This is a genomic window from Prevotella scopos JCM 17725, assembly GCF_018127785.1.
Taxonomy (GTDB): domain Bacteria; phylum Bacteroidota; class Bacteroidia; order Bacteroidales; family Bacteroidaceae; genus Prevotella; species Prevotella scopos.
Genome location: NZ_CP072390.1, coordinates 692,055 through 749,725, shown reverse-complemented (window position 1 = coordinate 749,725; position 57,671 = coordinate 692,055). Strand labels below are relative to the sequence as shown.

The window sequence follows — 57,671 nt, the reverse complement described above, 5'->3', positions numbered from 1 at the left end:
TTACGCCCAGTGAGTGCAAGATACATCAAGACAAACATAGACACTGTAGACTTTGCAAGCTCGCGACTCCACGAAAGAACTTCGTACCATTCATCGTGTTCAATAATACGACGAATAGCACGCACGTGAAAAGGTGCAAATTCATATTTAGCATACTTGGGAAAGAAATACTGAATCCATTTAATAGGGTCTTGTTCCAGTTCCTTTCGTCTGCGTTCAATATCACGTCTTGACAGCCCATTCTCAACAGGCATATCAGAGGTGAATGATTTATGGAACTCTTCCCAGTTCCTTAATGCAATTCTTTCTTCCTGTGTCATTTTGCTTTTGCCATTTGGTCCTTGATGAACGCATCAAAGAGGTTGTTAAACTGCTTAGCTACATCAATATCAAGAGGACGTAGCCAAGACAGAAAGCGCGTAGCAACACTGATGCAGTCTGCAACACCAACATCACTTTCTAACTTCTTGACAGCACCAGCGATCTTAGCAAGAGCATCGGCCTCCTGAGCTGTAGCAAACCTCTTACCTTCTTCACGATTTTGAATATTGTTGTTGATTTCAATAATCTGTCTCTGAAACTGTGCTATAATCTGGTCAGGTGTAATCGTAAATGAAGCTTTCAGCTCCTCCCAACCTCCTTCACGTACCCAGCGAGAGACTGTTTGCCTTGTAGTTCCTACTTTTGCAGCTATCTCCTCTTGTGTGCAACTTCCCTCCATGTAGAGAGACTTTGCAATGCCTTTTTTGTCTATATTCGTCTTTGTCATATTGCCTAAATCTTTTGCAAATATCTTATATTTTATGGACTTTTTGAAATCCATTATTTATAACAGCACTGTCTGTTTGCACCATAAAATCAGCTGTTTGCGCTATGAATTTACGATTTTGTCACTCCCAGAAAAAACATGATATTTGCATCAAAAATTGAAATAATGAGTTCAAACTTTTTCAACATTATACCTGGTAATGGAACCGTAGCTATCCTCTTATATGGAGAGGTCGGTAATGGTCAGCCTGTGGACAGTGGACGAGTAGTCAGTGAGCTACTTGCCTTGCAAAGTCAGTATGACAAAATTGATGTCCGCATCAATAGCAATGGTGGTGATGTTTTTAGCGGAATAGCCATTTACAATGCTCTTCGCACATCCACGGCAGACATTAATATATATGTTGATGGTGTTGCTGCCAGTATTGCTGCTATTATTGCTCTCTGTGGTAAGCCACTCTATATGAGTCCGTACGCTAAGCTCATGCTTCATAGCGTAAGTGGTGGTACGTGTGGCAATGCTTCAGATCTGCGTAGAATGGCTACTGTAATGGAGGAACTTGAACGTAACCTTGCAGGTATGATTGCTGCACGCTGTGGAATGAGCACAGAAGATGTGTTAACAAAGTTTTTTGACGAGGTTGACCACTGGATAAGTGCACAAGAAGCAGTTGAGATGAAACTTGCAGATGGAGTGTACGATATGCAGGATGATGGAGAACCTGCACCTAAAACTCATGAAGAGATATATCAATATTTCAATAACAGGTTGACAAATCAACCAAAAAACTATCAAAACATGGCATTAATAGACCAATTAAAGAGCATCCCATCATTTAGCAATATCAATGATGAGGCTGCAATTGTGAACAAAGTCAGAGAGTTGGCAAACAAGGCTACTAAGGTGGATGCGCTTGAAACAGCCAATGCTTCGTACAAACAGCAACTTCAGTTATCTGAAGCAAAGGAACAGGAGGCTATCATTGATCAGGCAATTAGCGAAGGTCGTATTACCGCAGAACAGAAGGCACACTATGTTAAGCTTATGGCTGCAGACCGTACTACTACAGAAGAACTCTTGAACAGCATCAAGCAGATGCCTAAGCCTCGTGCTGCTTCGTACATCAATCCAGATGGTACCAGTAGCGACAGTTTCACCAATAAGACTTGGGACGAACTTGACAAGGCTGGACGTCTTGGCGACTTGAAGAGTCAGAACAAGGACCTTTTTGCAGCCAAGTTCAAGGAGAAGTTCGGTGTAGACTACCGCGAGTAAGAAATACAATACAAATTTAAAAGATAAGAAACTATGGCATTAAACAAAGAAATCTGGCAGTCAGACATTATTGAGAACTTCTATCCTGACAACTCCTTTGCTTCTAAGAGTGTTGACGACTCTGTGTTTGTTGAGAATCACAAGGTACACATTCCTAACGCTGGTGCTCCTTCAAACGTAGAGAGGAACCGCACTCAGAAGCCTGCTACAAGCAAGCAACGTACTGACCACGATCTTGAGTACGATATGGACGAGCTGACAACTGACCCAGTGTACATTCCAAATATCGACATGGTGGAGCTTAGCTATAACAAGCGTAACTCTATCTTAAGTAATGACCGCGCTCAGTTGCAAGAGGCTGCTCATCTCAATTTGCTTGATCGTTGGGGTCAGGGTGTTGATACTAAAAACATCATCAGTACGTCAGGTACAAGCAAAACCACAGCTCATACATCGTCTGCTGCTACAGGTATGCGTAAGTCTATCTGTAAGGCAGATGTTCGTAAGCTTATGACTGCTATGGATGCAGACAATGTTCCAGAGCAGGGACGTTACCTCTTGCTTGACGCGTTTATGTATGCTGACTTGTTAGCAGACCTTGCTGAAAAGGATCAGTTTATGTTCCTTAACTCTGCTGACCAGCAGAAGGGTATCCTTGGAAATCTCTATGGCTTCAACATCATGAAAAGAAGTCGAGTTCTTCGCCTTAATAACGGCACAAAGAAGGTTCTTAGCTGGGATAAGCAAGATACCGCAGACGAACTTGCAGCTGCTCTTGCTTGGCACGAGAATTCTGTCAGTCGTGCTATGGGTGAAGTCAAGATGTTTGACTCAACTGATAATCCACTGTACTATGGTGATATCTACTCTTTCTTGCTCCGTACCGGTGGTTGCGTTCGTCGCTACGACAAGAAGGGTGTCTACCTTCTCGCAGAATCTTTAACCGCTTAACTTTTGAGTCATGTTACCGAGAATTAGAATCAGATACATGAATGGCCTACTGGGCACCGTCGGGGAAAGTCCCGACGGCCTGTTCGCCTTGGTATGTAGTGCGACTGCTATCAATGACTCGTTTGCTTTGGAACGTGCTTACACTATTCAGAGTATGGACAGTCTGACGGCACTCGGTATCACTGCAGCTAATAACGCCAGACTTTATAAGCATATCTCAGACTTCTACACAGAGGCTGAGAATGGTACCAAACTGGTAATCTTCGGAGTTGATAAGGCTAAGAGTATGACGGAACTCTGCGACCGCCAGACTGGAGCAGTAAAGAAACTTATTGTTAGTCAGAATGGTGTATTGCGTGGTGTCTTCGTAGCACGTGACAATGCAACAAAAGCATCTGCTACAGATGGCTTGGATGCAGATGTGTTCACCGCATTAGCAAAGGCACAACAGATGGCTGAATGGTCTACAACAGACCTATATGCTCCATTGTTCTTTATCTTGGAAGGACGTGGTTATACAGGTACAACGCTGAAAGACCTTAGCAACGAAACGTACAATCGTGTCGGTGTTCTGTTGGGTGACACGGAAGTTGACTCACAGGGTGCATGTGTCGGTACTTTAGCTGGTCGCTTAGCAAGTCTTCCTGTACAGCGTAATATTGGTCGTGTCAAGAATGGAGCATTGAAAACAACTCTGCTCTATGTAGGCAAAAAGAAGGTAGAAGAGGATAGTGAAGTTATCTCTTCTATCCATGATAAGGGTTATATCACGGCACGAAAGTATGTCGGACGCAGTGGTTACTTCTTTGCTGACGATCGATTGGCTTGTGTCGAGACTGATGATTATGCTCATCTGTCAAACCGTCGTGTCATTGATAAGGCTTATCGTATTGCCTATAACACCTTGTTGGATATGATGCTGGATGAGTTGGAAATCAATTCTGACGGCACAATGCAGACAGGGGTTATTACAAGCTGGCAGCAGACTGTAGAGAACGCTATTAATCGTTCTATGACCGCTGCAGGAGAGTTGAGTGCCGGTAATAACGGCGAAGGTTGTTCTTGTTACATAGATCCAAAACAGAATGTGGTTGCGACTTCAAAGGTTGAAATGACATTGAAGGTTCGTCCATTCGGTTATGCACGCTATGTTGATGTCAACCTTGGTTTTCAAGTAACAACAGTATAGACATGGTAAATACTAAGGAATACGAGTGGTCAGATGTGACCGTAGTTGTTGCAGGTAGGCCTGTAACTGGACTTCGAGGTGTGAAATATGGCTCGAAGCAAGAGAAGGAACTGCTGTATGCTAAGGGTAATAAGCCTCATGGCATTCAGCATGGCAATGTAGACTATAGTGGCGAACTTACCCTACTGCAGAGTGAGTATCAAGCTTTGAAGAGTGCTGCTAATGGCAATATCCTCAATATGAGCTTTGATATCGTTGTTGCTTATGGGAATCCTGAAAACGGTGATCCTATCACAACAGACATTCTCAAAGGTGTGGAGTTGACGGAAGATCAGACAGAATGGAAGCAAGGTGACAAGTTCCAAGAGAAGTCACTGCCATTCATCTACATTGATCAGAAGAGTTTATAACAATTAACATCAAAGATATGAAATATTCAACAGAAGACATTAATAAGTGGAAGGCCACGCATGGTGATTTGTTTGAAATCAGCGTAGAGGGCAAGTCTTGTGTGTTGCATAAGCCTACACGTCAAGACCTGAGCTATGCCAGCGTAATCAAAGACCCTATCAAGATGAGCGAAGTCATGTTGAAGCAACTCTGGGTTGCTGGTGATGAGGAAATCAAAACCGATGATGAACTCTTCATGGCAGTAGTTGCCAAGATGGATGAGGTCTTGAAGGTAAAGGAGGCTGAGATAAAAAAACTTTAGAGGAGGCCGGGGTTGATGACTTTGACAACGCCCAGGATATTATCTTCATAGATACAATGCTACGCTACTATCTAAGCATTGACCCTGAACTCCTGCCAGACGAGAAATGGGCATCAACACTCAGCGCACTCAAAGAGATTAGAAAAATAGAAAAAGACTCTAATGGACAGCGTACTTAAGTTTTTAATCAAACTACAAGCAGATAGTGGTAATGTTCTGACGGTTGCTCGTCAGACATCCACTCAGCTGGACGATATATCACGTAAGGCACGTACTACAGGTGCACGCCTGCGTGAGGCTTTTTCTTTTTCGACACTCAAGAGTTCGCTGATGTCCATTCCTGGAATGGAACTCCTTACCAACCCTTATGCCCTTGTTGCTGGTGCTGTTGGTGCTATTACTAAGATAGGTGCAGAAGCAGAACAAACAGCCGTTGCCTTTACAACCTTAGTAGGAAGTGAGACAAAAGCTAAGGGAATGCTTTCTGAAATTGCCAAGTTTGCAGCTGAATCACCTTTTGGTAAGTTAGACTTGACTGAGAATGCGAAGACTATGCTTAACTTCGGAGTGGAGACAGGAAAAGTTCTACCACTTCTTAAAAAGTTAGGAGATATCTCTGGAGGAAATAAGCAAGCTCTGCAAAGTTTGTCATTAGTGCTTGGTCAGGTGTCAGCAGCTGGTAAGTTGGCTGGACAGGACAACCTTCAGTTTATCAATGCTGGTTTTAATCCGCTTCAGGAACTTGCAAAGATGACAGGTGAATCTTATGCAAAGTTACAGGATAGAATGTCGAAGGGGCAAATCACCTTTGAAAATGTTGTGCAGGCAATTCAACATGCTTCTGGAGAAGGTGGAAAGTTTTTCAGTATGATGGATAAGCAGTCTCAGACAGTCGCAGGTAAATTTGCTACGCTACAAGACACGTTTATTCAATTAGCCGTTGATATTTATAACAAGATTCAACCTTACGTATCTCAAGCTCTTGATCTCTTTATAGGTATAGTTCCTGTTATTGCTGAAGCAATAGCAAAAGTTATCAATGTGATAGAGAGTGTTATAGGATTTGTATCACGGTTTAAGATGGAGATATTGGCTCTGTCGTCTGTCATTGGTGTTGCTGCAATAGTCTTTAATGCACAGGCAATAGCGATGTCAGTTTATGCAGCTGCTATCGGTGTTGTGACAACTGTAACGAGGATATGGACTGGCGTTCAATGGTTGCTCAATGCTGCTATGGATGCAAACCCTATCGGACTTATTATCATAGGTATCGCTGCTTTAGTCGCAGCAGTTGTCTATTGTTGGAATAAGTTTGCTGGATTTCGTGCTTTTATCCTGACAATGTGGGATACATTAAAGGGGTTTGGTAATATCATCAAAGACTATATCATCAATCGCTTCAACGAGATGCTTGCAGGACTTGGCAAGCTTGGTGAAGCCTTAAAGAAACTATTCTCTGGAGACTTTCAAGGAGCAGCAGCTTCTGCAATGGAAGGCTTCAAGAAGTTGTCTGGAGTCGAAAGTGCTGCCAAGGCTATCAATGGAACCAAACAGCTTGTGAGTGGTGTTGGAGGGAATTTTCAGACACACCTTCGACAAGAACAGCAGAAGGACAAAAAGACATCTTCTGCTAAGAAAGAGAATAAGATAAGTACCCCTGGATTAAGTGGTAGCACAGGTGCTGTCGTTTTTGGAGAAGGTGAAAGCAAAGGCAAGAAGGGAAAGAAAGGTAAAAAGGGTGGTAAGAAAGGTGGTCGCAAGTCAGCCGAGGAACTTGCTACTGGTGGCACTCGCAACACTTCCATCACTATGCACATCGGAAAATTCTTCGATAATATCAATGTTTATATGAACGATAAGACTGACACTGCGGAACTTGAGCGAACTATTCTGCAAAGTATGAACCGAGCGTTAGCTATAGCAGCAAGTACAGACAGATGAACAAGGTAGCAAGATTTGCACTCGAAAACGTTGCCCTGAGAGTCACAGGCAACAAGATTCCACCTTATTGGCTGTTCAATGTGAATAAGCTTAGAGAGGTGGACGAAGAGGAATATAATGAAATCAAGTCAATGAGTGATGAGGAGTTGGAAGATACTGTTCGCACTAATGCACTTGGTATACCAATGCAACTACCTCTTCGTCTACGTCTTGAAGAAAGTGGTGCCCAAGAGTGGCTTTTGCCAATTGAGCCGATGATTAGTCTGCAAGGTCAGAATATTATCGTGCGGCGACACGTCAACAAAGGTGCTGTAAAAGGAAGTATTAAGGAGCGGTGGTCACAAGATGATTATACTATCAGTATAGAAGGTATCCTTATTGGTGAAAATGGTAAATATCCTGAGGAAGACGTAAGCCGTTTACGCTCATTCTGTGAAGCTGGACGAGTGACTGCGTTAAACCCTTTACTGGAAATATTCGGTATATCGCATCTCGTAATTGAAAGCTGGGAGATTCCTTTCACAAGTGGCTCTTCTAATCAGAACTATTCGCTAAAGGCATATAGTGATGACATATATAAACTTCTCTTAAATCAGCAGGACTTAAAACGATAGGCTTATGTACACAATGGCTTACGACATAGAGATAGGAGGCTGGCACATTGGAATGCTTGACAGTGTTGAGGTGCATAGAAGTGTCGAACTACTTGCTGATACGGCAACTATAACATTACCAGGTGCGCAGTATAATGTAGCCTTGGATGTTGAAGATAAACTTCACAGAGGTGATAAGGTTATTATTCGCTTTGGGTATAAGGAGGAAGGCTTAAAGGAGGAGTTCACTGGCTGGCTGCAACAAATCAGTACAGATGGTGGCAATATTAAGCTGACTTGTGAGGATGATCTGTACACCTTTCGTAAGGAACTCAAAAACGAAGTACTGAAGAAAGTTTCACTTGCTGATCTTCTTAAGAAGGTGGTGCAGGGAATTGGGAAGAACTACTCTATTCAATGCTCTTACAGCTGGACCTATGCTAAGTTTGTCATTCACAATGCTACTGGATATGATGTGCTTAAGAAGGTGCAGGAGGAATGTGGTGCAGATATATACCTTTCTAATGGTGTTTTACACGTGCATCCCCCAGGTGAGGTTGTCGGGGTGAACCGCTTTTATAACTTTGCGCTGAATGTGGAGGCGGTTAATCTGACCTATCGACAAGCAGCTGATCGCAAGGTTCGTGTAGTGGTTAAAGCTCTTCTTCCTGACGGAACAGTAAAAGAGGTAGAGGTCGGAGTTACTGGTGGTGAGAAGGTAGAAATAAAATGTCCTACTTCTGATGCTGCAAGTATGAAACTTCGTGGCGAACTTGAAGTTAAACGTCGTAGTTTCGATGGCTATGATGGAAGTATCACGACGTGGCTCATACCTGAATGTGTTCCTGGCGATATGGCGTGGCTTTATGATGCGGATTATCCACGTAAGGATGGCTGCTACTTTGTAAGGGCAGTAACAACAACTTTCAGCAGAGACGGTGGTAAACGAAAAATAGAACTTGGATTCAGATTAAGCTAAGGATATGGATCAATATAAGGAATTAAGAGAAAGGTTGCGAGGTGTAGCACCACAGCAAGAGATGACTGTACTACAAGGTATCGTTAAGAGCGTAAGCGGTCGTACTTGTGATGTGGAAATAGGAAGCCTTCTTGTACCAGAGGTTCGCCTTCGTGCATCTGAAACAGATGATAGTGGAGAGATGCTGATAGTTCCTAAAGTCGGTACTGCAGTTATCATTGGAAGTCTGTCAGGAGACTATTCAAGCCTTGTCGTCTTAGCAGTGGATCATGTTGAATCTATAACGATAAATGGAGGTAAGCTTGGAGGATTGGTTAATATTGAGGACTTAACCAAGAAACTTAATGAACTGGTTAAAGCTGTCAATAGCCATACACACCAGGGTACTCATGGACCAACTGGTCCACCTCTGACTAAGGCACAGGATTTTAAGAAGACTGATTATGAAGACGTAACTATCAAACATTGATATGAAAGGTATTACATTGATAGACTATGAAGCGGTTATACAACCGCGTCGAGGGCCAGACGGAAAGATTATTTCTGGTCTTATTGTCGCTGACACGCTGCATCAGAATCAGGCTTTGATTCTTCACTTACATAAGGGAGAGTTGAAAGAACGACCGATGACTGGCTGTGGTATCAGTGATATGCTGCTTGACAATGATCCTATCTATTGGAGAACGCTCATCAGAGAGCAGCTGGAGATGGACAGACAAACTGTGACTAATATAAAAATAACAACCAAAAGCATCGAAATAGATGCACAATATTAAACTTAAGCAATATGCAAAGAAACACGAAGGAATGGATACAATACGGCTCGGCTATTTTCCTACTTGCAAGTGGTGTAGCTATGGCTTTTCTGAGCTTCTTCTTCAACGGAGGTGATGTTAAGGACAGCGTGCTGTGGTATGTGTCACAGACATTGGTTTATGCTGGTTCTATCTTCGGTGTGGGTATCTACATCCAGAGTAAATGGGGCGACGTGAGAAATTACATCGACCGAGTTGTCAACTCTAAGAACGGAAAGGAGGAAGAATGAGAACGATTAAGTATATTGCAGTGCATTGTACTGCGAGCCATCAGTCACAGACTATTGAGAGCCTACGACAGGAATTCCTCCGTAAAGGATGGGTTAATCCTGGATACCACTATGCCGTAGCACCAGATGGCAAGATTACCCAGCTACTTGATGAAGACAAGGTGAGCAATGGCGTGAAGGGGTTTAATTCCGTTTCTATCAATGTAGCATATATTGGTGGTATAGACAGAATGGGCAAGCCTGCAGACAATCGCACAGATGCACAGAAAGCAAGTCTTCGCACACTGCTTAGTATGCTGCACAAGAAATATCCTGTAGCTGTAATTCAAGGACATCGTGACTTCTCGACAGACTTGAACCACGATGGCAGAATCACCTCAAACGAGTATGTCAAGGCTTGCCCTTGTTTCGATGCAAAGACTGAATACGCAAACATCTAACAACAACAATATGAAAACATTTAAAGCATTATTAGCAGTAATCCTTACTGCTTTCCTTTTCTCTGCATGCTCGCATAAAGTCTATGTGCCTGTAGAGAGCATAAGCACCGACACGCTGCACGTTGTCAGTCATGATACCATAAGAGTTACAGAACGTCTTGCGCCTGTATCACTGCAGTTGCCAGAGTATCACCAGGAGCGTGCAACGAAAGACTCTGTCTCAGTTTTGCAGAATGCCTTGTATCGCTCAACGGCAAGAATACATAACGGTGTTTTGACGCATATATTAGAAAGTCTTCCAGGTGCGGAGATAAAAGGTCTTACAACGGTGCATGACACAACCCACATAACCATACACGATAAGGATCATAAACAATATAAAGAGAAACCAAAGATAGTTTACAAGGAAAAAGAATTGAGCTGGATTGAAAAGCGTGCAATGGAAACAGGTTTTGTTGCATTCGGTATTCTTATGATGTTAGCTCTTTATTTCGTAATAAGATGGAAGTTCAAGTAAAAGATGGTCAGACCTTGGCTGATATAGCCATACAGGAGTATGGCTCGCTGGAAGCATTGCCTGCTTTGGCTGCTGCGAACGGTATCGGTATGACTGAAACGTTAGCAGCAGGAAGCAGATTGCAACTTCCTGACGTAAGTTACAACCGATTAATACAACAGTATTGCAAGGCTAATGATGTATCTCCAGCGACAGAGAGAGGTATGACGGATGTCAAGTTAAGGGTATTCAGTGGTGAGTTCTCGCCACAGTTCAATTAAAGTAAACAAAATATGGCTCGTAGTATAGCAGAGATAAAACAAACAATGACAAATGCCTTTATGGCGGATGGTACAGTAAGAGAACGATACGGACTATCGGAGAACGATACCTTTGATGATAGTTTCTCTGTGGTTAGTATCGAGAATGTTCTGTTTTACATCGTGGCTGCCTGTAGCCATGTTCTGGAGGTTCTGTTCGACCAGTTCAAGGCAGACGTAGACGATAAGATCAGTCGTGCTGTTGTAGCAAGTGTACCTTGGTACTATAAGATTGCAAAAGAGTTCCAGTATGGTGATGCTTTAATCTTTAATGAGGCGACACAGCAATATGGCTATGAACAGGTATCTGAGAAGAAGCGAGTCGTCAAGTATGTTGCTGTACGCGATAGAGGAACTTCCGTAGAGATTCTTGCTTCTGCTGAAGCAGGAGGACAGCCGGCTATTCTTTCAGAAGATGTTTTAACAGCATTCAAACAGTATTTGAATCGTGTTAAAATAGCTGGTGTCATTCTTTCGGTTCGTTCTTTACCTGCAGATAGTATCAGTATCACTGCAACGATACGTATCGACCCATTGGTAATTGACAGGACAGGAACAAGAATCGAAGACGGTAGTTTTGTTGTTGAGAATGCTGTAAACGCTTATCTCAGAAATATAATCTATGGTGGCACATTCAATAAGACTAAATTAGTTGATGCTATACAGAATGTGGAAGGTGTGTTGGATGTGGAGCTCCACGCATGTAAGTATAGTACAGATGGAATGACATATAATGATATCAACGGTAATAATTATACCGCTGTTAGCGGAAGTTTTTCCCCTGTTAACTTAAGAAATGCATTAGTCTATGTGGTATAAATTGGATGTTATAAAACTTGGTTTTCAATTGCTACCTCCTATATTGAGAAGCAAGGTGATTGTGGCTTTGCTCAAAGCAATGCTGAGAGGAATAAGAGACTTGTATAATCGATTCTATAGTTATCGCACCGATGTCTTGAATCGACTCACCATTACTGCAGGTGTACAATACATAGAAAAGGTTCTGAATGATGCCTTCTTCCTTACAAAACGTCAAATATACATAGTATCTGCAGGGCAGAAAGTTCAGACAGTTTTACATTTCAAGAGTGAAGGTCTTGATCCTGTCTATGTGAGTGGTAGTTCTCCCTTGTACATCAGAGCCTATGACGATGTACCTAAAGAGGCCTCTTTTATTGTCTATGTGCCGTCTTTTCTATGCACCTCTACATCTGCTGCAGAAGATAAGTATGGCGGACAGCAGTTGACAACTATATTAAACCTATTGAATCATTATAAACCTGCGGGACGATCTTTCCGCATAGAAATATACGAATATGAATAAGATACTCTTTAGCGAGGGCGGACAGCCCCTCTACATCGATGATATCAAGACATTACAGGAGAACCCAGCTAATCAGATGTCTGCACTCCTTCAGGCTCTTGGTGCAAACACCTCTGTCTTTTTACTTGACCGGTTTCAAGGAGAATTAAAGAAGATTGATCAAAGTGCTGCGACGACTACCTTCCAAACTAAGAAAAATTGGTTGGTGCTTGACGGAGTTATCCATGAAATAAAGGAAACAACTCTTGTTGCACACAGTTGGAATGACCCTTTGTATGTAGGTGTTAGAAAATCTAATTCTGATGTACGTACATTTGAGGATGGACAAGAACATGCATGTAGGGAGACAGCAGAGGCTTTTCTGTCATTTGAGAAAACAGAAGGAGCCTTTAATGTCTTCGAGTTGAAAACTCTTTTTGACCTTATAGGTCCGAAGATGAAAGTTGAGTCGCAAGAATGGAAAGAAGAGGACGATGCCTTCTCACATCCTGTGAATGGTTATCATGGTACAATTCGAAATAAAAGAGGACCAGGTTTTTTAATTAAGAAGATTTCGCTTGAAAGTGATAATACAGAATGGACCGATGGACCAGGGGTTGTGTTTAAGTACCCAACAACACGTGTTCCCGTTCCCCCTATATTCTCAGAATCTTTTTTAGTTGGAGTAAAAAACAAAGATGGTCAGCGTCAGATAGTTTGTATCATGCAAGCAGATGGAGAAGGAAAAATTGTAGGCACTCTGGGAGATTCCAGCCTTCCTGCTCCAATGAATTGTACAATTGAAACATATTTCTTCATACCGACATAAAAAATAACTATGGATACAATATATAATCTGCTCAAGCGAGCAAAGGAACTCAAAGAGAAAAGTCAAGTAGACAGCATTACGCCTGAAGAGGTTGGTAAGCTGCATGAAGACACATTAGCATACATAGCCTCATTGGAGCAGTCGGCTGATGGACTTGGCATTAAAAAGGTTTATCAGTCTAAGTCAGCTATGGAGGCTGATACAGACCCTGTCGGAGCTAACGGCAAGGCTCTCCGCTATGGTCAGTTAGTAAGCATCTATGATGATACACATGCTGATAGTTCTGAGAATGGAAATATTTATGCGTATCAGAAGCCAGGCTGGTTGCTGATGGGAAAGGTCAGTGGCGGAACGACTCTTTCTATTGCGCAGGAGACAGGTGATAGTGCTACAAAAGTGATGTCTCAGAAAGCTGTGACAAACTCTATACATGATAGCATCAATGGTATAGATGCTATTTGGTCTGATGATGTGGAGATAGAAGGCATACCACAACTAAATAGTTTGTTAAAAAATGATGGAAGTATGGTCTCTAACAATGGCTATGTAATAAAAGAATTTCCTCTTCCTACATATAAGGATGGTCTGTTTCTGAAAATTACAGGTTCACCATTGGGGGTATATGGTAATGACGGCTATTGTGGAATTTGTGTATATGATACAAATGGTACATTTATAACACAAGTAAAGAGTAATTCCTATACAAGAATCGGAGAGAAGTGGTCACAAGTTAAGGTATGTGCTTCAACTACAAATATAGGTAGTATTTCCGTAGCATACAACACTGCAAAATACCCCACTACTGATGAAGAACTATTAGGTGTACGCTATAGAAAAGTTAAATTACAAGAAGTAGTTGGTGATATTAGTTCTTCAGAAGCTACTGCTGCTGGAGTTGATGATTTCCTTGTTTTTCCTGTTAAATATGAACTTGGAGGAATTATAAAATCTTTTAATGGAGGCTCTAAGCCCGATAGAAGAATTGGAATATTTTATGTAGATGATGTCAATGGAGGATGTCCTACATTGCAAAGTGTCTACCAAGCGACTGATACAGATATTGTAATACCACGAGGTTGTAGTGTCGGCTTTTTCTTTGATGGAGTTGCCCCCAAATATTCAACTAAAGTTGCGACAAAATATAGGATGCTTGGCAAGCGAGGTTATGCATACGGCGACATGACGTTGAATCTCAACGTACACTTTAATATTGAGAGCTATAAGAAACTGCCAATAGTTTCATCTGACAAGGATAATGCAAGTAATACTATACCTCTACATTGGTGTAGTGTTGGTACATCTATTTCTGCAAGAAATAATAATATGCTTGGATACCAAACGAACGTCAGAAGCGTTCTGAATTTCTCAAAATTCACCAATAACGCTGTAAGTGGCAGCCTTGCAAAAGATGGAGTTTCACAAATTGTAAAGGCTGACATGTACACAATTGAAGAGGGTATTAATGATTGGTGGGCAGGATCTCTTGGAACCTTCGATGATTACAAAAACAAAACAAGGAAAGGTTTTTACGGTGCTATGCGCAGTATTATAGATAAGGTGTATGAGGTAAATCCAAAGGCTATTATAATCCTCATAAACTTCGCAAAAGCAAAAAGTGGGTCACAAGACTGGGATGGCAGATATAATGGAACTGGAGCTTATCAAGAAGATTTCGCAAATGCTATGATTGAGATTGGAAAATATGAAAGTCTTCCTGTATGTGATTGGTTTCATTTATGTAATATCAATAAACACAATATCTCAATATTGATGGAAGATGGTCTACATCCAACAGAAGAAGGATATAAGAGAATGGCAAGTATCCTCTTAGATGTAATGAAAACGACACTACACACTTTCTCTATATAAATATAATGAATAAATAAAGTATCTTTACGTGGGGAGGGAGTAAAAAGCCCCCAGCCTGTTAATAAGCAACGCCAATCACTTTTAAACAATGTACGCCACAAGAGCGCGACCGGGGGCAAATATCCTCGCTCGCTCTTGTGGCGTTTTATTGTATAATAAAAGTGATTGGCGTTGCAAATTTACGAAATTTATTAGATATGAAGATAATTGAGATTGTAAAAATTAACAGGGAACTATTAAGAAACCTCCATATAGCAGGAGTTAGATTGAATGATGAAAAATATATAGATCTATATACTGAATATAGACAAATGTTGGAAAATCATGAAAAAGTGTCTTACATAGTGGCAGTACTTGCCGTAAAATACGCTATAAGTGAACGTAAAGTATATGGCCTTATCAAGCGATTTCAAACTGACTGCAATTTGTTTGCAGTGTAAGCTGTATATACGTTTATGCTTGTGAAAGAAAAACTCACGACCTTTGCATTATTATGAAGAAAATATATTATTCTGCTCCGCTTCCATTCGTTGGACAAAAGCGGATGTTCGCAAAAGAATTTAAGAAGGTGTTAGAACAGTTCCCAGACGGAACAACATTTGTTGATTTGTTCGGAGGAAGTGGTTTGTTGTCACATATTACGAAGTCCGAGAAACCACATTCTAAAGTCGTGTATAATGATTTTGATGGTTACAGACTACGTCTTGAACACGTGCCACAGACTAATGAATTACTCTCTGAGCTTAGAAAGATAGTTCGTGAACTGCCTAAGCATAAGCCTATTGTTGGAGGAGCACGCAAACAGATTTTTGAGTGCTTAATTAAACATCAAGATCGTTATGGTTATTTGGACTTCATCACGATATCATCTTCTCTTTTATTTTCGATGAAGTATTGTCTGAATATTGACGACATGAACAAGGAGACGTTGTATAACAATATTCGCTCTACTGATTATCCGCTTTGTGATGGCTATTTGGATGGTTTAACAATTGTTTCAGCAGACTATAAACAAGTCTTTAATCAGTATAAGGATACTCCAAATGTCGTATTTTTGGTTGACCCTCCTTACCTCAGTACTGAAGTTGGTACTTATAAGATGTATTGGAAGCTTGCTGATTATCTCGATGTACTGTCAGTTCTTGCTGGACATTCATTTGTTTACTTCACAAGCAATAAGTCGTCTATACTTGAACTCTGTGACTGGATAGGTCGAAATAAGCATATTGGTAATCCATTTGAGAAGTGTACTAAGGTGGAATTCAATGCTCGCATGAATTATAACTCAACCTATACAGATATGATGCTGTATAAGAATGCTGGTTAAACGCAATTCAAATGCTGATAAAACGATGAATAAATACTACAAGATTTTAGACAGAATCATTCATATAGGAAAGCAACAGTGTAACAAGAAAGGGGAAATTAGGTATCTGTTGAACGAACAGCTAACACTTACTCCTTCAGACTTACTCGACATCTTCGAAACTCACAGTATAGCACGTAGGAAGCTAAAGGATGAGTTACAACTTTTCATGCAAGGTGAAAGGCAGATTGAAAAGTATCGTAAGGCAGGTATTGCTTGGTGGGATTATTGTGGTTCAATTCTTGTCAATAGTTATCCTACCTATCTGGAGAAATTGCCTCCGCTGATAGAGAAGATAAATCGTGAAAAGCGTAGCAGCAAAAATTATGTGTTATTCTTAGGCGAGACTGGTGCAGAAACTAATCAAGCACCCTGTCTTAGCCTTGTACAATTCCAAATAGATGAATGTGAACTTGTAATGTCAGCCTTTCAGCGAAGTTCTGATGCAAATTTAGGTCTTCCAGCAGACATTTATCATCTTTATTTAATGTCAAGGCAAATAGATTTCCCTTTAAAGTCTATAACGCTCAATCTTGCTAATGTGCACATTTATAAAAATAATATAGAGCGTACAAAAGAACTTCTTAATGGTAATGAAGATATAAAGTTTGAACTCAACGTATAATCTAAAAGGTGGCAAAATCTTGCAGAATTATCCAAGTCTTGCAAGAATTTGCCACCTTTTTACTATTGTGTGCGTGTTGAGAATTGTTACTTTTCGTTTTGCATCAAAATATCACTTTTCGTTTTGCAACGCACCTACTTTTCGTTTTGTCGGATTAACACTCGTGTGAGATAGCACCATACAATTCTTTATAGAGCCAACATTTTTCAATAATAACAAAGTGATGTTCTATCAACAAAATTAAATGAAAAAGTTATAATAACATAAAGTATTATATTTGTTCTAGAACAGAAGAAAAAAACATAAATCAAAAATTTGGTTGTTTGTTTTTTTTAATGTAACTTTGCACAGCAATACCGCCGATATGGCTCAGTTGGTAGAGCAACGCATTCGTAATGCGTAGGTCCCCGGTTCGAGTCCGGGTATCGGCTCCATTTGCGGAATTAGCACATCGGTAGTGCACGGGCTTCCCAAGCCTGGGAGGCGGGTTCGATTCCCGTATTCCGCTCACCGATTATAAAATATAAAAAGGATAGCTCGTTTTGAGTTATCCTTCTTTTTTATAAAAACTTAAAGAGAATAATTATGTTTCTTTTTTATATTTAGATTTCTATTTTCATTCGGGTTCTTATTTAACTAATCCCAACCTTCAATTTCAACAACCTTATAATCAATATATTTTTTGTTAACAACAATAATAAAAAATGGTTGCGTATAATAAGATTGTACCTTCCCTTGTTCTAATTTATACTGCAATTCTAGGTGATTTTTCTTTAAAATCAGTGAAAGAGGGGCTAAAACAGTTTTCCGATTTGTTTTTGGAAGAATATAAGCTATGGCAAAGTTATTGTTGAAATCTATTTTGGTTGGTTCACCATCTTTACCCATAAAAGCAGCTTCCCCAAACTCCTGTGCAAGGATTTGTTTAGAAGTTATTTTTTTTATAATAGGCTTTGTTTCATTACCAATATGAAAGTAATTACGAGCTTCAGTATAATTTACTATAGTAGATTGCTCCATCATCGTCTTATTTGTACCACATGATGATAATAACAACATCGTAGCTGCAAAAGCAAGTAAAAGTTTCTTCATCATAATATAATTATTATCAAATATTTATATACATCAATGCTTCTTTGAATGAATAAACAAGAGACACTAAAGTTAAACAGCATCAGTTGTAATTTTCATCTTACAAACATAATCTGCTATCAAACACAAAAGTAATTAATTTATGTCACATTATCATTTTTATACTATTAATATTAGTTAATTTAACAGATGGCATAACTTTTGCTCATAATAATTTGTTCAATGATGAACTTAATGTATTAAATTATTAACGAAAAAAAAGAAAATATGGCACATGGACATGATGTACTTCACATGATGGAGGGAAATAGCTACGAAACAAAAGAGGATCTAGTTAAAGCTATTATAGCGCATTTCGGTGAGAATGAGCGCTTTCATACTTGTTCCGTAGATGGTATGAATGCAGAAGAACTAGTTGACTTCTTAACAGAGCGAGGAAAATTCATGCCTGCTAAGAGTGGGTTTACTGTTGATACAACGAAGATTTGTAATCACTAAAACTGTTAATTTAGTTGACTTATATTTAATTAGCAAAAAGAGAGAAAATCATGATTAAGATTTATGGAATGAATACTTGTCCTGACTGTATTGCAGTTGACAAGCGCGTAGAAGGTGATAGCCGTTATGAGGTAATTGAAATTGGCTCAAATATTAGATATTTGAAAGAGTTTCTTCGTCTTCGTGACAATAATGCAGTTTTTGATGATGCAAAGAAATATGGTTATGCCGGTGTTCCTTGCTTTGTACTAGAAGATGGGACAGTAACACTATCTCCAGCAGAAGCAGGTATTGAACTAAATGACTCCCCTGCAGCAGCTTCATGCCGCCTTGACGGTTCTGGTTGCTAACAACCATAACCTAAATAAGAGTCCTCTACAATCCATAAATTAATTTTATGCTTTGCCGAGGACTTTTTTATCAGTTCTGCTGGCTTTAGCGTGAATTAACTAAAGTCTAACCAACCATAGAAAAATAGGATTGTGATTCTGTATCGCTCTGCAGTTCCATATCTTCTTCCAATGGTTTTCATCTAGTGAATAGAATCCGCCTGTTATTTTGGCTTTGCCTTTATTGGCACCTATTACCATAGCTCTGACGACACCTTTAATGTGTCACTTGAAAATAAAGACCACTCCGCTGATTTCCTCTATGCTGTATTGCAATACATCGTCCATCCTACATAGCAATATTCCGTAAGCATCCAGGCGCCATGATACTTGAGACGTTAGAGGTCATGAAAGAGTTCTTTGACTTTCCAAGCCTGAAAAACCTCATATTCTACATCTTCAGGTTTGTTAATACAAACTTGGTCCTTGGTGGTGTTTTTTGACTTATTCTTTTACCATAAATATTTGGTGTATTTCAGTTCATGAAAGTGCATAACCTCACGTTAGCAAATCTTGTCAACTGCATCGTTCAGATAGGTTACAAAGTGGTGCATGCTTTGGCAATTACTTGCATTAAAAAGGTTCTTCTTCGCTCTATCGATACAGGTATTTAACATGTCAGCGCATATGGTCTACTCACCAGCCCCTTGCTTTTCGTTAAGAGTCTTAACACACTTTTTCCCAACTCTTTTCTTGGTCTGACCAGACTCTACTTCAATGACTTCCCCGTATCTCTATCATAGAGCATACTCACATACGCATACTTTTTTTTAGATTGATTTCTCATCCATACAGATTTTTTCATATATATACTTGTTCTCACTCCAATTCAGTACTCATTCAACGGCTCATTGCATCACTCCGTGAGCATGCTCAAAGGATAGACGCATCATCCGTGCTGTCATTGTCTGATTCTTAGTGGATAGTAACGTACCTATCGTTATTTTTCCACTCAAAAAAGACAGCCGCAAGTTTGGCATTACCTACGAAACAAGGATACTTTTTGTCTCATCGTTACCTCGGTATCGAGTGATTCTAGCTTCGAAAATCGTCTTATAGTTCCACATTTCGGATATATCCAACTCCGTTCGTGGCAGAAGTCAAATATAGGGATATCACTCCTATCAACATTGATGGTAGTATGGCGGTATTTCAGAGTGATGTGTACTCCTTCAGTGGAGTCAGCCCATGTAACTTTCTCGCTCTCACAGTCTTCATTGTTTTGGAGAAGCAGTTAGTGAGATTATTTTTAACTCTTCATAATGACCACAACGATACGAATTCCAAACTGTTTTATGCAGGATACAGTATATTAATTAACACTAAAGCCAATAGACCTTTTTATCAAAGTTTAATATTGAAGTACGTTTAACTTGTGGTTAGGATTCAGTAAAAATGTAGAAAGAATATTTCCTTTACTGATATATTTTGGTTTGTTTTATGAAATAAAAAATTCGACTTAAACACTTAGATTGATAAGTTTTTTTTCATAAATTTAGGGCAGTGCATAAGCTTAAAATTTTTTCACCAAATTATTATTTTTAATAGCCACTATAAATCAAGAGAAATCCCATGTTTTACAAACCTATAGAAATATAAAAAGCACCCCCTCGCCGGGAGTGCTCTATATATAATTCAATTAAAGTTTTACTTTGCGTATGCAACAGAACGAATCTCACGAATGACAGTAATCTTAACCTGACCAGGATAAGTCATCTCATTCTGTATCTTTTCTGCTATCTCTGAACTGAGTTTTTCGCTTTCTGCATCGTCCATCTTATCAGCTCCTACGATTACACGAAGCTCACGACCAGCTTGGATCGCATAAGTCTTAGTTACACCAGGATAGCTCATTGCTATCGCTTCAAGATCATTCAGACGCTTAATATAAGCTTCCACAATCTCACGACGAGCACCAGGACGAGCACCAGAGATAGCATCACACACCTGAACAATTGGTGCAAGAAGTGTAGTCATCTCGACCTCATCATGGTGAGCAGCAATGGCATTGCAAATATCTGGTTTCTCTTTATACTTCTCAGCAATCTTACCTCCGTAAAGTGCATGTGGTAAATCAGTTTCTTCATCAGGAACCTTACCAATGTCATGCAACAAGCCTGCACGTTTTGCCTTCTTCGGATTCAAACCTAATTCACTTGCCATAACAGCACAGAGATTTGCAGTCTCACGAGCATGCTGTAGAAGATTCTGACCGTATGAAGAACGATATTTCATCTTACCTATGATACGAATCAACTCTGGATGAAGACCATGAATACCCAAATCAATAGCAGTACGCTTACCCGTTTCGATGATTTCATTGTCAAGCTGTTTTTTTACCTTAGCAACAACTTCCTCAATACGGGCTGGATGGATACGTCCGTCTGTAACAAGTTGGTGTAGAGCTAATCGACAAATCTCACGACGTACGGGGTCAAAAGCTGATATTACAATAGCTTCAGGAGTATCATCAACTACAATCTCAACTCCTGTTGCTGCTTCTAAAGCACGAATATTACGACCTTCACGACCAATAATACGACCTTTCACTTCATCACTATCTATATGGAATACACTAACGGAATTCTCAATAGCAGTTTCAGTAGCTACACGCTGAATAGTCTGAATAACAATACGCTTAGCTTGTTGATTTGCATTCAGCTTTGCCTCGTCCACTATTTCATTGATATAAGATGCAGCATCAAGTTTGGCCTGATCTTTCAGACTTTCTATCAAACGTTTCTTTGCCTCGTCAGAACTAAGACCAGAGAGTTCTTCTAGTTTCATTCGCTCCTGTTCTTGCATTTTCTCAAGATCCTGCTGCTTAATTTGCAGTAGTTTTTTCTCGTTATCAACACGTTGCTGCTGCTGATCTACATCCTGTTTACGACGATTTATTTCTTCCTGACGTTGGTTCAGAGCAACCTCACGTTGCTTCAAGCGATTTTCACCTTGTTGTATCTTTAGCGTACGCTGTTGGACTTCTTTCTCTAGTTCGCTTTTTTTGTTTAAGAACTTTTCTTTAACTTCAAGAAGTTTCTTTTCTTTGATTACCTCTGCAGCTTTCTCCGCTTTATCCATTGTATCTTTGTATTTTCCTGTTAGTATATAACGGAAAATAGCAAATCCACCAGCACATCCAGCCGAAAGGCATACCACAGCTATAATAACTGTTACTATTGGACTCATTGATTCTTTATTATAATTTAAATTTAAATATTCTCCCTACTTCAGTGCATCTTCAATTTCTGAAGTGAGTTTATTGAGGATATCATTAAATGGAGCTGTATCATTACGTACACCTTCTTTCTTATATCGCAATGCAATATCTAGCATTGCCATATATATAATATCCTTATCCCCCTTCTTACCCTTAAAAAGAGTTGAATAAGTATTAATTGTGTCAGTAATAAGCTTGGCTGCCGAACGATAATACTCTTCATCCTCCCTAGGTACATTTACGGAAAGTTCTGCATCATAAACATGCAATCTTATATGTAGCTTATCGTCTGCCATTATATTCTGTTTTATTTCTCACTTAGAAGTGTAATACACTTATTTACATCTCGGATGAGTTTGGATACACGCTTTTGTGCTGCTTCCATATCTCCATCTGTAACTTCAAGCATTTTAGCCATTTTCAACGAATTATAATCTGCTTCTGCTTGGGATAATTCTTCCTGCAGTTGCTTTATCTCCTGCTCACGCTGATCAACAAGCGCATATAAGTCATCATTCTCATTCTTCAGTGCTTCATACTGAAGAATCATCTGACGTACACGCGTCGCAAACGTATTCAGAACCTTCTCGTTTGAACTCATAGCTTATCTATTCGTTTTGGCTACAAAATTACATTAAAGTTTCTATTTAAGCAAATATATGCTTAATTATTTTGACTCTTGCTCCTCAGCTGGTTTTGGTTCTTTTTTCGCAAGTGTTACAACCTGATAAACAAAGTCTGTCGTCCATTTACGACTAAATCCAAGACGCTGGTTATATTGACGAACCGACATAACCGACTTTATAACACCTGGGTCTGAAAAACTATTTTTATCGTAAATATCATTTATGGTCTTTTCTGTCATCGTATAGATAACTTTCTTAAAGAATCCTGGAACACGCAATTTAAACTTCATCAAGTTTCCAACAAGCATCATTAAGTCTTGTGTAAATCCTTGGAATTGATAAAGATAAGGTTGAATATCTTGCATCTTCTTACAGTTCTTTTTGATACTTGCATCAATCTCATCAAAGAAGTTATCATTCACATTATAAAGATTTTTCATCGTCTTGCGAACACTTGCTTTTTCACCAAGACCTAACTTATTATTGAGTGTTGGAACACGGAATGTCTGTTTGTAGGTACGAAGATCTGGAAGCATTGCTAAATTATTGATACCCAATCGAGCTGCGAGTACTGACTGAAAATAAACTCGAACGAGTGTCATATAATCCTCCATGCCACCAGTCTTTGATTGTTTAACATCATTCTTTCCAAATAATTTTGATAAGAATACCATATCTTTCGTTGAAAGTTTTGAAGTTATTAAAATGAACTTTTTGTTTTTACTCGATTGCAAAGTTAATAAAAAAACATGAAAATCACACATTACATTAATGATTTCTCATTTTCACAGCTTTTAATTAAATTAAATTTATTACCTTTGCATACAAAATATGCTATATAGTAAATGAGCGTACGTAACGGCAAATACTTGAAGAAAAGATTGGTTGTTCTCAAAGACCTAGTCAATTTGAGTACGCCCCACTCTTTGCGTCCACTTACATATATAACACATAGACTTGATTCTATCCATAAGATTTTAACGATTGAGTATATAAGCAATAACTACTAATTAAGAAACAAACATAAAACCACGCTATTATGAAAGGAATAGTACTCGCCGGCGGTTCTGGCACACGCCTCTACCCTATCACCAAAGGAATAAGCAAACAACTTATACCTATTTATGATAAGCCTATGATATATTATCCAGTATCAGTATTAATGCTGGCTGGCATTAAAGAAATTTTAATTATCTCCACACCATTTGACTTGCCTGGGTTCAAGCGTCTATTAGGAGACGGAAGTAGTTTTGGAGTACGCTTTGAGTATGCAGAACAGCCTTCACCTGATGGATTAGCACAGGCATTTATTATAGGAGAAGAATTCATAGGCAAAGATTCTGTCTGTTTAGTTCTTGGAGATAATATCTTTTATGGAGCAGGTTTTAGTTCTTTACTGCGTAGTAGTGTACAGATTGCAGAAAAAGGAAATAAGGCAACTGTCTTCGGTTATTATGTAAATGACCCAGAAAGATATGGTGTTGCTGAGTTTGATCAGAATGGTAAATGTTTAAGTATAGAAGAAAAACCAGAACATCCCAAAAGTAACTATGCAGTTGTTGGACTATACTTCTATCCAAATAGTGTTGTAGAGATTGCGAAGAACATTAAACCTTCACCAAGAGGAGAATTAGAAATAACAACTGTAAATCAGTGCTATCTCAAACAGGACGCATTGATGGTGCAAACCCTCCAACGCGGCTTTGCATGGCTTGATACAGGTACACACGATAGTTTATCGGAGGCAAGTACTTTCATAGAATGTATTGAGAAAAGACAAGGACTTAAGGTTGCATGCCTCGAAGAAATTGCATATAGAAAAGGCTGGATAACTACTGAAAAGCTTCGAGAAGAAGCACAACCCATGATAAAGAATAATTATGGGAAATATCTTCTTCAGCTTGTAGAAGAGAACAAATAAAGCTTTATAAATCCATCACAGAATAATAAGAATTGTAATAAATATGGAAGAAACAACTAAATTAGAACAAGGGAAAGAACAAGAGGTTCATGAAAGCAATTTCTCCTTTGATTTTGCCACTTTGTATCGGGCTATCGTACTTAATTGGTACTGGTTCATTCTATCATTAATTATTTTCGGAGGTTTAGGTGCAATTTATCTCAGGTATGCCACCCCTATGTATCAGTCCACAGCAAAGTTGCTGATTAAAGACGAAAGTAATAACAGACGTGGACAGTCTTTACAGAGTATGTCTAACCTTGGTATCATCTCGAATTCGACTGGTATCGACAATGAGATGGAGATACTAACATCTCACTCTATAGCAGAGGATGCAATTAGGGATTTAAAATTATATGTTAATTATTCAACAAAAGGAAGAGTTAAAGATATTATTTTATATCATGATCAACCTCTTAATGTTGACGTTGACAAATCCCACCTCGAAAGACTTAATGCGCCCATCAATTTGAGCATTACAAAAGACAGCTTGACTTATATAGTTACAGGAACATATTATGTGCCTACTAATGATAACTCAAGTGAAGGTCCTTACTCGATTAACAGAAAGATTACAAGCCTTCCTGCTACAATAGCAACTCGTGCAGGTATTATCACGATTAGTCCTAACAACGGGCATACGATGAGGAGTGGACAAATTCTTAATGTTAGTGTTCTTTCACCACGAATGGCGTCTAACAAATATGTTAGCGAACTTCAAGTAGCACAGACAGCAAAGTCAACTTCCATTGCACAGCTACAGCTGACAGATGAGGTTCCACAGCGTTCTCTTGATTACCTTAAACAGCTAGCAATAGTATATAATCGTCAGGCGAATGAAGACAAAAATACCATTGCAATTCGTACGGACAAGTTCATAAACGATCGTTTAGGCAAGATTAATGCAGAACTTGGTAAGACTGAGGGACAATTGCAAAATTATAAGCAAAAAAATGGAATTGTTGAGTTAAAGATGAATGCCGGAAATTCTGTTGCAAATCAGAATAATTCAGAATTAAAGCTTGCAGATGTTGAGACACAGATAGAATTATTCAATACTATTGCAAAAGAGGTAGAAATTTCTTCACGTAATCTTTCCCAGGTCATTCCTTCTAATGTTGGTTTGGATGATCAGAGTTCTACAACTTTGATTAATAAATACAATGAATTAGTACTTGAACGTAATCGTTTACTCCGCAGTGCATCTGAAAACTCTCCTGTAGTAGAACCTCTAACAGCCCAAATACGAGAGTTAAATGGTAACATTCGTAGAGCGATTTCAGCAGCACGCCAGAATCTCATGATCCAGCGTGATGCAGTTGCAGCACAGGTTAATAAATTTAATGGAGAAGTAGCTGAGACTCCACAGCAGGAACGTATGCTGACACAGATTGACCGTCAACAGGAAGTTAAGTCTGGCCTTTATCTCATGCTGCTTCAAAAGCGTGAGGAGAATAATATATCATTGGCAGCTACAGCCGATAAGGGTAAGCTAATAGATGACCCACAACTGGTTGGTAAGATAAGTCCTAAGTCAACGACAATTATGCTTATTGCGTTATTGATTGGTTTAGTTCTTCCAGTGGCTGTGATCCTTATTCTTCAATTCTTCCGCTATAAGATCGAAGGTCATGATGATGTTACACGACTTACAAAACTACCTATCATTGCTGACGTTGCAGTTGCAAGTAATAAGGCAAAGGGCAAAGCTGACATCGTTGTACACGAAAATCAGAATAATCAGATGGAGGAGATTTTCCGCTCAATGCGTACCAACCTTCAATTTATGTTGAAGGAAGGAGAGAAGGTTGTGCTCTTTACCTCATCTACATCAGGTGAAGGTAAAACCTTTAATGCAGCCAACCTGTCTGTAAGTTTTGGACTCTTAGGAAAGAAAGTAATTCTAGTTGGTCTTGACATTCGTCGTCCACGTTTGGCAGAACTTTTCGATATACACGATCACAAACATGGAATTACAAACCTACTTGTTAAGGACAATCCAACAATGGAAGAGGTAGAAGAACAGATTTTACCTTCAGGAGTTAACAAGAACTTAGATCTTCTCATGGCTGGTCCTATCCCTCCTAACCCAGCAGAACTTATTGCTCGTAATTCACTTGATATTATCATAAACCTCTTGAAAGAAAAGTATGATTATATCATGATTGATACGGCTCCAGTAGGTTTAGTTACGGATACACTTCAGATTGCACGTGTTGCAAACGCATCAATCTACATGTGTCGTGCAGACTACACACCAAAATCAAGTTTCAACTTGATTAACGCACTTGCAAATGAGAAGAAGTTCCCTAACATGGCTATTGTTCTCAATGGTATTGATATGTCAAAGAGAAAGTATAGTTATTACTATGGCTATGGTGGCTATGGTAAGTATGGTAGATATGGAAGAGCTAGCTATGGTACAAGTTACGGTCAATACGGAAACTATGGCAACTATGGTAACTATACAAATAGTCACTACGGTAATAAGAACGATAACTCTGTAAAAAGATAAAATCAGAAATAAAAGAAATAGATTTTAAATAAACGATGATTATTGCAGTTGACTTCGATGGAACCATCGTAGAACACAGATATCCTAAAATCGGTAGTGAAATTCCTTTCGCTACCGATACACTTAAAATGCTTATAAAAGATGGGCACCAATTAATATTATGGAGCGTCAGAGAGGGGAAATTACTCCAGGAAGCAGTTGATTGGTGTCATGAACGTGGTGTAGATTTCTGGGCTGTAAACAAGGACTATCCTGAAGAAGAAGAAGAAAAGAATAATCATTTCTCAAGAAAGCTGAAGGTAGAGATGTTTATTGATGATCGAAATCTTGGAGGTCTTCCTGATTGGGGAACAATATATCAGATGATAACCAATAACGAAACATGGGAAAGTCGTAACTTTGCACATCGTTCGTTTGAAGACCATCAACCCCCTAAGAAAAAACATTGGTGGAATTTTTAAAAGAGTCATCTTTGTAAAGCAAGTAACCATGCAATTGTAGGAGATGACATTAAGATACACGTGATGTCAGATGTTTTTAAAACGGATATTCGATTATAAAATTTTAAGTTTATAGAAAATAAACACAGAAACAAACATAAAACGCACTTGATTCATAAAGCAAGTGCGTTTTTAATGTTCTTATAAATTATAATGTCTCAATAGAGAAATGCTAGTGAACACACACACAAAAGGCAAATTAAAAAGATACCAATCATTGATTAATAAATATTTCCACAGTAGGAAATTATTATTATATAGGGATATTCAGAATTTTTCTAACTAATTGTTTGTCAGTGTAATATATTATTTGTACCTTTACATAAAATCCCCCGAACGACCCTTCACGGGCAGAATCGGGGGAAAAATTTAAAAAAAACGTCGTGAAGATACAAAAAATTTCTGATATAACACCAACTTTGCCCTTTACAGAGTTTGATTTTTTACAGAGCTATCGTGACAGCTTTGCAAAAAGCGAACTTGGACGTATCCATTCCCAGCTCCCACTTAAGGAGTTGGCAGCAGCATGTACGAGTCGTAGCCATAAGAGCAAGCGGGGCAAAAAGCCTCTTTTTTCGTGTGAGGGAGAAATAGCCCTGATGTTCCTCAAGTCATACACAGGTCTGTCTGACGATGGCTTGATAGAGATGCTTAACGGAAGCATCCACATGCAGATGTTCTGTGACGCTCTGATAGACCCTTCCTGTCCCATCAGGGATGGAAAGATTGTAAGCGCCATACGCAACCGTCTTGCCCGTCTTCTTGACATAGACAGCCTTCAGGGCATATTGTACGCCAAATGGAAAGACAGCCTCAAGGACAAGGACCTATGCCTGACGGATGCGACCTGTTATGAGAGCTACCTGCGCTTCCCGACAGACATCAAGCTACTCTGGGAGTGTTGCCATTGGCTTCACAAGCTGCTCGTCTCCGAGTGTAAGCACCTGTCGGAGCGTGTTCCGAGGAGCAAGTATAATGATGTTGACAAGGCTAGGCTTGCATACGCCAAGCAGCGCAAGCACACAGCATCATCCACGCGCAAGCTCAGGAGAAGACTTCTGAAACTGCTCTCCAAACTTCTTTCTCAGTGGTACCGTCTTTGCAAATTGTATAGCCCTTGTATCAGCCTGTCGGCAGAACAGGAAAAGCGTCTCTCCGCCATACGTGCCGTATTCCGCCAACAGTCAGCCTTGTTTTCAGGCAAGGAAGTCAGGCACCGTATTGTCAGCATCGACCGTCCCTACCTCCGTCCCATTGTCAGGGGCAAGGAAAACAAGCGTGTGGAGTTTGGGGCAAAGGTCAACAACATACAGATTGACGGCATATCATTCATAGAGCACCACAGCTTTGAGGCTTTCAACGAGGGTGTTCGTCTTAAGCAATGTGTTGAGTATCAGGAATCTCTGACGGGGGTCAAAGTTAAGCGTGTCGGTGCCGATTCCATATATGCCAACAATGCCAACCGAACAATGTGTACGGAAAAAGGCATAACCACCTGTTTCGTCAGAAAAGGTCCCAAGCCCAAAGAAGAATCAGAATGTCTCAGGACGGCGAGAAAGATTATTGGAAACCTCAGGGCCACTGTAATGGAGGGCAGCTTCGGGAATCAGAAACAGCACTATGCCGTTGGGCGCATCAAGGCACGTAACATGTTCAGCGAAACATTACTGCTCTTCTTCGGAATCCATACGGCTAATGCCGCCATTCTTGCCGCAAGGCTGATGGCCAGGGACATGAAGAAGGTGGCTTGATAAAAAGATAAGGTGATTTATATCCATCCATAGGCAGGTATGGAAGGGGCAGGTATGCCCATACGGCTCAACATTTGAGATTTTTGAGCAGAAAACACTGCAAATTCTTTTTCTAGGAACTTTTCCAAGAAAAAGAATCCAGTTTTTGAATGCTCTTGGCAGGTTCAGGAGTGAATTAACTGAAATTCCCGACTTAGACTTTGACCACCAGTTTATTCCAACCCACAAGTTCGATGCAAAGTATTCTTACAAGCAGGACTTTGGCTATTTCCTTGGTTGGGCTTCCATTGGGGGAATCATAGTCGGAGGTGAGAACCGTGACGGAAACACCAATGTGAGATACCATCAAGAAGACACGCTCCGTCGCATTATGGACCATGTAACCTCAGAACTTGGTGTGGTAATAGAGCGTTTCCGTGCTGACTGCGGGTCGTTCTCAAAGGAAATCATACAAACCGTAGAGCAGCGCTGCAACACGTTCTACATTCGCGCTGCCAACTGCGGCAGTCGCTACGAGAATTTCCAACAGTTGAAGGAATGGAAAAACGTTGAGATTGGCTATGAGAAATGCGATGTCACATCCATCAGCATGGACAGCTTGATAGAAGGAAAGTCATACAGACTTGTCGTACAGCGTAGTCCTTTGAAAGACAAGGATGGCAAGCAACAGACGGATATGTTCGGAGTAATATACACATACCGCTGTATCCTCACCAATGACTGGGTGTCTACCGAGAAGGACATCATTACATTCTATAATGAGCGTGGGGCAAGTGAAAAGAACTTCGACATACAGAACAATGACTTCGGCTGGTCACATCTGCCCTTTTCCTTTATGGCTGAGAATATGGTTTTCATGATGGTTACCGCCATGCTGAAGAACCAATTAATATTCCTCGAAAAAAAATAGATTTTTTTGATAAACATTTTCCCTTAAACTTGGGCTGAACTCTATATGAAACAGATATTACTCTTCTGTCAGTATTAGGCGTCACTTTTTTTAATAATTACATAATAGAGTACATCCTCGTTATTTCTTACGACATTTACAGAACCATTGAGAGAGTCAAGGTTCAAATACTTGCTGTCAGATTTATAACCACCACTAATTCCGTGGTCAGGCCTGATTTCAACACGACCTCCGTCTTTTGTTTCTATTTTCAGCCAACGATGGTGGTTTGCGTCATTAAATGAATGTTCTGGCTCTATACCCAATACATTCATAAACAAATTATCCGTATATTCGTCAGCATCCTCTTTACAGGAGAAATTCATATTAATAGGAGTCCATTCGTTGTACCTGTCGTTATAACATTTTCTCTTTGGAGAGTCTAATTGTAAGGTTATACTATCGATCGTATAACCAAAGAGTTGCTTCATCTCTTTGATGAGGTAAACAAGCATCAAACTTGCCAAGGCACTGTTTACATACATATCACTAAATGTAATATTAACATGTTTACCTTTCAAGACTTCAACGAGCATATCTGTGTCCTGCTGATTCAGCAGGAAAGGTGCAATTGCAGTAGAGAAATAATTCTTAATCTGGAATGTTCTTGCGTGTGTAAGACCTTCACGTACAACTTGTGATGGAGACATTACATAGGTTGGTTCTTTCTGTTCATTGAATGTTACGCGATTATTATCCACAAAGACATAATGACAATTCTTTCCCCAGTTATTAGAAAACGACAAGACAGAGTCTTTGTCTGTGAAGTACCTGAGTACCCCGGTGTTACGCTCAACAATAACAGCAGTCTTCATTTCACCTAGATCCTTGACAATCGAGACTTCACAATCAGGAAATTTATCCTTCAAATTGATGAATGGAAGTTTCTCTGTAAGTGAATTATGAAGTTCAGGATGATACTCAACTACAAGGGAAATGTTTTTACCATTTGATACTCCTGTTTTGATGTGTTTTCCCATCTCTGAACGGACACTTGACCAATCCGTAACAACATTATCATCTGTCAGGTCAGAAATGCACAGGGTTATCTTCTTGACTTCAGGATCCGTGACCGACAGTTTTACTATATCCTTCAAGGGTTGACAAACTACTCTTGCTGAAGGGCTTGAAGCCTTTACCTGAGCAGGTAGTCCAATGGCTTTGTTCTTTTGATGGTTCAGCCAATCAAGAGCCTTTGCCTTTGATAAAAGGTATGAATAACGATAATTGTTACGGTCAATCAAACATCTTGCACAAGCGCCACCTTCTATATGACAGTTACATGTTGTTTCTTCAAGTGCTTGTCTTGCAAGGTCAAAAATTTCCTGGCAAAGAACAGGATTCATCAATTTCAGTGAATAACCGCATCCTCCTTTTGCTGTATCAAAGATGAAGAGAACCCAGGCGTCAAGTTCTTGTTTGATGCCAAAGTCAACTTCGCCCTCATCTATTCCTTCGCTTAAAGCTAATGCACGTTTAAGGACAACACCAAGAGAGTATACAAGTTGCTCATCGTTTTCAAATTTTGAAGATACTGCATCCTTCTTGAAACGTAGCACTGTATAGCAAGTAGGATGATTACCTGTTAATACAACGTGACGTGCAATATCATTATCGTTGGCTTCACAGCCATCACCCCAAAGTCTCTTATGTCCAGGCTTGACCGCATAAGGTACACTTACTTTTGAAGTTATGGCGGTATACTCAACAGATGCTCGTCCACAGCGCTTACAGAAAGCAAATCCATGTCCATTACCAACATTATAGAATAAAATGTTACCAGTTTCACCACTGGTGATAAGCTCGCACATATTTATGTCCTTATGTTTACTCCAATCTGTTTTCAACAAGACAGGTCTAATGTCATAGTAATGTTTTACGGTCTTTTCTTCACGTGAACTATCTACATTCTGATCAGTACAGAAACCTATAGGTTCATAAGCAAGAGTGTATGAGCCATGATCTTTATCAATAATGCTATGATATGGATTACCGCAGGAACATAATGCACCTTTTTGTAGAATCCTTTTATATTCAGTCTTACCGCAATGTATGCAATGATAGATTGCTTTGGTTTGTGTTTCTTCATTATAGGCACCAAGTAGTTTGATTCCAGCAGAAACATAGTTTTTTTCGTTTACAACAACAGTCTGCTCTGGTGCATATTCATCGAGAGCTGTATGAATATCACGCGAAGCCGTTGTTGCACGACGAAGATTGGTAATCTCTTTATGAACCTTATTCAGTTCGTTCTGTAGGTTAAATTTCTCTATACTATCGGACTCTGCAGCTATTCTGTTTTGTAATTTATCAACATTATCGTACAGGCGATGTAGTTTTACAGACTGGTCTCTATCAGTGAAATCAAATGTTACTACACCTGTTGGCATATTTGCATTTGGTATAAACTGGTGGTCAGACAGGTAGTTTAGCAAACCTTCCGACTTGGTTTTTCTTATCTGATTGCTAATAGCTATCTGTCGTCTTGTATCATTTTGGAACTGAACAAAGGCTGCATTAAGTTCATCAATTACAGTATTGTATTCTTTCTGAATTGCTTGTATTGTTTCCTTTGTGACATTTATGGTATATGCGATGTTTTTTCCAAAAACTTTTTTGAATTTACACTCTTCTGCTTGATTTGTGCTCATATCATCCAAGAATTGGATAAATGTGTTACAGGTGGAAGTCATAAACTCGTCAATTGAAACAATTACCTGAATTCCGGATCCGTTGTCACATATAAACTGTCTGAAGAAGAACGAATTGATATGTCGTTGTATGACAGTCTGACTCGGACGAACCTTAATCATATGGTTTGTAGTCTGCAATGCCCACATCGGATTTGCGAATGCGTGCTGTCCAACTGGTGTATTATTGCATAACGAGAATGCAATAGCCTTGCTTTGGCCCATACGGCCAGCACGGCCTACACGCTGTAGATAGTTGGCTGCAGTAGGAGGTACGGTATCCATCAATACAACGTCAATGTCACCAATGTCCACGCCCATTTCCATAGTAGTGGAACAGTGAAGAACATTAATCAAAGGGGTCTTTTGACTAAATGATCTGGTGTAATCACGGAGTAATTGTTTTGATTGCTGTGCAGAGTGTTCTGCAGCAATATAAATAGGAGTTTTGTGATAAGCATACTTATGGCGGTCAGTCCAAAGGCCAGCAGCCTTCAGAGCCTTGATGTTTTCATCATTTTCCTGCCAGTTTACGACCTCTTCATTGTCTTTAGGTCGTGAAGGCATGGTTATCTTACTTTCGTTACATTTGTATTTAACAAACAACCTTTCACAGATTCTTCCTGTGATCAATGGGCTGTATCCGCAAAATGTGGTATCTAAAAGCTGATGTGAGACAGGACATACCCATGCATCTTGCAATCTCTTAACTTTGCAGACATTATTTCCTTCTTTACCCGATAAGTCAAGGAAATAGCAATCTACATATTTGTTATCCGGATAGAAGCGTGGATTATTATACCCGTCTGTATCGTCAGCTTTAACCTTGGTAAAGACTTTCTTTTCAATTAAAGTATTCCATGCTTCGGTGATAATTGCATCAACGATTCTTACATTAGCCTGTAATTTCTCAACCGTATGTATACCTAACCCTGCACAGAGAAGTACAACAAGTCGTGATTGATGTTCAAAAACCTTTCCTCCCTCGACAATCTTTACAGAGGGCCAACGTTTGATTTTTTCTCTTTGGTCATCAGAGGCTGCAATTGGAGTGCTTAAATTGCTTTCACGGACATATTTCTTCTCATCATCTGCCAAAGGCTGAATGTGGTTGCCCAGCCTCATTACATAATCTATGGCGAGTTTCAAATAATCCTGCCAATCCTGGTCTTTGATAGTTATCCCGTTTTGGTCTGCATAATCTGCCAATACAGAAGGAACTTTTGCAGTCTTCAAATCAGGATAGTCCAGATAGATAAAGCCCATGGTTTCTGCATTGGTTTCATACGCTGGACGTCTGCCTATAACGCCTCTTATCAGTGCGCACTTATATGCATTCTTATTCTTTGCACCATCATTATTTGATATATGGTCAAACATCGCTTGGTTATATATTGCTTCTGAAACATCATATAAAGACACTCCGTCTGGAGAAGATGGGGCATTAGCCAATATCATGGCTATCTGTTCTGCTGTCAAAGTATTCCTTACAGGTTCTGGAATAGTATCTAATGGACTTGTTGTTTGTATTTGAGAAAGTCTCTCCAGCATATTCTTATTACTTTGATTACGCTCAACATTAATATTGAACGTTTTAGCAGAGATAGCGGTTCCTTGGCGGCTATCTGTAAAAGCGATATACTTTCCCCAACTGTTCCCTTCATGAGCACATTCTCGAAGGAAAACAGGTGAAATTGTCTGGTTGATAAAGTTGATAGGAATACGGAAGTGTTTTAAATTAAGTCGTTTCCCATGAGCTAATTTCCCGCATCCAGGGCAATAAGAATGTCCGTCATCTTTTCTGACTTCGACCCATGTGCCTTTGCTGTCAGCATGAACATCCAATATTGCTCCAGTACTATTATGCACAATGTTCATGGTTACAGAATGAGCTTTGGCAACAGGAGTAAAGAACTTTTCCTTTTCGTATGGCATAAGAAAGAATATGTCAGGACTGCCTGAACTGGCCATTTCATCCTCTTCTTCTTGCTCAGAGGTAAGATCAATAGAGAAATAATCATCTCTGTTAGCGGTGTCTTCACAAGGGGAAATCTTATGAGTCTGTAAGTCACTACAGCCCATTAACACAAAACCACCACATCGCTTACATTGTACAATTTCAAGTAATGGTACACCACACTTTGGACATACTGATGCCTTGTATGTGGTTAGGTGTCCATAAATCGGTGAAGCAGGATTAGCACTATCGCAGTTTTCATTTGCACAAGCATAAAGTCCGTTTATGGAACGCATAAAATAATGTGCTCTAAGTGACAGGACAGGAGTTTTTTCTTGGGACATTTCGCAAAGTCTATCCAGAAGCTGCAATGCTGGTATCAGATCAGCCCTGTCAAAGGTTGTGTCCGGGCATAGATGTTCCCACATCTGCTGAAGAGTCATGCCAGAAACCTTATTTATTTTGTCACGGAGAGACAATACATTATCAACAGAAGGGAGATTATTTGCTTTAAGTTCAACGGCAAGTTGGTCCTTATCCAAAGGACGAACCAAACGCTGACCACCGATAACCTTAATCCGTTCAACGGACTGGCCTGTAACCGTTGAGATGAAGTCTGAAAGCGACTGAGAACCCTCGTCACCACCAATCGTAGCAGATGTACATGCAAATCGTACCTGTTCTGGAGTTCTACCGAAAGCCTCAAGTACTCTTTTAATCTGATATGCGAGTTCTACAGCCGCAGAACCGGAATAACTATGTGCTTCATCTATAACAATCCAGCGAAGTCTGTTAGCTGATTCTTGTAACATTTGCTGATCTTTTTGACGAACAAGTATATACTCAAGCATACTTGGGTTTGTCAGAAGAATTTCAGGGCGTGTTCCTTGGTTATTTGGGTCACGTATATCATCACGGGTTACAATCTCATTTGGAAGAATTTCATCTCTACCATCAGCACGATGTTCTGGAGTGTCTCCATTGTATAATGCAAAATGTAAGCCGGTAGCCTTACAATACTCAGATAGACGTTTCTTTTGATCTTCCATCAAGGCATTGAGAGGGTAGAGAAAGATAGCTTCTATGGCATTAGTGTGTCCTTGCTCATAAAGGTCACTCAGAATAGGGTACATAAAGCACTCGGTTTTACCTGAACCAGTACCTGATGTTACGACAATACTCTTTCCTTCAGCCAAACTTTTCCAACTCTCTGCCTGATGTTTATATGGAGGATACTTGACTCCAATACCAAGTTTGCTGATGATTGTCGGATTCAAAGCCTTTTTCCAGCTGTCATCTGGTGCAGGTTCCCATCCGAAAGTACTTTGGAATACAGGTTCTGACAATAATGGTTCTCTGTCAAAGAGCTCGTTAACGGCAGCACGCATAGGATGGTTTCCTGGTGTCCAAAGAGAAAGCAATGCTAAACGCATGTTTTCCTCTGATTCTTTATAGAAATTCTCAAACTTCATGTCAATGAGATAATTTATTGTTTAGTGCAATTATAAAATGGGGATTTGACGATTTGCTACAAAATATGATACTTCTTCGTATCTCATCCTTTACCGTAAACAAATCTACTCCCTTTTTGATATGGGCTACGACCGCATTGACTCGTTTAAACAACCATTGTTCATTACCAGATCTGTTTGGTTCATTATAAGTATTGAAGAATAAAGCAACTTCTTCTCCAAGATATTCCTGATTTGAATCGATATAGTCATCTTTCTTTAGTTCTATGGGATATATTTTCTTTGGAATCTTAATAATGGTTTCTGCTAAATCGACAATAATATCATTTGAAGGAATTCCATAAGATTCAGTAAGTGAAGAAACGCAAAGGTCTTTCAGCCAATCTGTAAAGAGAGATAAGACGTCATTGAAGCATTGAACAATGTTACTCATATATTGTTCAGGATCATTCAAAGCACTTAAAAGCTTTATCATATCTTCTCCTTTATAAGTCATGGACCATTTAATGTAAATATCTTGCACTGCTGGCACCATAGGGTCACTGATAAAGGTGTTAAGTTGACTAAAGATGCCGGAAAGATATGGTTGAAGCCAATACCATTGAAAAGCAAGGTCACTACTGAATATTTTAAGCTTTTCCTTCAAGATTTCACGCTCATTGTCATCCGTACATTTAACGAATAATTGAAAAACCAGACATATCAAAGCTTTATAGTCTTGTGCTGTACAGTATAATTCCAGAATAGAACTTGCAGGAATATCTTCTTTTTGAGATCGGTCAAACCACCCCAGAATTCTTTTCCACAAATTATCGCCAAGAGTGGATTTTGTTAATTTTTCTTTTATAGAGCTTATGGCATTTTCCCTGTTGTTTGCTCTAAAAGCTCCATCCATCTCTCTTGTCAAATCTACAAGGGCAGGACAGATACGTCCCCTTGTACGACCAATTACGATAGTTTTTCCCCAAGGACGAATATCCTCAGGAAGCGTGTAGGAACCGTTTTCTTCATCAAATGATATTTCTATTGGTTCCAATTCTGGTTCCTCTAATTTCAATAATTTAAGTACACCTGTAAATTTAACAGGAATATGATTGTTTCCTGTAATTATCAGTCGCCCATTACCTATTTGCTTTGGTCGATATGGCGAATCTTTTATACTGAATTCCAAACTGTTACTATTGCTAAGAGAAAAAGATACTTTAAGCTCTGCATTAAGCATATTCATTGAAGTTCTTTCCAGTTTTGACCGCAGATTTTCACGAGAATCAAACAATATAAGCAGGTTTCCCTCGTATGGAATTGGCTTAATTGCTTTTCCTTTTTCAAAAATGTAAAGTTTGTCGTTCATCCATCTGAGTTCTCGGACGACATCTCCAAAAGAATATTGCTTGACATTTTGTCCTACAATGTGGTATTGGTATTTGTCAATATCAGTGTATGGCACCCAACTGTCATTTATGACATTATCTCCATATATGTTTATAATGGAAAAATCCTTAAACGGAGCCTTGACAGAGATTGTAAATTGATTCAAACTGTTACCTTCAGGAACTAATGTGAAATGTATACACCTATGGTCAGGACAGTCTTCTTTTTTTATCTCCCAAACATCATTAGCCTTCTTGACTCCTTCGTTTGTAGTTACATGTCCGTGATCCCAGGTCACTTTAATCTGACAAGTATCTTTATCTGCATGTTGTAAGCTTACAGAAAATCCATTACCAATGTTCATAAGTTTTATTGGTGTAACAAAATTCCCATTAGTATCAACGGCTCTTGCAAATATTTCTCCATAAGAAGGTTTGTCAGACCATTCTGTCTGCCGCTTGTTGCGGAATTGAACGTTAATCTCCCTCGTATTTTTTTACCATTATCAGTATCATAACATAGAGAAAAAATACTATTTTCCGCATTATAGAGTGGTTCTATCACATCTGGTATATAAAGTGGAGAAGTAGCCATCTCTGTCCAGTAGAGAGGTGAAGCCATACCAAAAGTGATAATACCGTCAGCTCCTTTAACAATAATATTATCAATGAAATCAGAAGGAATCTCTATTCCCTGAATAATTCTGTTACCCCATTGATAATCAATAATAGTAAATGAAGTTTCATTTTCAATGTACCAATCCTTAGGTATAAGCAGGAATGAATCTGTCCTGCCGATTTGATTACCTAACTCATACTTGCCATCTTTCTTACGATAAAGCAAGTGTGGGATGTTCGTGTCTAGGTAATCAGTAATATATGGTTTCTCTTGTTCATGTAAGAAAAGGGATATACTGTCACCATCAGCATATGGATGCTTGCTGACTACCGGATAGCGACAGAAGTTTTTAACATAATCGAATGTGTCAACTGCTTGCCCGTTCTTTCTGACTTGAACAGAAAAAAAAGGTACATGGGCCAATCTGTTCTCAATAAGAAAAGCCTCAGGAAGATTTTGGTAGCCTTCAACTACGTACTTTGAATATATTTTCTTTTCTACAGTATCAATTCTGAATTCCCAACCAAGAGAGTAGGGGTGGATTTGACGGTGACGGATCTTTTCTTGTTTGGCAAGTTCCTGCAAATATATATACCAAACATCTTGCTCATTCTGACAATAGAATGGCATAAGCATGAATTGCGCTGACTCAACTCCAATAATCAGCTGGTTACAATAATCCTTCAAGCACTTACTTTGAGAAGCAACTATTCCCAAATTAAGTTCTTCAAAATCTACTTTTCTGTTTACCAGTCCACGGGTAAATCGGTCCCATACGCCACCATTTTCACTTCCTGTTACCAGCTTCATTGGCAAACCACCTTGATATAACATGGAGTCAAGGTATCTTCTGCCCCCATTTCCCTCAAAGAGTTCTAAGTCTAACGCTTTAAGACCACGTTGAGCAGACTCATAGAATTCATCACGTAGTTCTGAAGTAACATAAATACCCAAAGAGTCAAGTATCATTTGGACACTATGAGGACCTTCATGATATTCCCTACGCCAAAATTCTGCAATATACAGGACACATTCCTTACGAACGGTAATGAAACGATTACTACAGTTTCTATTGTAAATATGGATTTGGCGTGCTAAGAGTTGTTTCAGGTTGGCATACTCTTCAGCAGTAACTCGGATTTGCCACAAATATTCTGGACATTTTTCGAAGTTGTGAGCCGTTAGGATAGTTTCAAAATAACCCATAGCTTTTTCTTTGCTCTTAATTCTGTAGCGTAAAATCTTTGAGAGATTCAAGTGCCTGAAAAACAAAGTCTTCAAGACATTTTGAAATGTCAGAAATTTCAGCTGGTCTTAGTGCTGCAAATATATTAGGTCCTTAATTCCGCAGCATAAATTCTTGTGAGAACTCCAAGTGTCTGAGAAACAAAGTTCTCAAAACACTTGGATATGTCAGAAATTTCACCTATCTTGGTGCTGCGAACATAACAAGTAAGCAAAAAACTGACATGACAAAGATAGCTATTAAAAACGAGAATATCACTTCTTTCGGAGGAATTTATCACATTATGGACGTTTTCTCAAAGTTAGGCTTTGAAAAACTTACCGAATCTGTATTGGGTAAACGTGGAAGTAGCGGCAAAGCATTCAGCCATGGAAGTATTTTCGGCTCTCTCTTCTTCAGTTACCTTTGTGGTGGAGAATGCCTTGAGGACATCAATGTGCTTATAGGACAGTTCAAGCAGAGACCTGATACGCTATTACCCGGTGCCGACACTGTAGGGCGCGGACTAAAGGAGCTTGCTGAAGAGAACATTATCTATAAGAGCGAAACCTCCGACAAGTCGTATAGTTTCAATACGGCACAGAAGTTGAATACCTTACTTTTACGAATGATACGGAGGATGAGGCTTATAAAGGTGGGTAGTCATGTTGACTTAGACTTTGACCATCAGTTTATTCCAGCCCACAAGTTCGATGCAAAGTATTCCTACAAGCTGGATTTTGGCTATTTCCCTGGTTGGGCTTCCATCGGGGGAATCATAGTCGGAGGTGAGAATCGTGACGGAAACACCAATGTGAGATTCCATCAAGAAGACACGCTCTGTCGCATTATGGACCGTGTAACCTCAGAACTTGGTGTGGTAATAGAGCGTTTCCGTGCTGATTGTGGGTCGTTCTCAAAGGAAATCATCCAAACCGTAGAGTCGCGCTGCAACACGTTCTATATACGTGCAGCCAACTGTGGCAGTCGCTATGAGAACTTCCGACAGTTGAAAGAATGGAAAGGCGTTGAGCTTGGCTACGAGAAATGCGATGTCACCTCCATCAGCATAGACAACCTCATCGAAGGTAAGTCATACAGGCTTGTCGTACAGCGTAGTCCTTTGAAAGACAAGGATGGCAAGCAACAGACGGATATGTTCGGAGTAATATACACATACCGCTGTATCCTCACCAATAACTGGATGTCTACCGAGAAAGACATCATTACATTTTATAATGAGCGTGGAGCAAGCGAAAAGAACTTCGATATACAGAACAATGACTTTGGCTGGTCGCATCTGCCCTTTTCCTTTATGGCTGAGAATATGGTTTTCATGATGGTTACCGCCATGCTGAAGAACTTATATATCTATCTCGTCCGTCATATCAGCGAAAAGGTCAAGCCATTGAAAAAGACAAGCAGGCTGAAAGCCTTTATCCTACATTTTGTCAGCGTGCCAGCAAAATGGGTGCGCACTGGAAGGCAGAACGTTCTGAACCTATATACAAATAAAACCTACTACTCTGAAGTCTTCCTTGAATAAACAGTATTTCTTTGTGGTTATCATATTCCCCATTGGTTTGGGTGGGGGATTTCATGTCTATGCAAGAACCAAGAACCCCAGAAAATCCCCATATCAATGGATAAACCCCAAAAATGTCACTTCAATATATAAAAGTACCTCACAAGGAATAATGCTGCGGAATTGAGGATATTTCAGGCATCTTACTGTAAAATAACAAGTTAAGAACTATCTACAAATAACGGGAGTGACAGGGAATTAAGTTTATGGATACAGAATACCAGAAGTAAGTTTCATATTATAATTAATCTCACAGAGAAAGGGAGACTGCAAAAGATAACAGTATCGCCTAACCCAAACAACATATCACACAACTTACACTTTTTTTCAACGTATCAGAGGCTCTCGCGCTTATCATGGCTATGTAGATGATGAAACCTCCATTTACTCATTGGATTGCTGTGCCAATTCTTCAATGCCCATTACTAGGTGATTCAAACTCTTGAGACCTCACATTATTCTTCTGCTATTAATGGGCGAAAAACACACCTATTAAAGAAATCCCACTATGTTTCAAACTGAAACATAATGAACTTAGAAATAAAACATAAAAAACGCACTTAAACTCATAAAGCTAGTGCGTTTTTAATTCTACGATAAAATATAATGTCTAATACACGTAAAATTTAGTTGTACCAAATCTCACCACCAAGTGTTTGATTCACATCAGTTTGCTCCTGATTATTTTGATTTTCGAAGTCATAATCTTCGAAAAAATCAAGTGTTTTGCTTTTTTTCATGTTCAATCCTTCCTGTTAATTAGACTAGTTGGTAAAATATTATCTTTAGTGCTAAATGACTGATACAAATATAAACAAAATGATTATAAAAACAAAATAAAACAACAAACAAAAGTAAATATTTAAATATTATTTGCGCAAATATAATATGTTTTGTAATATAACGTGCATATTTTATCACAAACGAAAACATATACTATCTAAAAATATGTATTGAGACATTTCACTTCCATACATAAGTAAGAACATAATTAGCGTTACATTCGCATTTAAAACTAAGTGTTAGAGATGATCTAAGGTTAGTAACTAACCTTAATTTTGGCTTTACTAGAATATCCTTCAAAGCCAAATGTTCTGAAGAACAAAGCTTATACATCGTTTCTTTAGCACACCAAGTAATGAGCATATCGGTTACATCTGCCATGATTTCATCATCTCTCAGGAAGCGTGATTGAACACGTTTTACTCTAGAAGAAACGAACTCTATATCAATACCAACCTCATATTCTCTGGAAAGAATAACAGCAACAAAGCCAATGGTATGAGTTATACTAATATTATACCCCCCCATAATCGGTTTACCATCTTCATTATGCTGCAGGATGGGTGTATAACCCAACATCTCTTTCAAGATTTTGTTTACTCCATCTTTCTCAGCCTTTCTACCTTTATCAATTTGCAGTAGTCCAACTAAAACCTTACCTCCAGCATCATTTGTTATCCGTACCACAGAAAGTAACTTTAACTTTACTTATACGACGCTCTTCAATAGCCAACACCTCGAATTTATAGTTTTTGTAGAATAATTGTTCATGAACCACTGGGAAATCACCTTTGATTTCTAAAAGTAAGCCGGCTAAAGAATCTGCATCTCCTTCAATATCACCAAATTCATCATCAGAGAGGTTAAGAATTTTCAAGAAATCATTCAAAAGCGTTTTACCCTCAAAAATATAGGTATTTGAGCCTAATTTAGTATAATTACGCTCTTCCTCATCAAATTCGTCATTAATTTCGCCTACTATCTCTTCTAGAATATCCTCCAATGTAACAATACCACTTGTACCACCAAATTCATCAACAACAATGGCTATATGAACTTTATTTTCTTGAAAATCACGCAATAAATCGTCAATCTTCTTAGTTTCTGGTACAAAATAAGGTGGACGAATTAAGCTCTGCCATCTGAAGTTTATTGGTTTTGAAAGATGAGGTAATAGGTCTTTAATATAAAGTACTCCCCGAATGTTATCCTGATTGTCTTGAATAACAGGAATACGTGAATAGTTATTATCCACTATACACTTTAAAACATCATCATAAGAGCAACGAATATCCAAATCAACAATATCTTGTCGAGAGGTCATCACCTCTTTAGCAGTCTCATCTCCAAAGCGTATAATTCCTTGAAGCATCCCTTGTTCATCCTTAATTTCATTCTTGTCAGTTAATTCCAAAGCCTGTTCAAGATCATCGACAGATAATTGCCGATTCTCCTTTTGAACTACTTTCTCAGCAAATGCTCCACTTTTCAAAAGAATCGTTTCTATTGGCCAAAACAAGTTTCTAAAAAAAATTATTCCTTTCACACCACTTCTACAAAAAGCAAGCGGTTTTCTTCTACTATAAACTTTAGGAATGATTTCACCAAAGAGGAGAAGAAGGAAAGTTAATAAAATCGTTACGCAGATAAATTGTAACCACACTTCACCAAATGTAAATAGGTGTGCGAAGATGTAATTACATAACATAATAATTGCAACATTGACAAGATTATTCGTAATAAGAATTGTAGCCAATGTGCGTTCACTATCTTCTCGCAGCAATTCAATAAGTTTATCTGAAGCATTCTTATCAGGATCAAGTGATTCTATATCCGTTGGAGATAGACTGAAGAACGCTATCTCAGATGCACTAGCAAATGCTGACAAACCAAGTAAAACAATAGCCAATAGAGAAGTAATAATTACACTGAGATCTATTGGATTGACTGTAATATAAGAGGAGATATCAACTAAAAAAATATTCATCAAAAAGGTAATTTAGTATCATCTGAAGTATCGTCGGCACTATCATCTACTTTTACCTCAGAAATATTTTCATTTTTACGGGAAGTAGAAAGCCATTCAAGATTATCACCATAAATCTCTGTAACGTATCGTCGCATCCCCTTCTTATCGTCATAAGAACGATAGCGAATACGTCCTTCAATATAAAGTTTGTCACCTTTATGGATATATTTTTCTGCATATTTAGCCAGGGCTTTAAACAGAACTATATTATGCCAATCAGTGCGGTCGGGAACAACTGTTCCATTAGGCAGCGTATATCCTCGCTCTGTTGTGGCAAAAGTAAACGAGGCAACACATTGATCGGCCTCATAATATTTTATCTCTGGTTCGCGCCCAACATTACCAATCAACAATACTCTATTCATAGATGATTAACTAAGTAACAACAAAAAGGCATGTGAATTACTTCCACATACCTAAATATTTAAACTTAAAATTCTTACCTTTAGCCGATGGGAATTGACTTCTATTATCTACCCTATCTTTCAAATACTCTACGATACGATTATAACAATCCCAGCCTGAAACAGCTTTGCACTGTGCAACAAAATGTGTATCTCTATATTCATGCTTGCCTGATGTTGGGATTAGAACAACTCGCTTGAAATCAAGTTCGCCTTCATACCATCCATCACGCTCCTCGTTGAGATGCATAATTGCAGGGTTGTCCTTTCGCACCATACCATCAGCAACAGGACGAAGAGCTTTTTTCTGTTTAAAATCCATCATAGTGGCAGCTTCAGTCTTGATGACAATGAAATAAACACGAGGACGAACTTTATAACGTTTAGGATAAAAGACATCGCTAGCAGCATAATTTCTAATATCATCTTCCAATTCTGGAGTAAGCTGAATATCAGGAATAGAACTTAGGAAATCGAGAGCTTCCTCAACGCTATGAACTAATACTTCATTATCGAAATATCGCAAATATAAATTCATAAAGAAATTGCTATATATGTTTCTCTAAAAAGAGCGGCAAACGAGGCTCGAACTCGCGACCCCGACCTTGGCAAGGTCGTGCTCTACCAACTGAGCTATTGCCGCATTTACAGCGTAAGTAACCACTTACTTAAAAGATTTATGTGAAGAGGAGGAGACTCGAACTCCCACGAAACAATTTTCACTACCCCCTCAAAGTAGCGCGTCTACCAATTCCGCCACCTCTCCAGCATATAAAAAGTATTCTGAATCATAAAGTGCCCAGAACAGGACTCGAACCTGCACGTCGTGAAACACACGCACCTGAAACGTGCGCGTCTACCAATTCCGCCACCTGGGCATAAAACAAGAAGCTTACTTCTATATTTTTCAGAATATCAAAGAGCGGCAAACGAGGCTCGAACTCGCGACCCCGACCTTGGCAAGGTCGTGCTCTACCAACTGAGCTATTGCCGCATTTAAAGTCTCTCTTTCTCTAAAGAGTTAGACAAAAGTCGGGGTGACAGGATTCGAACCTGCGACCGCCTGGTCCCAAACCAGATGCGCTACCGAGCTGCGCTACACCCCGTTGCATATTCTTAGTGATAAACTCATTTCCGAATTGCGAGTGCAAAGGTACTATATATTTTCGACACCGCCAAACTTTTCTTCATTTTTTTTCAATAGAAATCTGATTTTATCCCAAAAGAGCAAAATAAAAATGGTCTTCACAAATAGCAAAATTATTGATTAACAGACTACTATAAAAGAACAACATCAAAATAGTGATCATGGCAAAATTTTTATAATTTTACCACACTTGCAATTCGATTGTTTGTCCATCTAATGACATTTATCATATTATAGTAGATTACTCCATACTGTAAAATACCATCACAAAAGCCCCCATATCTTATATTAAGGTAATAAGGAAATAAACTATGGCACTACACAAACATTTCCATCAACTTATTTTCAAGATAAATTCAGGCTTGATAATGGTTCATAAAGGTAATAGATTTCTAACTTGCCTACAACATCATATATAAAAAAATATTTCTTATGTTTTATATACCTTTCATACACTCGCTTTTTAGATCAATCCTTGGGTATAAACCTATAAGTTTCCGAAGAACAAAAAATCAATTATGCAAAGAATATTATTACGCAATAACGAATCTCATGCCAAAAGAAATTCATTACCCAACTATAACATCCCAATACCATAGAGTTTCCCACTTTTACATACTTTGGCAAGAGCCTTTCTTAACAGCATAGCTCAATGTCGTAGATTTATGGCTGAAATCAAAGTATAAATAATAATCTACTAATGTAGATTTTTTATATCCCTCATACGAATCATCTTAGACTCAAAACAAACCATAGTAATACAATATAATTCTCACAATACGTTCCCATTCATCCACTCAATTGTGTATCCTTGTAAACATAACCATCAACACATATTGTGTTTAGCATCCGCACCAATTGTGCTAAGCCTCAACACCACATGTGCTAAGCACCTGCACCAAACATATAAAATATCTGCACAAAATCTAGTGATACTAAACGTCCACAGACATAGTATAAATTAGGAGCTTAAAACGTTCTACCCCATTGCTAACATTAAACTTACACTATTGTAAATCGATGATTTTAAGTAATCGTCATTCGTAATACCTAGTATTAAAGAGAAGTGTTTCTTCATTTATCCCTTAAGTACGTAACATCACATCTAGACTTTGTTATCACACATACTTATTGCGCCGTTATTATCACTTACATATATAAGGTATAAAAAAAGGAATTACTCAACATGAATAATTCCTTTATTTTGTATATTATAAGTCCACAAATATAGGACGAAATTACATTTTATTTAATTATGCCCTGCTCCTTAAATATCTTAGTTAAAGCCTGGACACCACGCTCAACCTGTTCCTCGGTATGTGTAGCCATCAAAGCAAAACGTACCAAGGTATCTTGTGGAGCACAAGCTGGAGGAATTACAGGATTAATAAAAACGCCTGCCTCATACGCAAACTTAGTCACGATAAAGGTCTTTTCAATATCACGAACATAAAGTGGAATAATTGGGCTTTCAGTGTCGCCAATCTCGAAACCTTCTTCTCTAAATCGCTTCAAAGCATAATTTGTAACCTTCCAAAGTTGTTCTAAGCGTTCTGGTTCCTGTTCTATAATGTGAAGTGCTTCCAAAGCTGCTGCTGTTGCAGCTGGTGCATTACTTGCTGAGAAGATATAAGTGCGGCAAGTATGACGCAAATAATTAATCGTATCTTTATCACCAGCAATAAAGCCACCAATTGATGCCAAACTCTTTGAGAAGGTACCCATAATAAGGTCGACCTCGTCTGTCAAACCAAAATGATCACAAACACCCCTACCCTGACGTCCGAACACACCTAAACCATGTGCTTCATCAACCATGATGGAACAATTGTATTTGTGTTTCAATTCAACAATTGCAGGTAGATTTGCTAAGTCACCTTCCATAGAGAAGACTCCATCAACAACAATCAGTTTAACTGCGTCATGAGGAAGTCGCTGGAGGACACGCTCCAAATCTTCCATATCATTGTGCTTATAACGAAGTTGGGTGGCAAAGCTCAGACGACGTCCATCAACAATACTTGCATGATCACGATCGTCACAAATGACATAATCTCCTCGTCCTACAACAACTGAGAGAACACCAGCATTTACTGAAAAACCTGTAGAGAAAACAAGTGCCTCATCTTTACCTTCAAATGCTGCAAGTTCTTTCTCCAACTGCACGTGGAGATCAAGCGTTCCATTCAAGAAACGACTTCCAGCACAACCTGAACCATACTTTTCAAGAGCTTTTTGAGCAGCACTAATCACACGTGGATCATTAGGTAAGCCAGTATAGGCGTTAGAACCAAACATAAGGATTTTATTGCCATCAATATCTGTTACCTCTGTTCCTTGCTTACTTGTAATCTCACGGAAGTATGGATAAACACCAGCATCCATGAACTTCTGCGGCTCGCGATAGCTTTTGTACTTGTCTTGTAACTGTCCCATTATATTTTAATGTGGTGTAGTCAATGACTACTTAATATTATTTTTAGGGTGCAAAGATACTAATTTAGAATGATAAAAAGCAGTTTTTAATTAGAAAAGTGATTTTTAAACATTTTTGCTCCCATAATAACCATGATATAACTAATAAATATGTATCTTTGTCCAAATAAACAATGCGCTTGTTTGACCCAATGAATAAGAAAAAAATAGTTTTTATCCTCAACCCCATATCGGGTACTATTTGTAAGGCTGGTATTCCCAATCTTATAGAGGAACGACTCGACAAAGAACAGTTTGACTATCATATTGCAGAAACTCAATATGCTGGGCATGCAACTATTCTTGCACAAGAAGCCGTGAAAGAAGGAGTTGATATCGTTATCGCAGTAGGCGGTGATGGCACAGTCAATGAGGTCGGCAGAGCACTTATTAATTCGAACACCGCCTTAGGCATACTCCCTTGTGGCTCGGGGAATGGACTTGCCAGACATCTTGATTTACCAATGAATCTAAAGAAATGTGTTGATATCATTAATAGCTATGATGTAAAAAAACTTGATTATGGCATTATTAATGAACATCCTTTCTTTTGCACCTGTGGCATGGGGTTTGACGCTTTTATTTCAATGAAGTTTGCAGAGGCCGGAAAACGTGGTCCCATCACATATATGCAAAAAATTCTTGAAGAAGGACTCAGTTATAAACCTGAGACTTACGAAATCGAGGATGAAGATGGGACACATCGTTATAAAGCATTCCTTGTATCAGCAGCCAACGCTTCTCAATATGGAAACAATGCATATATTGCTCCACAAGCCTCAATGAGCGATGGATTGTTGGATATTATTATCATGGAACCTTTCGATATTATCGATGCACCACAAGTCGCAATTGAACTTTTCAACAAGACACTTGATAAAAATCTGAAGATAAAAACATTCAGAACTAAACACATTCATATACATCGTAAAAAAGAAGGTGTTATTCATTTCGATGGCGACCCTATCACATCAGGTGTTGATGTTGACATTTCTATTGTCCCAAAGGGTATAAATATTATTGTAAATCCAAAGAGCAAAAAAGATAATAGGCAACCCAACATCTTACAAACAGCTTTTTCAGAGATCTTTTATAACTTTGATTTGATGAGACAAGATTTTACAAAACAAAGTAGAAAGGTACAAGCTATTAACAAAAACCTACTTCGCAAATTGAACATGTAAAATCATAAACAAGACCAATGGGCTTCACTTTCAAACAATTTCATATCATCGATGAGCATACAGCCATGAAGGTTGGAACGGATGGTGTGTTACTTGGGGCCTGGGCAGAAGGAGGATTAAAAATCCTTGACATAGGAACGGGGACAGCACTTATTGCTCTTATGATGGCACAACGTTTTCCATCAGCAAGCATTGATGCAATTGAGATTGATGAAGGAGCCCTTGAAGATGCACGTTTTAACGTCATGCGGTCTCCATTCAGTGATAATATAAATATTCTCAACAAGTCATTGCAAGATTATTGTCCCTACTGCGAAACAAAAGAAGAAGGGATATATGACGCTATTGTTTGCAATCCACCCTACTTTATTAACTCATTAAAAAATCCTTTACAGCAAAGGACAACTGCAAGACATACTGACACGCTCTCTCACCAAGAGCTTATCTTTCATTCAAAACGACTTCTTAAAGCAAACGGGACTCTTTCAATCATCATCCCTTCAGATAATAAAAATTTACTTGAAGCAGAGGCTATATTTAACGGATTATCTGTGCACAAAATAACATACATAAAAACTAAATCTTCGAAACCAGCAAAACGTTGTCTGATTGAATTATCAAAGAATTCTAAAACACAACGCATCATAAATGAAGAGGTGCTTACAAACGCTGATAATTCTCTTACCGATTGGTATCATAATCTGACAAAAGAATTTTATATCAGATAAAATTATAATAAATTAATTTGCTGTGTTATGACGCCACAAACAACCTATTTTCCGGCCATCACTGTCACTACCTGTAGTCATTTAACTTATTAATTCACAGCAACATGCACGGAATGTTAAAAGTGACAGCAACTTACAATAAAACTATTCTCAGGTTTTATGTAATCTTCACTCACCTTTCTGGAAGATGAAATCATAGAGACATCCCACTTAAACTAGGGATATTCAGAATTTTTCTAACTAATTGTTTGTCAGTGTAATATATTATTTGTACCTTTACATAAAATCCCCCGAACGACCCTTCACGGGCAGAATCGGGGGAAAAATTTAAAAAAAACGTCGTGAAGATACAAAAAATTTCTGATATAACACCAACTTTGCCCTTTACAGAGTTTGATTTTTTACAGAGCTATCGTGACAGCTTTGCAAAAAGCGAACTTGGACGTATCCATTCCCAGCTCCCACTTAAGGAGTTGGCAGCAGCATGTACGAGTCGTAGCCATAAGAGCAAGCGGGGCAAAAAGCCTCTTTTTTCGTGTGAGGGAGAAATAGCCCTGATGTTCCTCAAGTCATACACAGGTCTGTCTGACGATGGCTTGATAGAGATGCTTAACGGAAGCATCCACATGCAGATGTTCTGTGACGCTCTGATAGACCCTTCCTGTCCCATTAGGGATGGAAAGATTGTAAGTGCCATACGCAACCGTCTTGCCCGTCTTCTTGACATAGACAGCCTTCAGGGCATATTGTACGCCAAATGGAAAGACAGCCTCAAGGACAAGGACCTATGCCTGACGGATGCAACCTGTTATGAGAGCTACCTGCGCTTCCCGACAGACATCAAGCTACTCTGGGAGTGTTGCCATTGGCTTCACAAGCTGCTTGTCTCCGAGTGTAAGCACCTGTCGGAGCGTGTTCCGAGGAGCAAGTATAATGATGTTGAGAAGGCTAGGCTTGCATACGCCAAGCAGCGCAAGCACACAGCATCATCCACGCGCAAGCTCAGGAGAAGACTTCTGAAACTGCTCTCCAAACTTCTTTCTCAGTGGTACCGTCTTTGCAAATTGTATAGCCCTTGTATCAGCCTGTCGGCAGAACAGGAAAAGCGTCTCTCCGCCATACGTGCCGTATTCCGCCAACAGTCAGCCTTGTTTTCAGGCAAGGAAGTCAGGCACCGTATTGTCAGCATCGACCGTCCCTACCTCCGTCCCATTGTCAGGGGCAAGGAAAACAAGCGTGTGGAGTTTGGGGCAAAGGTCAACAACATACAGATTGACGGCATATCATTCATAGAGCACCACAGCTTTGAGGCTTTCAACGAGGGTGTTCGTCTTAAGCAATGTGTTGAGTATCAGGAATCTCTGACGGGGGTCAAAGTTAAGCGTGTCGGTGCCGATTCCATATATGCCAACAATGCCAACCGAACAATGTGTACGGAAAAAGGCATAACCACCTGTTTCGTCAGAAAAGGTCCCAAGCCCAAAGAAGAATCAGAATGTCTCAGGACGGCGAGAAAGATTATTGGAAACCTCAGGGCCACTGTAATGGAGGGCAGCTTCGGGAATCAGAAACAGCACTATGCCGTTGGGCGCATCAAGGCACGTAACATGTTCAGCGAAACATTACTGCTCTTCTTCGGAATCCATACGGCTAATGCCGCCATTCTTGCCGCAAGGCTGATGGCCAGGGACATGAAGAAGGTGGCTTGATAAAAAGATAAGGTGATTTATATCCATCCATAGGCAGGTATGGAAGGGGCAGGTATGCCCATACGGCTCAACATTTGAGATTTTTGAGCAGAAAACACTGCAAATTCTTTTTCTAGGAACTTTTCCAAGAAAAAGAATCCAGTTTTTGAATGCTCTTGGCAGGTTCAGGAGTGAATTAACTGAAATTCCCTAAACTATAAATCATATTTTTCAATCCATACATTCAACGTAAGATATGCATAATCCACCTTCTTTTTGTTGAAGTCCCAATTAAAGCGACTTTATTCTTTCAGTCTTTCGGTTTTATTTTGTAACTTTGCAAGCTAAAAGTAGGTATAAAAGAACTTTATGAAACAAAATAGCTCTATACAAATGATTACTGATTACGAAGGTGATATGCCAAACTTGAACGTACAAGTTGATGGCGAAATCCCTATCTTCGTAACCCGTAACCTCGTTATGTTCCCTGGAATTCTTTCTCCGATCCTTGTTGGTAGAAAGCCAACATTAGCATTAGTTGAGCAATTGGAGGAGAATCCAAACACGATTATAGCAATTGTAAGCCAGAAAGATAGCAATATTAATGACCCTCGAGAAGACGATATTTATATGACTGGTATCTATGCACGCTTCGTACGTGCTTTTGATATGCCAGGAAATTATGAGGGCAATAATCGTACTGTTATACTACAAGGACTTGGTAAATGTAAGATCAAGAAGATTACAACTCTAAGCCCTTACATGAAGGGATACACTGTTGCTTTGCCAGAAGAGTCTGAGCCAAAGAATGACAAGGAATTCTCTACGGCTGTAGAAGACATGAAATTGGTTGCAAAGGAATATATCCATGGAAGCGATGATATTCCTGATGACACACAATTTGCACTCAACAATATCAACAATCCTGTCGTTGCGGTAAATTATGTATGTTCAACCATGCCTTTCTCCGTAACAGACAAAATTCAAATGTTAGAAGAAGACTCCATTAAGGGGCGTCTGTTCTCGTTAATGAAGGTACTGAACCGTGAAATCCAGTTCCAAACTCTTCGTCAAGATATCCGTACTAAGACACGTGAGGATCTCGACGAACAACAGCGCGAATATTTTCTGCATCAACAAATTAAAAATATCAAAGAAGAATTGGGGGATGGTGACTCAGCACCTGACAAGAAAGAATTACTCGCTAAAGCAAAGAACAAAAAGTGGTCTGAGGATGTTGCAAAGATATTCCAAAAGGAATTAGATAAACTGGACACCCTTAATCCACAAAGTCCTGATTATAGCGTGCAGGTGAACTATCTTCAAACGATGGTAAACCTACCATGGAATGAATATACCAAAGACGATCTTGACTTGAAACGTGCAAAGCGTATCCTCGATAAGGATCACTATGGTATGGAGAAAGTGAAAGAACGTATCCTTGAATACATCGCGGTCCTCCAGTTACGTGGTAACCTGAAGTCACCAATCCTCTGCCTTTATGGTCCTCCAGGAGTGGGTAAGACCAGCTTAGGAAAGAGTATTGCTGAGGCCATGAAGCGTAAGTATGTACGTGTATCATTGGGTGGTTTACACGATGAATCAGAGATTAGAGGGCATCGTAAAACCTACATTGGTGCTATGCCTGGACGTATCATTAAGAATATTCAAAAGGCAGGCTCATCAAATCCTGTATTCATACTTGATGAGATTGATAAGGTAACACAAAACACAATTAATGGTGACCCATCATCAGCTTTATTGGAGGTTCTCGACCCAGAGCAGAACAACGCCTTCCATGATAATTATCTAGATATGGATTATGACCTATCGAAGGTATTGTTCATTGCTACAGCAAATGATCTCAACACAATTCCACGTCCACTACTCGACCGTATGGAACTCATTGAAGTTTCTGGTTATATCACGGAAGAAAAGGTAGAGATTGCAAAACGTCATCTTGTTCCAAAAGAACTTGAGAATACTGGTTTAGACCAGTTAGAAGAGAAGCCTAAGTTTACTAAGGCTACACTAGAGAAAATCATAGAAAACTATACACGTGAGAGTGGTGTTCGTCAGCTTGAAAAGCAAATCAATAAAGCGATGCGCAAACTTGCATTCAAACAGGCGATGGACAAGCTACTTCCTTACACGAAGATTACACCTGACAAGCTGGTGGACTTGCTCGGCAAACCATCTTACACACGTGATATCTATCAAGGCAACAAATATGCAGGTCTTGTTACTGGACTTGCTTGGACGAGTGTTGGTGGTGAGATTCTCTTTATTGAGACTTCACTTTCAAAAGGCAAATCAGGTAAGTTGACACTGACTGGTAATCTTGGCGATGTGATGAAGGAGTCTGCAGTCATTGCATTAGAATATGTAAAGGCACATATCAACGCCTTGAACGTTGACTATCGTATCTTTGAGCAGTGGAACATCCATATCCACGTGCCAGAAGGAGCAACGCCAAAGGATGGTCCTTCAGCTGGTATCACAATTGCAACAAGTATTGCTTCAGCACTCACACAACGTAAAGTGCGTAAGAATACCGCTATGACAGGTGAGATAACCCTACGTGGTAAGGTCCTTCCTGTAGGTGGTATTAAGGAAAAGATACTTGCTGCTAAACGTGCAGGAATAACAGACATCGTGATGTGTTCTGAAAACAAGAAAGACGTTGAGGAAATCCTAGAGATTTATCGTAACGGACTTCATTTCCATTTTGTTGAGAACATTCAGCAGGTATGGGACTTCGCTTTAACTGATGAGAAAGTAGAACATCCTGTTGACTTTACAATTGCTGACGAAAAGAAGGAGGAAGCAAAATAATGACATTTGAACTTCAGCACACAGATAAAGCAAGTGATGCTCGTACAGGTATCATAACAACTGACCATGGACAGATTAAAACTCCCATCTTTATGCCAGTCGGGACAGTTGGGTCTGTTAAGGGAGTGCACTTTGAGGAGCTACGTAAACAGGTCAAAGCACAAATTATTTTAGGTAACACCTATCACCTCTACCTGCGCCCAGGACTTGACATCATCAAGGCTACAGGTGGTTTACACGCTTTTAATGGTTGGGATCGTCCTATCTTGACAGATTCTGGTGGCTTCCAAGTTTTTTCTTTGACGGGCATACGCAAACTTTCAGAAGAAGGCTGTGAGTTTAGAAGTCACATTGATGGTTCCAAGCATATCTTTACACCAGAAAACGTGATGGACACAGAACGCATCATTGGTGCTGATATCATGATGGCTTTTGACGAATGTCCTCCGGGACAGAGTGATTATCAATATGCCAAAAAGAGTTTGGAGATGACACAGCGTTGGCTCGATCGTTGCATTAAACGATTCAACGAGACTGAGCCTCTCTATGGTTACAACCAAAGCCTCTTCCCTATCGTTCAAGGCTGTACCTATAAAGACTTACGCCGTGAAGCTTCGAAATTTGTGGCTGATAAAGGTGCCGATGGTAATGCTATCGGCGGTTTAGCTGTTGGCGAACCAACCGAGGTGATGTATGAAATGATTGAAGTAGTCAACGAGATTCTTCCTAAAGACAAACCTCGTTACCTGATGGGAGTTGGTACACCACAGAATATTCTTGAAGCCATTGAGCGTGGAGTAGATATGTTTGATTGTGTTATGCCTACTCGCAACGGACGTAATGCAATGCTTTTCACCTACAATGGAACGATGAATATGAAGAACAAGAAGTGGGAAAACGACTTCTCACCAATTGATTTAGATGGCTGTGATATTGATGTCATCACGAGCAAAGCGTATCTCCATCATCTCTTCAAAGCAGGAGAACTACTTGCCATGCAGATTGCCAGTATACATAACCTTGCTTTCTATCTTCGTCTAGTCACAGACGCACGTACACATATTGAGCAAGGTGACTTCGTACAATGGAAGGCATCTGTTATCGAACAATTAGGAAGAAGAATTTAAGAAGAAACTCAATGAGTAAGGTAAAAGAGATTGTTGATAAAATCAAAAGACTGATTAATCATTTCGGGCAATGCCTTATTGAACATTTACCTATATTGAAGAAGGTGGGACATCTACTTAAGATGCTCACTCCTTCTCGCTATATAGGGATTCTTGATTGGTATATCATTAAGAAATTCATTGGTACATACATCTATGCTATCTTACTGATTATCTCTATTGCTATTGTGTTCGACTTTAATGAGAATCTCTCAAAATTCACACAATATCATGCCCCATGGCGTGCAATCATATTTGATTACTATGCTAACTTTATTCCTTACTATTCTAACCTCTTCTCACCATTGTTTGTTTTTATTGCCGTTATCTTCTTTACTTCCAAACTGGCTGGTAACTCTGAGATAATATCAATGATGGCAGCAGGAGTATCGTTCAAACGATTGATGCGCCCCTACATGATATCCTGTGTCCTCATTGCAGGTTTAACATTTTATCTTAACAGCTATGTCATTCCTCATGGCACTGTCATTCGACAGAACTTTGAATCGCTTTATCGTAATTCAAAGAAGAATACATCAGCAGAGAATGTACAGTTGCAAGTAGCAAAGAGTACTATTGCTTACATACAGCATTACGACAACCAGTATAAGCGTGGCTATGGTTTTTCACTTGTTAAATTTAAAGACAAGAAGATTGTTAGCCACATGACTGCAATGGAGATTCAATATGACACAGTTGCTGACACAAAGTATCATTGGAAAGTTAGCAATTGGAAGATTCGTACGCTCAAAGGATTGAAAGAACATATCCAAAGTGGTGCCACAAAGGACACAGTACTACTCATGGAACCGACTGACCTTGTCTATTCTAAGGGACAGCAGGAGACGTTCACATCTCCAGAGCTATTGGATTATATCTCAAAACAAACTAGCCGTGGTTCTGGTAACGTGGTACAGTATGAAGTTGAGTTTCATAAACGAATAGCAATGTCATTCTCATCCTTCATTCTTACAATCATCGGTCTTTCACTTTCTTCGCGCAAACGAAAAGGTGGAATGGGACTTTATCTTGGTATCGGTTTAGCACTTAGTTTCGGTTACATCATGCTCCAAACCGTATCAGCGACCTTTGCAATACAGGCTGACACACCTCCAATACTAGCAGCATGGATTCCTAACATTATTTTTGCTGTAATAGCTTACTTCTGTTATAGGCATGCACCTAGCTAACAAGATTAACAAGACAACATTAAAAACTTACCCTCATGATAAAGGGAAAAACAATAATATATGTATTTTGAAGATTTAGATTTAAACGATAACGTACTTGACGCACTCTATGACATGCGTTTTGATGAATGCACTCCAATTCAGGAGAAGTGCATTCCTGAAATATTAAAAGGACATGATGTTTTGGGTGTTGCTCAGACTGGAACCGGCAAAACAGCGGCTTACCTTCTTCCAGTACTTTCCAAGTTAGCTGATGGCGGTTATCCGGAGTCGGCTATTAATTGTGTCATCATGTCGCCAACTCGTGAATTAGCACAGCAGATTGACCAAGGTATGCAGGGTTTTGCCTACTATCTTAACGGCGTATCATGCGTTGCTGTCTATGGCGGTAATGATGGTAATAGATATGATCAGGAACTAAAGAGCCTTGCATTAGGAGCTGATGTTGTAATTGCAACGCCAGGACGATTCATATCTCACATTTCCCTGGGTAATGTTGACTTGTCCAAGGTTAGTTTCTTTATTCTTGATGAGGCTGACCGCATGCTTGACATGGGTTTCTCTGATGACATTATGACAATTGCAAAGAAGTTACCATCTACTTGTCAGACGATAATGTTCTCAGCTACGATGCCTCCAAAGATTGAAGAGCTTGCTAAAAGCTTGTTAAAGAATCCAATAGAGATAAAACTTGCAGTGAGCAGACCAGCTGAAAAGATACAGCAGAAGGCTTATGTATGCTATGAAACTCAGAAGATGGGTATCATTAAAGACATTTTCAAAGCAGGAGACCTTAAGCGTGTGATTATATTCTCTGGTTCAAAACAGAAAGTAAAACAGATAGCAGCATCACTCAATCGTAAGCATATCAACTGCGGGGAGATGCACTCTGACTTAGATCAGGAGCAGCGAAATGACGTCA

51 protein-coding genes, 7 tRNA genes and 1 pseudogene (2 of these 59 cut by a window edge) are annotated in these 57,671 nt (G+C 39.3%); 39 read left to right on the top strand and 20 right to left on the bottom strand.

The genetic code is table 11. The annotated features are described in order from the left end of the window. Positions 1 to 320, bottom strand: the start of a protein-coding gene (locus J4856_RS08470) for a hypothetical protein (RefSeq protein ID WP_065367816.1). 1,210 nt of this gene lie to the left of the window's left edge; only the first 320 of its 1,530 coding nucleotides appear in the window; the start codon lies at positions 318 to 320; its stop codon lies off the left edge, out of view. Then, positions 317 to 769: a YfeC-like transcriptional regulator gene (locus J4856_RS08465; RefSeq protein ID WP_025838472.1), complete on the bottom strand. Its 453-nt coding sequence runs from the start codon at positions 767 to 769 to the stop codon at positions 317 to 319. The genes J4856_RS08470 and J4856_RS08465 overlap by 4 nt, the downstream gene beginning before the upstream one ends. 165 nt (positions 770 to 934) lie before the next feature. Between J4856_RS08465 and J4856_RS08460 the strand changes: the two genes are divergently transcribed. The 24 genes from J4856_RS08460 (at position 935) to J4856_RS08350 (ending at position 17,210) form a co-directional block, all read left to right on the top strand. Beyond that, a complete protein-coding gene (locus J4856_RS08460; protein WP_025838470.1) occupies positions 935 to 2,044 on the top strand; it encodes a head maturation protease, ClpP-related in 1,110 nt (369 codons plus the stop codon). A 33-nt stretch (positions 2,045 to 2,077) separates the two neighbouring features. Further along, entirely contained in the window at positions 2,078 to 2,995 is a 918-nt protein-coding gene (locus J4856_RS08455; RefSeq protein WP_025838468.1) for a hypothetical protein, read from the top strand. A gap of 10 nt (positions 2,996 to 3,005) precedes the next feature. Next, entirely contained in the window at positions 3,006 to 4,184 is a 1,179-nt protein-coding gene (locus J4856_RS08450) for a DUF2586 domain-containing protein (RefSeq protein ID WP_025838466.1), read from the top strand. A 2-nt stretch (positions 4,185 to 4,186) separates the two neighbouring features. Then, a complete protein-coding gene (locus J4856_RS08445) occupies positions 4,187 to 4,594 on the top strand; it encodes a hypothetical protein (protein ID WP_044081138.1) in 408 nt (135 codons plus the stop codon). 17 nt (positions 4,595 to 4,611) lie between these two features. Then, positions 4,612 to 4,896 carry a hypothetical protein gene (locus J4856_RS08440; protein WP_065367817.1) on the top strand — a complete coding sequence of 95 codons (285 nt, stop codon included), beginning with the start codon at positions 4,612 to 4,614 and terminating at the stop codon, positions 4,894 to 4,896. Between the two features lie 56 nt (positions 4,897 to 4,952). After that, complete coding sequence (locus J4856_RS13340; protein ID WP_257880725.1) at positions 4,953 to 5,075, top strand: hypothetical protein; 123 nt, start codon at positions 4,953 to 4,955, stop codon at positions 5,073 to 5,075. Beyond that, complete coding sequence (locus J4856_RS08435) at positions 5,059 to 6,837, top strand: tape measure protein (protein WP_025838462.1); 1,779 nt, start codon at positions 5,059 to 5,061, stop codon at positions 6,835 to 6,837. Before J4856_RS13340 ends, J4856_RS08435 begins: the two co-directional genes overlap by 17 nt. Next, the gene (locus tag J4856_RS08430) at positions 6,834 to 7,451 is read left to right on the top strand and encodes a DUF6046 domain-containing protein (protein ID WP_025838460.1); all 618 of its coding nucleotides are present in this window, start codon (positions 6,834 to 6,836) and stop codon (positions 7,449 to 7,451) included. Before J4856_RS08435 ends, J4856_RS08430 begins: the two co-directional genes overlap by 4 nt. 13 nt (positions 7,452 to 7,464) lie before the next feature. Beyond that, positions 7,465 to 8,409, top strand: a complete 945-nt coding sequence (locus tag J4856_RS08425) for a hypothetical protein (RefSeq protein ID WP_234967281.1) — start codon at positions 7,465 to 7,467, stop codon at positions 8,407 to 8,409. A 4-nt stretch (positions 8,410 to 8,413) separates the two neighbouring features. Next, complete coding sequence (locus J4856_RS08420) at positions 8,414 to 8,878, top strand: hypothetical protein (RefSeq protein WP_025838456.1); 465 nt, start codon at positions 8,414 to 8,416, stop codon at positions 8,876 to 8,878. 1 nt (position 8,879) lies between these two features. Continuing rightward, on the top strand, positions 8,880 to 9,185 hold the full coding sequence (locus J4856_RS08415; RefSeq protein WP_025838454.1) for a hypothetical protein: 306 nt from the start codon (positions 8,880 to 8,882) through the stop codon (positions 9,183 to 9,185). An 11-nt stretch (positions 9,186 to 9,196) separates the two neighbouring features. Then, positions 9,197 to 9,454, top strand: coding sequence for a hypothetical protein (locus tag J4856_RS08410; RefSeq protein WP_025838453.1), 258 nt, complete (start codon positions 9,197 to 9,199; stop codon positions 9,452 to 9,454). After that, a complete protein-coding gene (locus J4856_RS08405; protein WP_025838451.1) occupies positions 9,451 to 9,894 on the top strand; it encodes an N-acetylmuramoyl-L-alanine amidase in 444 nt (147 codons plus the stop codon). The genes J4856_RS08410 and J4856_RS08405 overlap by 4 nt, the downstream gene beginning before the upstream one ends. 10 nt (positions 9,895 to 9,904) lie before the next feature. Further along, positions 9,905 to 10,411, top strand: a complete 507-nt coding sequence (locus J4856_RS08400; RefSeq protein ID WP_025838449.1) for a hypothetical protein — start codon at positions 9,905 to 9,907, stop codon at positions 10,409 to 10,411. Further along, positions 10,396 to 10,671 carry a hypothetical protein gene (locus J4856_RS08395; protein ID WP_065367818.1) on the top strand — a complete coding sequence of 92 codons (276 nt, stop codon included), beginning with the start codon at positions 10,396 to 10,398 and terminating at the stop codon, positions 10,669 to 10,671. The genes J4856_RS08400 and J4856_RS08395 overlap by 16 nt, the downstream gene beginning before the upstream one ends. Before the next feature lie 12 nt (positions 10,672 to 10,683). Beyond that, the gene (locus tag J4856_RS08390) at positions 10,684 to 11,529 is read left to right on the top strand and encodes a hypothetical protein (RefSeq protein WP_025838448.1); all 846 of its coding nucleotides are present in this window, start codon (positions 10,684 to 10,686) and stop codon (positions 11,527 to 11,529) included. Positions 11,530 to 11,608: 79 nt separating this feature from the next. Beyond that, positions 11,609 to 12,034, top strand: a complete 426-nt coding sequence (locus J4856_RS08385) for a hypothetical protein (RefSeq protein WP_148296014.1) — start codon at positions 11,609 to 11,611, stop codon at positions 12,032 to 12,034. Beyond that, positions 12,027 to 12,842, top strand: a complete 816-nt coding sequence (locus J4856_RS08380; RefSeq protein WP_025838444.1) for a hypothetical protein — start codon at positions 12,027 to 12,029, stop codon at positions 12,840 to 12,842. The genes J4856_RS08385 and J4856_RS08380 overlap by 8 nt, the downstream gene beginning before the upstream one ends. A gap of 9 nt (positions 12,843 to 12,851) precedes the next feature. Next, positions 12,852 to 14,711, top strand: a complete 1,860-nt coding sequence (locus J4856_RS08375; RefSeq protein WP_025838442.1) for an SGNH/GDSL hydrolase family protein — start codon at positions 12,852 to 12,854, stop codon at positions 14,709 to 14,711. Positions 14,712 to 14,908: 197 nt separating this feature from the next. Further along, on the top strand, positions 14,909 to 15,151 hold the full coding sequence (locus J4856_RS08370; protein ID WP_025838441.1) for a hypothetical protein: 243 nt from the start codon (positions 14,909 to 14,911) through the stop codon (positions 15,149 to 15,151). 53 nt (positions 15,152 to 15,204) lie between these two features. Further along, a complete protein-coding gene (locus J4856_RS08365; RefSeq protein ID WP_025838440.1) occupies positions 15,205 to 16,038 on the top strand; it encodes a DNA adenine methylase in 834 nt (277 codons plus the stop codon). A gap of 25 nt (positions 16,039 to 16,063) precedes the next feature. After that, complete coding sequence (locus J4856_RS08360) at positions 16,064 to 16,702, top strand: thymidylate synthase (RefSeq protein ID WP_025838439.1); 639 nt, start codon at positions 16,064 to 16,066, stop codon at positions 16,700 to 16,702. 358 nt (positions 16,703 to 17,060) lie between these two features. Beyond that, positions 17,061 to 17,136 (top strand) — tRNA-Thr (locus J4856_RS08355). A 3-nt stretch (positions 17,137 to 17,139) separates the two neighbouring features. Continuing rightward, positions 17,140 to 17,210, top strand: a tRNA-Gly gene (locus J4856_RS08350). A 128-nt stretch (positions 17,211 to 17,338) separates the two neighbouring features. Here J4856_RS08350 and J4856_RS08345 read toward each other — a convergent pair. Further along, positions 17,339 to 17,797 (bottom strand): hypothetical protein, encoded by a 459-nt coding sequence (locus J4856_RS08345; RefSeq protein WP_081764318.1) that lies wholly within the window; start codon positions 17,795 to 17,797, stop codon positions 17,339 to 17,341. A 264-nt stretch (positions 17,798 to 18,061) separates the two neighbouring features. On the opposite strand from J4856_RS08345, the gene J4856_RS08340 reads away from it, so the two are divergent. Both J4856_RS08340 and J4856_RS08335 read left to right on the top strand, forming a co-directional pair. Further along, a complete protein-coding gene (locus tag J4856_RS08340) occupies positions 18,062 to 18,292 on the top strand; it encodes a YecH family metal-binding protein (RefSeq protein WP_025838435.1) in 231 nt (76 codons plus the stop codon). A 50-nt stretch (positions 18,293 to 18,342) separates the two neighbouring features. Beyond that, positions 18,343 to 18,642, top strand: coding sequence for a hypothetical protein (locus tag J4856_RS08335; protein ID WP_025838433.1), 300 nt, complete (start codon positions 18,343 to 18,345; stop codon positions 18,640 to 18,642). A gap of 1,686 nt (positions 18,643 to 20,328) precedes the next feature. Here J4856_RS08335 and rny read toward each other — a convergent pair. The 4 genes from rny to J4856_RS08315 form a co-directional block, all read right to left on the bottom strand. After that, positions 20,329 to 21,870: a ribonuclease Y gene (gene rny / locus J4856_RS08330; protein WP_025838430.1), complete on the bottom strand. Its 1,542-nt coding sequence runs from the start codon at positions 21,868 to 21,870 to the stop codon at positions 20,329 to 20,331. Positions 21,871 to 21,906: 36 nt separating this feature from the next. Further along, a complete protein-coding gene (locus J4856_RS08325; RefSeq protein ID WP_025838428.1) occupies positions 21,907 to 22,197 on the bottom strand; it encodes a cell division protein ZapA in 291 nt (96 codons plus the stop codon). A gap of 11 nt (positions 22,198 to 22,208) precedes the next feature. Next, complete coding sequence (locus tag J4856_RS08320) at positions 22,209 to 22,502, bottom strand: hypothetical protein (protein ID WP_025838426.1); 294 nt, start codon at positions 22,500 to 22,502, stop codon at positions 22,209 to 22,211. Positions 22,503 to 22,568: 66 nt separating this feature from the next. Then, positions 22,569 to 23,201: a hypothetical protein gene (locus tag J4856_RS08315; protein WP_025838424.1), complete on the bottom strand. Its 633-nt coding sequence runs from the start codon at positions 23,199 to 23,201 to the stop codon at positions 22,569 to 22,571. 365 nt (positions 23,202 to 23,566) lie between these two features. Between J4856_RS08315 and rfbA the strand changes: the two genes are divergently transcribed. The 5 genes and pseudogenes from rfbA to J4856_RS08290 all read left to right on the top strand — a co-directional run. Further along, complete coding sequence (gene rfbA / locus J4856_RS08310) at positions 23,567 to 24,448, top strand: glucose-1-phosphate thymidylyltransferase RfbA (protein ID WP_025838421.1); 882 nt, start codon at positions 23,567 to 23,569, stop codon at positions 24,446 to 24,448. Positions 24,449 to 24,491: 43 nt separating this feature from the next. Further along, positions 24,492 to 27,002 (top strand): GumC family protein, encoded by a 2,511-nt coding sequence (locus J4856_RS08305; RefSeq protein ID WP_025838420.1) that lies wholly within the window; start codon positions 24,492 to 24,494, stop codon positions 27,000 to 27,002. Between the two features lie 35 nt (positions 27,003 to 27,037). Next, a complete protein-coding gene (locus J4856_RS08300; RefSeq protein WP_025838418.1) occupies positions 27,038 to 27,463 on the top strand; it encodes a BT0820 family HAD-type phosphatase in 426 nt (141 codons plus the stop codon). 422 nt (positions 27,464 to 27,885) lie between these two features. Next, positions 27,886 to 29,253 carry a DDE transposase gene (locus J4856_RS08295; protein ID WP_211817815.1) on the top strand — a complete coding sequence of 456 codons (1,368 nt, stop codon included), beginning with the start codon at positions 27,886 to 27,888 and terminating at the stop codon, positions 29,251 to 29,253. A gap of 190 nt (positions 29,254 to 29,443) precedes the next feature. After that, positions 29,444 to 30,151 (top strand): annotated as a pseudogene (locus tag J4856_RS08290) (transposase); the annotation flags it as partial. An 86-nt stretch (positions 30,152 to 30,237) separates the two neighbouring features. Here the strand turns inward: J4856_RS08290 and J4856_RS08285 are convergent. From J4856_RS08285 to J4856_RS08275, 3 genes are read right to left on the bottom strand one after another with little or no spacing between them, the layout of a single operon-like run. After that, the gene (locus tag J4856_RS08285) at positions 30,238 to 36,321 is read right to left on the bottom strand and encodes a DEAD/DEAH box helicase (RefSeq protein ID WP_065367820.1); all 6,084 of its coding nucleotides are present in this window, start codon (positions 36,319 to 36,321) and stop codon (positions 30,238 to 30,240) included. A gap of 1 nt (position 36,322) precedes the next feature. Next, complete coding sequence (locus J4856_RS08280) at positions 36,323 to 38,056, bottom strand: hypothetical protein (RefSeq protein ID WP_025839902.1); 1,734 nt, start codon at positions 38,054 to 38,056, stop codon at positions 36,323 to 36,325. 5 nt (positions 38,057 to 38,061) lie between these two features. Then, the gene (locus tag J4856_RS08275) at positions 38,062 to 39,516 is read right to left on the bottom strand and encodes a hypothetical protein (RefSeq protein ID WP_025839901.1); all 1,455 of its coding nucleotides are present in this window, start codon (positions 39,514 to 39,516) and stop codon (positions 38,062 to 38,064) included. 263 nt (positions 39,517 to 39,779) lie between these two features. Between J4856_RS08275 and J4856_RS08270 the strand changes: the two genes are divergently transcribed. After that, the gene (locus J4856_RS08270) at positions 39,780 to 41,081 is read left to right on the top strand and encodes an IS1380 family transposase (RefSeq protein WP_065367821.1); all 1,302 of its coding nucleotides are present in this window, start codon (positions 39,780 to 39,782) and stop codon (positions 41,079 to 41,081) included. Between the two features lie 1,002 nt (positions 41,082 to 42,083). Here J4856_RS08270 and J4856_RS08265 read toward each other — a convergent pair. The 10 genes from J4856_RS08265 to spt all read right to left on the bottom strand — a co-directional run bounded on the left by J4856_RS08265 (position 42,084) and on the right by spt (position 47,919). After that, complete coding sequence (locus J4856_RS08265) at positions 42,084 to 42,590, bottom strand: 4'-phosphopantetheinyl transferase family protein (RefSeq protein WP_025839947.1); 507 nt, start codon at positions 42,588 to 42,590, stop codon at positions 42,084 to 42,086. Beyond that, on the bottom strand, positions 42,571 to 43,890 hold the full coding sequence (gene gldE / locus J4856_RS08260; protein ID WP_025839948.1) for a gliding motility-associated protein GldE: 1,320 nt from the start codon (positions 43,888 to 43,890) through the stop codon (positions 42,571 to 42,573). Before gldE ends, J4856_RS08265 begins: the two co-directional genes overlap by 20 nt. Then, a complete protein-coding gene (locus J4856_RS08255) occupies positions 43,890 to 44,297 on the bottom strand; it encodes a single-stranded DNA-binding protein (protein WP_025839949.1) in 408 nt (135 codons plus the stop codon). Before J4856_RS08255 ends, gldE begins: the two co-directional genes overlap by 1 nt. A gap of 37 nt (positions 44,298 to 44,334) precedes the next feature. Next, positions 44,335 to 44,874 (bottom strand): hypothetical protein, encoded by a 540-nt coding sequence (locus tag J4856_RS08250; protein ID WP_025839950.1) that lies wholly within the window; start codon positions 44,872 to 44,874, stop codon positions 44,335 to 44,337. A gap of 32 nt (positions 44,875 to 44,906) precedes the next feature. Further along, positions 44,907 to 44,979 (bottom strand) — tRNA-Gly (locus J4856_RS08245). A 39-nt stretch (positions 44,980 to 45,018) separates the two neighbouring features. Further along, positions 45,019 to 45,102: transfer RNA gene (locus J4856_RS08240), tRNA-Leu, on the bottom strand. Between the two features lie 30 nt (positions 45,103 to 45,132). Continuing rightward, positions 45,133 to 45,214 (bottom strand) — tRNA-Leu (locus J4856_RS08235). Positions 45,215 to 45,257: 43 nt separating this feature from the next. Further along, positions 45,258 to 45,330: transfer RNA gene (locus tag J4856_RS08230), tRNA-Gly, on the bottom strand. 38 nt (positions 45,331 to 45,368) lie between these two features. Then, positions 45,369 to 45,442, bottom strand: a tRNA-Pro gene (locus J4856_RS08225). 1,286 nt (positions 45,443 to 46,728) lie between these two features. Then, on the bottom strand, positions 46,729 to 47,919 hold the full coding sequence (gene spt / locus J4856_RS08220; RefSeq protein WP_025839951.1) for a serine palmitoyltransferase: 1,191 nt from the start codon (positions 47,917 to 47,919) through the stop codon (positions 46,729 to 46,731). A 191-nt stretch (positions 47,920 to 48,110) separates the two neighbouring features. Here spt and J4856_RS08215 point away from each other — a divergent pair, with 191 nt between their 5' ends. The 7 genes from J4856_RS08215 to J4856_RS08185 all read left to right on the top strand — a co-directional run. Next, the gene (locus tag J4856_RS08215) at positions 48,111 to 49,142 is read left to right on the top strand and encodes a diacylglycerol/lipid kinase family protein (RefSeq protein WP_065367877.1); all 1,032 of its coding nucleotides are present in this window, start codon (positions 48,111 to 48,113) and stop codon (positions 49,140 to 49,142) included. 17 nt (positions 49,143 to 49,159) lie between these two features. Next, positions 49,160 to 49,870: a tRNA1(Val) (adenine(37)-N6)-methyltransferase gene (locus tag J4856_RS08210; RefSeq protein ID WP_025839952.1), complete on the top strand. Its 711-nt coding sequence runs from the start codon at positions 49,160 to 49,162 to the stop codon at positions 49,868 to 49,870. 341 nt (positions 49,871 to 50,211) lie between these two features. Then, on the top strand, positions 50,212 to 51,579 hold the full coding sequence (locus tag J4856_RS08205) for a DDE transposase (protein WP_211817820.1): 1,368 nt from the start codon (positions 50,212 to 50,214) through the stop codon (positions 51,577 to 51,579). Positions 51,580 to 51,927: 348 nt separating this feature from the next. Further along, positions 51,928 to 54,393, top strand: a complete 2,466-nt coding sequence (lon, locus tag J4856_RS08200) for an endopeptidase La (protein WP_025839084.1) — start codon at positions 51,928 to 51,930, stop codon at positions 54,391 to 54,393. Then, positions 54,393 to 55,520: a tRNA guanosine(34) transglycosylase Tgt gene (tgt, locus tag J4856_RS08195; RefSeq protein WP_025839082.1), complete on the top strand. Its 1,128-nt coding sequence runs from the start codon at positions 54,393 to 54,395 to the stop codon at positions 55,518 to 55,520. The genes lon and tgt overlap by 1 nt, the downstream gene beginning before the upstream one ends. Positions 55,521 to 55,531: 11 nt before the next feature. Continuing rightward, the gene (locus J4856_RS08190; RefSeq protein WP_025839080.1) at positions 55,532 to 56,749 is read left to right on the top strand and encodes an LptF/LptG family permease; all 1,218 of its coding nucleotides are present in this window, start codon (positions 55,532 to 55,534) and stop codon (positions 56,747 to 56,749) included. 60 nt (positions 56,750 to 56,809) lie between these two features. Then, positions 56,810 to 57,671, top strand: the 5' portion of a protein-coding gene (locus J4856_RS08185; RefSeq protein ID WP_025839078.1) for a DEAD/DEAH box helicase. Its footprint extends 851 nt past the window's final position; 862 of the gene's 1,713 nt are visible here — the first part of the coding sequence; it begins with the start codon at positions 56,810 to 56,812; the stop codon falls past the right edge of the window.

What these genes read in the sequence shown, in the direction of transcription:
- J4856_RS08320 (WP_025838426.1), bottom strand. Translation starts at nt 22,502, where the DNA reads ATGAGTTCAAACGAGAAGGTTCTGAATACGTTTGCGACGCGTGTACGT.
- J4856_RS08395 (WP_065367818.1), top strand. Translation starts at nt 10,396, where the DNA reads ATGGAAGTTCAAGTAAAAGATGGTCAGACCTTGGCTGATATAGCCATA.
- J4856_RS08430 (WP_025838460.1), top strand. Translation starts at nt 6,834, where the DNA reads ATGAACAAGGTAGCAAGATTTGCACTCGAAAACGTTGCCCTGAGAGTC.
- J4856_RS08425 (WP_234967281.1), top strand. Translation starts at nt 7,465, where the DNA reads ATGGCTTACGACATAGAGATAGGAGGCTGGCACATTGGAATGCTTGAC.
- J4856_RS08255 (WP_025839949.1), bottom strand. Translation starts at nt 44,297, where the DNA reads ATGAATAGAGTATTGTTGATTGGTAATGTTGGGCGCGAACCAGAGATA.
- J4856_RS08445 (WP_044081138.1), top strand. Translation starts at nt 4,187, where the DNA reads ATGGTAAATACTAAGGAATACGAGTGGTCAGATGTGACCGTAGTTGTT.
- J4856_RS08405 (WP_025838451.1), top strand. Translation starts at nt 9,451, where the DNA reads ATGAGAACGATTAAGTATATTGCAGTGCATTGTACTGCGAGCCATCAG.
- J4856_RS08270 (WP_065367821.1), top strand. Translation starts at nt 39,780, where the DNA reads ATGACAAAGATAGCTATTAAAAACGAGAATATCACTTCTTTCGGAGGA.
- J4856_RS08315 (WP_025838424.1), bottom strand. Translation starts at nt 23,201, where the DNA reads ATGGTATTCTTATCAAAATTATTTGGAAAGAATGATGTTAAACAATCA.
- J4856_RS08340 (WP_025838435.1), top strand. Translation starts at nt 18,062, where the DNA reads ATGGCACATGGACATGATGTACTTCACATGATGGAGGGAAATAGCTAC.
- J4856_RS08335 (WP_025838433.1), top strand. Translation starts at nt 18,343, where the DNA reads ATGATTAAGATTTATGGAATGAATACTTGTCCTGACTGTATTGCAGTT.
- J4856_RS08285 (WP_065367820.1), bottom strand. Translation starts at nt 36,321, where the DNA reads ATGAAGTTTGAGAATTTCTATAAAGAATCAGAGGAAAACATGCGTTTA.
- J4856_RS08385 (WP_148296014.1), top strand. Translation starts at nt 11,609, where the DNA reads ATGCTGAGAGGAATAAGAGACTTGTATAATCGATTCTATAGTTATCGC.
- J4856_RS08440 (WP_065367817.1), top strand. Translation starts at nt 4,612, where the DNA reads ATGAAATATTCAACAGAAGACATTAATAAGTGGAAGGCCACGCATGGT.
- tgt (WP_025839082.1), top strand. Translation starts at nt 54,393, where the DNA reads ATGACATTTGAACTTCAGCACACAGATAAAGCAAGTGATGCTCGTACA.
- J4856_RS08435 (WP_025838462.1), top strand. Translation starts at nt 5,059, where the DNA reads ATGGACAGCGTACTTAAGTTTTTAATCAAACTACAAGCAGATAGTGGT.
- J4856_RS08415 (WP_025838454.1), top strand. Translation starts at nt 8,880, where the DNA reads ATGAAAGGTATTACATTGATAGACTATGAAGCGGTTATACAACCGCGT.
- J4856_RS08190 (WP_025839080.1), top strand. Translation starts at nt 55,532, where the DNA reads ATGAGTAAGGTAAAAGAGATTGTTGATAAAATCAAAAGACTGATTAAT.
- J4856_RS08400 (WP_025838449.1), top strand. Translation starts at nt 9,905, where the DNA reads ATGAAAACATTTAAAGCATTATTAGCAGTAATCCTTACTGCTTTCCTT.
- J4856_RS08365 (WP_025838440.1), top strand. Translation starts at nt 15,205, where the DNA reads ATGAAGAAAATATATTATTCTGCTCCGCTTCCATTCGTTGGACAAAAG.
- J4856_RS08390 (WP_025838448.1), top strand. Translation starts at nt 10,684, where the DNA reads ATGGCTCGTAGTATAGCAGAGATAAAACAAACAATGACAAATGCCTTT.
- J4856_RS08465 (WP_025838472.1), bottom strand. Translation starts at nt 769, where the DNA reads ATGACAAAGACGAATATAGACAAAAAAGGCATTGCAAAGTCTCTCTAC.
- J4856_RS08410 (WP_025838453.1), top strand. Translation starts at nt 9,197, where the DNA reads ATGCAAAGAAACACGAAGGAATGGATACAATACGGCTCGGCTATTTTC.
- J4856_RS08375 (WP_025838442.1), top strand. Translation starts at nt 12,852, where the DNA reads ATGGATACAATATATAATCTGCTCAAGCGAGCAAAGGAACTCAAAGAG.
- lon (WP_025839084.1), top strand. Translation starts at nt 51,928, where the DNA reads ATGAAACAAAATAGCTCTATACAAATGATTACTGATTACGAAGGTGAT.
- J4856_RS08210 (WP_025839952.1), top strand. Translation starts at nt 49,160, where the DNA reads ATGGGCTTCACTTTCAAACAATTTCATATCATCGATGAGCATACAGCC.
- J4856_RS08360 (WP_025838439.1), top strand. Translation starts at nt 16,064, where the DNA reads ATGAATAAATACTACAAGATTTTAGACAGAATCATTCATATAGGAAAG.
- rny (WP_025838430.1), bottom strand. Translation starts at nt 21,870, where the DNA reads ATGAGTCCAATAGTAACAGTTATTATAGCTGTGGTATGCCTTTCGGCT.
- J4856_RS08380 (WP_025838444.1), top strand. Translation starts at nt 12,027, where the DNA reads ATGAATAAGATACTCTTTAGCGAGGGCGGACAGCCCCTCTACATCGAT.
- rfbA (WP_025838421.1), top strand. Translation starts at nt 23,567, where the DNA reads ATGAAAGGAATAGTACTCGCCGGCGGTTCTGGCACACGCCTCTACCCT.
- J4856_RS08300 (WP_025838418.1), top strand. Translation starts at nt 27,038, where the DNA reads ATGATTATTGCAGTTGACTTCGATGGAACCATCGTAGAACACAGATAT.
- J4856_RS08370 (WP_025838441.1), top strand. Translation starts at nt 14,909, where the DNA reads ATGAAGATAATTGAGATTGTAAAAATTAACAGGGAACTATTAAGAAAC.
- J4856_RS08420 (WP_025838456.1), top strand. Translation starts at nt 8,414, where the DNA reads ATGGATCAATATAAGGAATTAAGAGAAAGGTTGCGAGGTGTAGCACCA.
- J4856_RS08345 (WP_081764318.1), bottom strand. Translation starts at nt 17,797, where the DNA reads ATGATGAAGAAACTTTTACTTGCTTTTGCAGCTACGATGTTGTTATTA.
- J4856_RS08250 (WP_025839950.1), bottom strand. Translation starts at nt 44,874, where the DNA reads ATGAATTTATATTTGCGATATTTCGATAATGAAGTATTAGTTCATAGC.
- J4856_RS08280 (WP_025839902.1), bottom strand. Translation starts at nt 38,056, where the DNA reads ATGAACATTGGTAATGGATTTTCTGTAAGCTTACAACATGCAGATAAA.
- J4856_RS08325 (WP_025838428.1), bottom strand. Translation starts at nt 22,197, where the DNA reads ATGGCAGACGATAAGCTACATATAAGATTGCATGTTTATGATGCAGAA.
- J4856_RS08305 (WP_025838420.1), top strand. Translation starts at nt 24,492, where the DNA reads ATGGAAGAAACAACTAAATTAGAACAAGGGAAAGAACAAGAGGTTCAT.
- J4856_RS08455 (WP_025838468.1), top strand. Translation starts at nt 2,078, where the DNA reads ATGGCATTAAACAAAGAAATCTGGCAGTCAGACATTATTGAGAACTTC.
- J4856_RS08215 (WP_065367877.1), top strand. Translation starts at nt 48,111, where the DNA reads ATGAATAAGAAAAAAATAGTTTTTATCCTCAACCCCATATCGGGTACT.
- J4856_RS13340 (WP_257880725.1), top strand. Translation starts at nt 4,953, where the DNA reads ATGCTACGCTACTATCTAAGCATTGACCCTGAACTCCTGCCAGACGAG.
- J4856_RS08275 (WP_025839901.1), bottom strand. Translation starts at nt 39,516, where the DNA reads ATGGGTTATTTTGAAACTATCCTAACGGCTCACAACTTCGAAAAATGT.
- spt (WP_025839951.1), bottom strand. Translation starts at nt 47,919, where the DNA reads ATGGGACAGTTACAAGACAAGTACAAAAGCTATCGCGAGCCGCAGAAG.
- J4856_RS08460 (WP_025838470.1), top strand. Translation starts at nt 935, where the DNA reads ATGAGTTCAAACTTTTTCAACATTATACCTGGTAATGGAACCGTAGCT.
- J4856_RS08450 (WP_025838466.1), top strand. Translation starts at nt 3,006, where the DNA reads ATGTTACCGAGAATTAGAATCAGATACATGAATGGCCTACTGGGCACC.
- gldE (WP_025839948.1), bottom strand. Translation starts at nt 43,890, where the DNA reads ATGAATATTTTTTTAGTTGATATCTCCTCTTATATTACAGTCAATCCA.